General features: G+C 59.2%; 54 protein-coding genes (1 of these 54 running past the window's edge). 33 read left to right on the plus strand and 21 right to left on the minus strand.

Annotation, left to right across the window (positions count from 1 at the left end):
• Positions 1-201 precede the first annotated feature (201 nt).
• Entirely contained in the window at positions 202-1,170 is a 969-nt protein-coding gene (locus GE107_RS05210; RefSeq protein ID WP_219638545.1) for an NUDIX hydrolase, read from the minus strand.
• A 121-nt stretch (positions 1,171-1,291) separates the two neighbouring features.
• Between GE107_RS05210 and GE107_RS05215 the strand changes: the two genes are divergently transcribed.
• Positions 1,292-3,052, plus strand: a complete 1,761-nt coding sequence (locus GE107_RS05215; protein WP_219638546.1) for an ATP-binding protein — start codon at positions 1,292-1,294, stop codon at positions 3,050-3,052.
• Here GE107_RS05215 and GE107_RS05220 read toward each other — a convergent pair.
• On the minus strand, positions 3,016-3,936 hold the full coding sequence (locus tag GE107_RS05220) for a diacylglycerol/lipid kinase family protein (protein WP_219638548.1): 921 nt from the start codon (positions 3,934-3,936) through the stop codon (positions 3,016-3,018). The two genes, GE107_RS05215 and GE107_RS05220, sit on opposite strands and share 37 nt — an antisense overlap.
• Before the next feature lie 180 nt (positions 3,937-4,116).
• Here GE107_RS05220 and GE107_RS05225 point away from each other — a divergent pair, with 180 nt between their 5' ends.
• The 3 genes from GE107_RS05225 to GE107_RS05235 all read left to right on the plus strand — a co-directional run bounded on the left by GE107_RS05225 (position 4,117) and on the right by GE107_RS05235 (position 7,198).
• Entirely contained in the window at positions 4,117-5,202 is a 1,086-nt protein-coding gene (locus tag GE107_RS05225) for a DNA alkylation repair protein (RefSeq protein WP_219638550.1), read from the plus strand.
• Entirely contained in the window at positions 5,199-6,245 is a 1,047-nt protein-coding gene (locus GE107_RS05230) for an FUSC family protein (RefSeq protein WP_219638552.1), read from the plus strand. Before GE107_RS05225 ends, GE107_RS05230 begins: the two co-directional genes overlap by 4 nt.
• A 188-nt stretch (positions 6,246-6,433) precedes the next feature.
• Positions 6,434-7,198 (plus strand): sulfite exporter TauE/SafE family protein, encoded by a 765-nt coding sequence (locus GE107_RS05235; protein WP_219638556.1) that lies wholly within the window; start codon positions 6,434-6,436, stop codon positions 7,196-7,198.
• A gap of 1,208 nt (positions 7,199-8,406) precedes the next feature.
• Here GE107_RS05235 and GE107_RS05240 read toward each other — a convergent pair.
• The 6 genes from GE107_RS05240 to GE107_RS05265 form a co-directional block, all read right to left on the minus strand.
• On the minus strand, positions 8,407-8,691 hold the full coding sequence (locus GE107_RS05240; RefSeq protein WP_219638558.1) for a transposase: 285 nt from the start codon (positions 8,689-8,691) through the stop codon (positions 8,407-8,409).
• 18 nt (positions 8,692-8,709) lie between these two features.
• Positions 8,710-8,853, minus strand: coding sequence for a hypothetical protein (locus GE107_RS05245; protein WP_219638560.1), 144 nt, complete (start codon positions 8,851-8,853; stop codon positions 8,710-8,712).
• Between the two features lie 209 nt (positions 8,854-9,062).
• Positions 9,063-9,395: a hypothetical protein gene (locus GE107_RS05250; protein WP_219638562.1), complete on the minus strand. Its 333-nt coding sequence runs from the start codon at positions 9,393-9,395 to the stop codon at positions 9,063-9,065.
• A 99-nt stretch (positions 9,396-9,494) separates the two neighbouring features.
• Positions 9,495-9,665, minus strand: a complete 171-nt coding sequence (locus GE107_RS27385; protein WP_255570237.1) for a hypothetical protein — start codon at positions 9,663-9,665, stop codon at positions 9,495-9,497.
• Positions 9,666-9,677: 12 nt separating this feature from the next.
• Positions 9,678-10,307: a TVP38/TMEM64 family protein gene (locus tag GE107_RS05260; RefSeq protein WP_255570238.1), complete on the minus strand. Its 630-nt coding sequence runs from the start codon at positions 10,305-10,307 to the stop codon at positions 9,678-9,680.
• A gap of 30 nt (positions 10,308-10,337) precedes the next feature.
• Positions 10,338-11,528, minus strand: a complete 1,191-nt coding sequence (locus GE107_RS05265; RefSeq protein WP_219638568.1) for an MFS transporter — start codon at positions 11,526-11,528, stop codon at positions 10,338-10,340.
• Positions 11,529-11,777: 249 nt separating this feature from the next.
• On the opposite strand from GE107_RS05265, the gene GE107_RS05270 reads away from it, so the two are divergent.
• Both GE107_RS05270 and GE107_RS05275 read left to right on the plus strand, forming a co-directional pair.
• On the plus strand, positions 11,778-12,755 hold the full coding sequence (locus GE107_RS05270) for an aldo/keto reductase (protein WP_219638570.1): 978 nt from the start codon (positions 11,778-11,780) through the stop codon (positions 12,753-12,755).
• A 142-nt stretch (positions 12,756-12,897) separates the two neighbouring features.
• Positions 12,898-14,091 carry a copper amine oxidase N-terminal domain-containing protein gene (locus GE107_RS05275; RefSeq protein ID WP_219638572.1) on the plus strand — a complete coding sequence of 398 codons (1,194 nt, stop codon included), beginning with the start codon at positions 12,898-12,900 and terminating at the stop codon, positions 14,089-14,091.
• Positions 14,092-14,203: 112 nt separating this feature from the next.
• Here the strand turns inward: GE107_RS05275 and ilvA are convergent, their stop codons facing one another.
• Positions 14,204-15,472 carry a threonine ammonia-lyase IlvA gene (ilvA, locus tag GE107_RS05280; protein ID WP_219638574.1) on the minus strand — a complete coding sequence of 423 codons (1,269 nt, stop codon included), beginning with the start codon at positions 15,470-15,472 and terminating at the stop codon, positions 14,204-14,206.
• 733 nt (positions 15,473-16,205) lie between these two features.
• Here ilvA and GE107_RS05285 point away from each other — a divergent pair.
• The 9 genes from GE107_RS05285 to map all read left to right on the plus strand — a co-directional run bounded on the left by GE107_RS05285 (position 16,206) and on the right by map (position 25,479).
• Positions 16,206-16,775, plus strand: coding sequence for a hypothetical protein (locus GE107_RS05285; protein WP_219638576.1), 570 nt, complete (start codon positions 16,206-16,208; stop codon positions 16,773-16,775).
• Positions 16,776-16,965: 190 nt separating this feature from the next.
• Positions 16,966-17,970 (plus strand): enoyl-CoA hydratase/isomerase family protein, encoded by a 1,005-nt coding sequence (locus tag GE107_RS05290; RefSeq protein WP_219638578.1) that lies wholly within the window; start codon positions 16,966-16,968, stop codon positions 17,968-17,970.
• A 6-nt stretch (positions 17,971-17,976) separates the two neighbouring features.
• Positions 17,977-19,188 (plus strand): thiolase family protein, encoded by a 1,212-nt coding sequence (locus GE107_RS05295; protein WP_219638580.1) that lies wholly within the window; start codon positions 17,977-17,979, stop codon positions 19,186-19,188.
• Positions 19,178-20,944, plus strand: a complete 1,767-nt coding sequence (locus tag GE107_RS05300) for an acyl-CoA dehydrogenase family protein (protein WP_370636264.1) — start codon at positions 19,178-19,180, stop codon at positions 20,942-20,944. Before GE107_RS05295 ends, GE107_RS05300 begins: the two co-directional genes overlap by 11 nt.
• 172 nt (positions 20,945-21,116) lie before the next feature.
• Positions 21,117-21,887 (plus strand): FHA domain-containing protein, encoded by a 771-nt coding sequence (locus GE107_RS05305; RefSeq protein WP_219638584.1) that lies wholly within the window; start codon positions 21,117-21,119, stop codon positions 21,885-21,887.
• A 194-nt stretch (positions 21,888-22,081) separates the two neighbouring features.
• Positions 22,082-22,270: a hypothetical protein gene (locus tag GE107_RS05310; RefSeq protein ID WP_123043867.1), complete on the plus strand. Its 189-nt coding sequence runs from the start codon at positions 22,082-22,084 to the stop codon at positions 22,268-22,270.
• 355 nt (positions 22,271-22,625) lie between these two features.
• Positions 22,626-23,510, plus strand: coding sequence for a permease (locus GE107_RS05315; protein WP_370636292.1), 885 nt, complete (start codon positions 22,626-22,628; stop codon positions 23,508-23,510).
• Positions 23,507-24,556 carry a TIGR03943 family putative permease subunit gene (locus GE107_RS05320; RefSeq protein WP_219638588.1) on the plus strand — a complete coding sequence of 350 codons (1,050 nt, stop codon included), beginning with the start codon at positions 23,507-23,509 and terminating at the stop codon, positions 24,554-24,556. The genes GE107_RS05315 and GE107_RS05320 overlap by 4 nt, the downstream gene beginning before the upstream one ends.
• Before the next feature lie 161 nt (positions 24,557-24,717).
• A complete protein-coding gene (map, locus tag GE107_RS05325) occupies positions 24,718-25,479 on the plus strand; it encodes a type I methionyl aminopeptidase (RefSeq protein ID WP_219638590.1) in 762 nt (253 codons plus the stop codon).
• Here the strand turns inward: map and GE107_RS05330 are convergent.
• Positions 25,460-26,224, minus strand: a complete 765-nt coding sequence (locus GE107_RS05330; RefSeq protein WP_219638592.1) for a hypothetical protein — start codon at positions 26,222-26,224, stop codon at positions 25,460-25,462. The genes map and GE107_RS05330 overlap by 20 nt on opposite strands.
• A 396-nt stretch (positions 26,225-26,620) precedes the next feature.
• On the opposite strand from GE107_RS05330, the gene coxB reads away from it, so the two are divergent.
• The 6 genes from coxB to GE107_RS05360 all read left to right on the plus strand — a co-directional run bounded on the left by coxB (position 26,621) and on the right by GE107_RS05360 (position 32,177).
• Complete coding sequence (coxB, locus tag GE107_RS05335) at positions 26,621-27,673, plus strand: cytochrome c oxidase subunit II (RefSeq protein ID WP_255570240.1); 1,053 nt, start codon at positions 26,621-26,623, stop codon at positions 27,671-27,673.
• Between the two features lie 99 nt (positions 27,674-27,772).
• A complete protein-coding gene (gene ctaD / locus GE107_RS05340; RefSeq protein WP_219638959.1) occupies positions 27,773-29,572 on the plus strand; it encodes a cytochrome c oxidase subunit I in 1,800 nt (599 codons plus the stop codon).
• Positions 29,569-30,186, plus strand: coding sequence for a cytochrome (ubi)quinol oxidase subunit III (locus tag GE107_RS05345; protein ID WP_219638594.1), 618 nt, complete (start codon positions 29,569-29,571; stop codon positions 30,184-30,186). Before ctaD ends, GE107_RS05345 begins: the two co-directional genes overlap by 4 nt.
• A 4-nt stretch (positions 30,187-30,190) precedes the next feature.
• Positions 30,191-30,508, plus strand: a complete 318-nt coding sequence (locus GE107_RS05350; RefSeq protein ID WP_219638596.1) for a cytochrome C oxidase subunit IV family protein — start codon at positions 30,191-30,193, stop codon at positions 30,506-30,508.
• Between the two features lie 182 nt (positions 30,509-30,690).
• Entirely contained in the window at positions 30,691-31,605 is a 915-nt protein-coding gene (ctaG, locus tag GE107_RS05355) for a cytochrome c oxidase assembly factor CtaG (protein WP_370636266.1), read from the plus strand.
• A 113-nt stretch (positions 31,606-31,718) separates the two neighbouring features.
• The gene (locus GE107_RS05360) at positions 31,719-32,177 is read left to right on the plus strand and encodes a DUF420 domain-containing protein (protein WP_219638598.1); all 459 of its coding nucleotides are present in this window, start codon (positions 31,719-31,721) and stop codon (positions 32,175-32,177) included.
• 139 nt (positions 32,178-32,316) lie between these two features.
• Here GE107_RS05360 and GE107_RS05365 read toward each other — a convergent pair whose 3' ends face one another.
• The 4 genes from GE107_RS05365 to GE107_RS05380 form a co-directional block, all read right to left on the minus strand.
• The gene (locus GE107_RS05365) at positions 32,317-32,796 is read right to left on the minus strand and encodes a DinB family protein (RefSeq protein ID WP_219638600.1); all 480 of its coding nucleotides are present in this window, start codon (positions 32,794-32,796) and stop codon (positions 32,317-32,319) included.
• Between the two features lie 474 nt (positions 32,797-33,270).
• A complete protein-coding gene (locus tag GE107_RS05370; RefSeq protein ID WP_370636267.1) occupies positions 33,271-34,041 on the minus strand; it encodes a sporulation protein in 771 nt (256 codons plus the stop codon).
• 122 nt (positions 34,042-34,163) lie between these two features.
• Complete coding sequence (locus GE107_RS05375; RefSeq protein ID WP_219638601.1) at positions 34,164-34,829, minus strand: response regulator; 666 nt, start codon at positions 34,827-34,829, stop codon at positions 34,164-34,166.
• Complete coding sequence (locus GE107_RS05380; protein WP_219638603.1) at positions 34,792-36,909, minus strand: sensor histidine kinase; 2,118 nt, start codon at positions 36,907-36,909, stop codon at positions 34,792-34,794. The genes GE107_RS05375 and GE107_RS05380 overlap by 38 nt, the downstream gene beginning before the upstream one ends.
• A 180-nt stretch (positions 36,910-37,089) precedes the next feature.
• Here GE107_RS05380 and GE107_RS05385 point away from each other — a divergent pair, with 180 nt between their 5' ends.
• Positions 37,090-37,764 carry a hypothetical protein gene (locus GE107_RS05385; protein WP_219638606.1) on the plus strand — a complete coding sequence of 225 codons (675 nt, stop codon included), beginning with the start codon at positions 37,090-37,092 and terminating at the stop codon, positions 37,762-37,764.
• An 82-nt stretch (positions 37,765-37,846) separates the two neighbouring features.
• On the opposite strand, the gene GE107_RS05390 is transcribed toward GE107_RS05385, so the two are convergent.
• Together GE107_RS05390 and GE107_RS27030 are read right to left on the minus strand one after the other, a co-directional pair.
• The gene (locus GE107_RS05390; RefSeq protein WP_219638608.1) at positions 37,847-38,515 is read right to left on the minus strand and encodes a response regulator transcription factor; all 669 of its coding nucleotides are present in this window, start codon (positions 38,513-38,515) and stop codon (positions 37,847-37,849) included.
• Entirely contained in the window at positions 38,502-38,801 is a 300-nt protein-coding gene (locus tag GE107_RS27030; protein WP_219638610.1) for an ATP-binding protein, read from the minus strand. Before GE107_RS27030 ends, GE107_RS05390 begins: the two co-directional genes overlap by 14 nt.
• Positions 38,802-38,966: 165 nt before the next feature.
• Here GE107_RS27030 and GE107_RS05400 point away from each other — a divergent pair, with 165 nt between their 5' ends.
• Complete coding sequence (locus GE107_RS05400) at positions 38,967-39,671, plus strand: stalk domain-containing protein (RefSeq protein WP_219638612.1); 705 nt, start codon at positions 38,967-38,969, stop codon at positions 39,669-39,671.
• A 102-nt stretch (positions 39,672-39,773) separates the two neighbouring features.
• Here the strand turns inward: GE107_RS05400 and GE107_RS05405 are convergent, their stop codons facing one another.
• The 5 genes from GE107_RS05405 to GE107_RS05425 form a co-directional block, all read right to left on the minus strand.
• Positions 39,774-40,421, minus strand: coding sequence for a response regulator (locus tag GE107_RS05405; protein WP_219638614.1), 648 nt, complete (start codon positions 40,419-40,421; stop codon positions 39,774-39,776).
• The gene (locus GE107_RS05410; protein ID WP_219638615.1) at positions 40,381-42,612 is read right to left on the minus strand and encodes a GAF domain-containing sensor histidine kinase; all 2,232 of its coding nucleotides are present in this window, start codon (positions 42,610-42,612) and stop codon (positions 40,381-40,383) included. Before GE107_RS05410 ends, GE107_RS05405 begins: the two co-directional genes overlap by 41 nt.
• A gap of 13 nt (positions 42,613-42,625) precedes the next feature.
• Positions 42,626-43,408, minus strand: a complete 783-nt coding sequence (locus GE107_RS05415; protein ID WP_219638617.1) for a hypothetical protein — start codon at positions 43,406-43,408, stop codon at positions 42,626-42,628.
• Positions 43,409-43,616: 208 nt separating this feature from the next.
• Positions 43,617-45,341 (minus strand): assimilatory sulfite reductase (NADPH) hemoprotein subunit, encoded by a 1,725-nt coding sequence (cysI, locus tag GE107_RS05420; RefSeq protein WP_219638619.1) that lies wholly within the window; start codon positions 45,339-45,341, stop codon positions 43,617-43,619.
• A gap of 37 nt (positions 45,342-45,378) precedes the next feature.
• Entirely contained in the window at positions 45,379-47,226 is a 1,848-nt protein-coding gene (locus tag GE107_RS05425; protein WP_219638620.1) for an assimilatory sulfite reductase (NADPH) flavoprotein subunit, read from the minus strand.
• Positions 47,227-47,625: 399 nt separating this feature from the next.
• Here GE107_RS05425 and GE107_RS05430 point away from each other — a divergent pair, with 399 nt between their 5' ends.
• From GE107_RS05430 to GE107_RS05475, 10 genes are all read left to right on the plus strand, one after another.
• Positions 47,626-48,450: an electron transfer flavoprotein subunit beta/FixA family protein gene (locus GE107_RS05430; protein WP_219638622.1), complete on the plus strand. Its 825-nt coding sequence runs from the start codon at positions 47,626-47,628 to the stop codon at positions 48,448-48,450.
• The gene (locus GE107_RS05435; protein ID WP_219638624.1) at positions 48,447-49,481 is read left to right on the plus strand and encodes an electron transfer flavoprotein subunit alpha/FixB family protein; all 1,035 of its coding nucleotides are present in this window, start codon (positions 48,447-48,449) and stop codon (positions 49,479-49,481) included. Before GE107_RS05430 ends, GE107_RS05435 begins: the two co-directional genes overlap by 4 nt.
• On the plus strand, positions 49,465-50,760 hold the full coding sequence (locus GE107_RS05440; RefSeq protein WP_219638626.1) for an FAD-dependent oxidoreductase: 1,296 nt from the start codon (positions 49,465-49,467) through the stop codon (positions 50,758-50,760). Before GE107_RS05435 ends, GE107_RS05440 begins: the two co-directional genes overlap by 17 nt.
• Complete coding sequence (locus GE107_RS05445; RefSeq protein ID WP_370636268.1) at positions 50,742-51,080, plus strand: ferredoxin family protein; 339 nt, start codon at positions 50,742-50,744, stop codon at positions 51,078-51,080. Before GE107_RS05440 ends, GE107_RS05445 begins: the two co-directional genes overlap by 19 nt.
• 14 nt (positions 51,081-51,094) lie before the next feature.
• On the plus strand, positions 51,095-51,253 hold the full coding sequence (locus tag GE107_RS05450; RefSeq protein WP_219638630.1) for a hypothetical protein: 159 nt from the start codon (positions 51,095-51,097) through the stop codon (positions 51,251-51,253).
• 422 nt (positions 51,254-51,675) lie between these two features.
• Entirely contained in the window at positions 51,676-52,899 is a 1,224-nt protein-coding gene (locus GE107_RS05455; RefSeq protein ID WP_219638632.1) for an MFS transporter, read from the plus strand.
• Between the two features lie 146 nt (positions 52,900-53,045).
• The gene (locus GE107_RS05460; protein WP_219638634.1) at positions 53,046-54,266 is read left to right on the plus strand and encodes an MDR family MFS transporter; all 1,221 of its coding nucleotides are present in this window, start codon (positions 53,046-53,048) and stop codon (positions 54,264-54,266) included.
• A gap of 225 nt (positions 54,267-54,491) precedes the next feature.
• Entirely contained in the window at positions 54,492-54,722 is a 231-nt protein-coding gene (locus tag GE107_RS05465; RefSeq protein ID WP_219638636.1) for a DUF6199 family natural product biosynthesis protein, read from the plus strand.
• Between the two features lie 61 nt (positions 54,723-54,783).
• Positions 54,784-55,248: a GNAT family N-acetyltransferase gene (locus GE107_RS05470; RefSeq protein WP_219638638.1), complete on the plus strand. Its 465-nt coding sequence runs from the start codon at positions 54,784-54,786 to the stop codon at positions 55,246-55,248.
• Positions 55,249-55,509: 261 nt separating this feature from the next.
• A protein-coding gene (locus tag GE107_RS05475; RefSeq protein WP_219638640.1) for a YcdB/YcdC domain-containing protein crosses the window boundary here: on the plus strand, positions 55,510-57,053 show its 5' portion. It continues 34 nt past the right edge of the window; only the first 1,544 of its 1,578 coding nucleotides appear in the window; its start codon is at positions 55,510-55,512; its stop codon lies off the right edge, out of view.

A 57,053-nucleotide genomic window follows, 5' to 3' on the forward strand; every position in this document is an offset into this window, starting at 1 on the left:
TTCTTTCACGATTTGCATTCGCTTCTCTTCGAACACTTTCCCTGTACGCATATTGTCCGCCTCCCCATTACCATTAGTCTAATTCAATTGGGGGACAGGACTCCACATCAATTAGGGGGCCGTGGAGCTTTTTCTATTAATTAAAACTTGGCAACCGTTGATCGGAGACAAGCCGCTGAGGACCGGACTGACTTCCACTCGTCATAGAGAAACGTCCCCTTCCTCCGCGACCAAAGACCGCAAAAACCGCATCACCCCGATATAATACGCCCGATCTCGGGGCACGAACTCGGACGCAAGCACCGTCACCGCGCTAACCCGTACCCGACATTCTTCCAACCCAGCGCCTCCAGCCGCACCCGAAGCCTCAACGACGCTCCCCGCCAACCCAGCGCCTCCAGCCGCACCCCAAGCCACGCCGTCGCTCCCAGCTGCCAACTCATCGCCGCCAGCCACACCGCAAGCCACGCCGCCGCTCCCAGCTGCCAACTCATCGCCTCCAGCCGCAACCGAAGCCACGCCGTCGCTCCCAACTGCCAACTCGACGCCTCCAGCCACACCGCAAGCCTCGCCGCCGCTCCCAGCTGCCAACTCATCGCCTCCAGCCGCACCCCAAGCCACGCCGCCGCTCTCAGCCGCCAACTCCACGCCCTCGGCCTCAACCGACTCCTCGTCGCCTTCCATCATGGCGATCAGCCGGTCCGCGTCGGCTTCGTACAAGCCCGCCACCTCTTCCTCCTGCAGCCGGAACCGGCCCGGCGGCCAATCCGTGACGTAGCCGAATACGTCGCTGATCTCGCGGTCGATATACGTCCGCCCCCCGGCTTCACCCGAACCTTCCTCGCGCACAACGCCATACGGGACAAGCTCCTCGAAGCGAACGGACAGCCCGAGCTCTTCTTCCAGCTCCCGGACGGCGTCCGCCGGCGTTTCCCCCACGGTCAAGTGGCCGGCCGCCGTAATATCGTAGCACCCCGGATTCGTGTCCTTGCGCTCCGACCGGCGCTGAAACAGAATGCGCGCCCGGCCCTCACGGTCACGCCGGACCAGCCAGCAATGAAACGTCCGATGCCAGTGGCCCACGGTATGCACTTCCTCGCGAGTTTCCGTGCCGATCGGATGGCCTGCTTCGTCGTAAATGTCGAATCTTTCTGTCGTCTGGTAGGACATTACACGCAACCTCCCATTTTTGGGACCTTATTGGAAAAGGAATTTGGCTAACATCGTCGAATGATATGAAGAGCGATCCCAAGATACTGGAGAAAGCCTAAAAGACAGCGAGGGATAAAACATGAGCGGTTTCGGGGCATGGTGGTCGGCGTTTTTCCTGGTACTATCACTAATGATCAGCATACTCGCATCATATACCATGTTTAACTTCATCAGCAATCTGAAGCGCACGAACGGGACCTTCCGGCAATTTTGGCTGGCGGGGGGCGCGTTCGTTTTCGGCGTCGGGATCTGGTCCAAACATTTCGTGACCGTTCTGGCGTTTAACCAGCCGCTTTATTTCGCCTGGAGCATGCTCGTCAGCCTGTTTTTCATCATTTTCTTCTCGCTGACCGGCTTCGTCATGCTTACGTTTCATGAAGTCTTCCGCTACCGGCTCATGCTGGGCAGCTCCATCCTCGCGTTCGGCATCGCGTTCATGACTTATTTCAGCGTTCTCGGACAGCCGATCGAGCAATTGTCCATTCACCCTTTCTCGCTGACGCTCTCTCTGCTTTTCTTATTCTCGGGAACGTACGTTTCGTTCGTGCTGGTAGAGAAAGGGAAGAGGTCCTGCCTGTGGCTCGCGAGCCTCATCCTCGGCATTTCCGTGTCCGTGGTGCAGCTGCTCGGCATCCAGGCGCTCGATATCGATTTCTCCGTCGTCAATTCATCGGACAAGCTGAACCGGGACGTGAACCTGCTCGGCTTCATCATCGGCATTGCGGCCTTGCTGATTCTGATGTCCACGCTGGTCACCTGGTATATCGACAAACGGCTGAACCAGATGGACGAGCGTTACCGGCTGCTGGTGGAAAACTCACTGGATACGATCGCGATTCTGAAAGGGGACAAATGGGGCTTCGTGAACGCGTCGGGCTTGCGGATGTTCGAGGCGGAGGAACCCAAGGACCTGCTGGGAAAGTCGATTTATTCCTTCCTGCCGCCGCGGGACCACGAAGCGGTGCGCGAGCGGCTGGCCAACCTCGTCATCACGGGAAGCGGCCGTCCGCTGGAGCAGGATTGGTATACGCTGAACGGGAAAGTGCTGCATACCGAAATCGTGGAGACGATGACGACGCTCGACAACGAACCGGCGATCCAGGTGATCATCCGGGACATTTCGGAGCGGAAGAAGAACGAGGAGCTGCTCATCAATTCCGAGAAGCTGTACGTGGCGGGCCAGTTGGCGGCCGGCATCGCGCACGAGATCCGCAATCCGCTTACCTCTCTCAAAGGTTTCCTGCAGCTGATCGCCTCCGGACGCAAAAACAATACCACCTACTACGATATCATGAACTCCGAGCTCGACCGGATCGAAGAGATCGTCAGCGAGCTCCTGATGCTTTCCAAGCCCCAGGTGTACCAGCTTTCCTACCATGATGTCAGAATCATGATGCGCGACACCGTCACGCTGCTCGAGACGCAGGCGATCCTGCACAATATCGCGATCGAAACCGAGTACGGGAACGAGCCCCTGTGGGTGTACGGCGTGGAAAACCAGGTCAAGCAGGTGTTCATTAACGTCATCAAAAACGCCATAGAAGCGATGGTCGACGGAGGCGCGATCCGGATCCGGCTGTCACGGGCGGGCGACCGCGTATATGTGCGGATACATGACGAAGGGCCGGGCATCGGGGAAGACCAGCTGGCGAAAATGGGACAGCCCTTCTATACGACCAAGGAGAAGGGTACGGGGCTCGGTCTGATGGTCAGCTACAAAATCGTGGACAACCACAAGGGCAGCATTAACGTGAACAGCGAGCTCGGCAAAGGAACGGTGTTCGAAATCATTCTGCCTTTCCGTTATCCCGACCCGGTCGCGGATAAAATCATCAGCTGACGCGGAAGAACGGCTGACCGAACCGGGGTATGGCCGGCGGGTTCCCCGTCGCCATAGGCGGGCAGGGGGACGGGCGACTCCACCGTAACCTCCGTGCCCCTCAGCATGGTGACGATCTCCATGCGCACGTGTTTGCCCGTCAGGACGGCCGGGAATACGGCCAGCAGCCGAAGCGCAGAGCAGCCGTGAACGACGCAGACGTGAAGCTTGCCGTCGTCGGGCCGGGCTTCCGGGCAGATTTTCAACCCGCCGCCATAGGTGGCGAGATTCGCGACGGCGGCCAGCCAGCCTCTCCGGAAGACGCGCCGTTCCCCGTCCACCGTTACCGCAATGTCTTGCGGCTTGTAAACGGCAAGCATCCGGAGAAGCCCGATGATATAGGCGAGCGAACCTGCGCCCAGCCGGTTGCACCATCTTTTGTAGCGGGAGCCGTTCACATCCTCGGCTACCGCTCCGTCGAGTCCGATGGCGACGGAAACGAGGGAATATTGGCGGCCTCCGTCCGGACGGCGCGTGACGATCACGTCGGCGGGACGGGCAGCACCGTTCAGCGCGATGTCGAGCGCAGCGGCCGGATCTTCCGGGAGCCCGAAAGCCAGGGCCGTATCGTTGCCGGAGCCGGAAGGGATCAACCCGAGGGGCAGCCCGAATTCCAAGGCAAGCGGGAGCAGGCTGTGCACCGTTCCGTCTCCTCCTACGGCAACGAGCGCAGCGACCCCGCCTTGCCCTAGCCGGGCTTTGGCCCTGTGAACCGCCTCCGCCGGCGATTCCGCCGCGACTGCCTCATAATCGGCGCGTTGCTCGAGCAATCTCCGTTCTACGGTTCGCCAGGTCCGCTTGCCCCGGCCGTTGCCGGATTTTTCGTTCACAACAAACAGGATCACTCGCCGATAGGCCTCCCCTTGCTGCCAGTTCGCGTATGTATCCCATTATATAGAGCGGTCTCCCGTTCGGGAAGCGTTTTCGCGCGGGGGCCGAGGGCGGATAAGGGGGTGACCGGGCGGAAGGGAGACGAGCCGTGCTATAATGGAAGCGCAGGTGACGATCGGCAAGGAGGAATCGGCTTGGCCGAAGCGCTGAAAGAGATGTACCATGAAGCTTTTCTGCGGGATTTCGCGCGGAAGATAACGAAACGGCTGCCTTCGTTCGACGAGGAGAAGTTCGTCGGCCTGGCCCTCGGGCCCGGATGGGAATCGCTGGAGCTCAAGGGGCGGATGCGGCGCATTACGGAGAGCCTCGGCGCGACGCTCCCGCCAGCGTACGAGCAGGCGCTGGACGTACTGGAAGATATCGCGGACGAATGCCGCGGTTTTCCCTATATGTTCTTTCCGGATTTCGTGGAGCGGTACGGGCTGGACCAATGGGACCGCTCGGTGGACGCTCTGGAGAAGTTTACTCCGATGTCGTCGTCGGAATTCGGCGTCAGACCCTTCCTCTTGAAGGACCTGGACCGCATGATGGACCGAATGCTGCGGTGGGCCTCGCATCCGGACGAACATGTGCGCCGGCTGGCCAGCGAAGGCTGCCGGCCCCGGCTTCCTTGGGCGATGGGAGTGCCTGCGCTGAAGCGGGACCCGTCGCCGATCTGGCCGATCCTGGAGCGCCTGAAGGCGGATCCTTCGGAGTACGTGCGCAGGAGCGCGGCGAACAACCTGAACGATATTTCCAAAGATCATCCTGAACAAGTCGTGGAACGGCTGATCCGGTGGCAAGGGCGGGACGAACGGACGGACTGGATTCTCCGGCACGGCTGCCGGGGGTTGATCCGCGCCGCCCATCCGGAAGTGATGGCCCGGTTCGGTTTGCTGCCCGCGGCCGGCGTGCAAGTGGACGAGTGGAAGGTGTCGCCCCTGGAAATCCCGCGCGGGGGCTCCGCCGAGGTTGCCTACGGGCTGAAGGTGCCGGAAGGGGAGGCGGTCAAGCTGCGGCTGGAACTGGCCGTCACGTTCCCGCGTCCCGGCGGCAAGCGTTACCGCAAGCTGTTCAAGCTGAGCGAGAAAGTCGCAGCCCCCGGCTCCGAGGTTCGGGGCAGCCGGCGCCATTCCTTCGCGGACTTGTCCACGCGGCTCCATTATCCGGGCGTTCATCACCTCGCGCTGATCGTAAACGGGCAAGAGGCGGCTTCGGCTGAGGCGGTGCTTCTGCCATGACGATCGGCGCGCGGGTGCTGAAAACCGGGCTCGCCGTGGCGATCGCGCTGTGGGTAGGCACGCTGCTCGGGCTGAAATCTCCGCTGATCGCCGCCATCGCCGCCATTTTCACGATCCAGCCCTCGATTTACCGATCCTGGAAGCAGGTGCTCGAGCAGGTGCAGAGCAATCTGCTTGGGGCCGCGATCGCCCTCGGCGCCGTATGGCTGGTCGGCACGTCGCCCATCTCCGTCGGGATCGTGAGTATTTGCGTCATCCTGCTGTGCTTGCGCTTCGGCACCGAAGAGACGATCGGGCTGACGCTCGTCACGGTCGTCGTCATCATGGAAGCCGGATCCCAGGGCTGGCAGCTCGCGGCGGACCGCGTGGGCGGCATCATGACGGGAATCGTGTCGGCGTTCGCCGTGAACATCGCGGTGGCTCCTCCCCGCCATACGAAGCGGTTCGTCAAACAGGTGCAGGAGGCGCAGTCGTCCATGTCCCGCCTGCTCCGCACGGCCGTCTCGAACGAGCTCAAGGAGAACGTATTCCGCGACGATCTGGGCAAGCTGAGAAAACAGCTCCGCAAGCTGGAGGAGTTCTACGAGCTGTTCGCGGAGGAACGCGTTTGGGGACAGAACAAGCGGATGGGCAGGGCGCGGCTGCTGGTCGTTTACAAAGGCATGCTGGAAGCGCTCGAGAGGGGCGTCTCCCTGATCGTGGCCGTGGAAGAGCATTATTTTGCCGTGCGGACCGAGAAAGCCTGGAACCGGCTGATCGACCGGCAAATCGAGACGTTGTGCGGGTATCACGAGCAGCTCATGTGGAAATGGGACGGGCTGATGAAGCCGGGAGCTTCCAGCGCGGCGCCTCCGCAGGAGGTATCCGGGCACTTAACCGAGATGGTCGTCGGTCGGGCGGAGGAAGACGAGCCCGGCTCCCGGGCCCGTCTGCTGGTCGTGACGAGCTCCGTTTATTCTTATGAAGAGCGGCTGCGCCGGCTCGACAAGCTGATGGAAATCTATTTGGCCCGAGGGGAAGGCTCGGATGCGCCCGAACCGTGAGCGGAGCGGATGTTGGACAAAAGGGGAACCCCGACACCCTTCGAGGAGAGGCCGGGGTTTCTTTCGTTTCCGGACGTTTCTTGTTGCGAGTCGACGGGAAGCCCGTTAGTGGCAAGGCGATGCGAGGATGCTAGATTACGGAGATAGACTACAGCGATCCATTTCTTTGGATGGAGGATAGGATATCGATGGAATCTTTGGATTGGACGTGGCTTCTGGTCTTGATGGCGGGAGGATTTCTGGCTGCATTCGTGGATTCCGTGGTCGGCGGAGGCGGGTTGGTGGCTTTGCCCTTGCTGCTTGCGTCCGGGATGACCCCGACGATGGCGCTCGGAACGAACAAACTGGCCGGGACTTTGTCTTCCTTGACGAGTACAGCTTCGTTCGTCCGCTCCCGCAAAGTGAATGGCAAACTCGTCCTTAGCCTGTTTCCGCTGTCGCTGGCAGGAGCCGCATTCGGCACTTACGCGGTGCAGCATATTCCTTCCGGTTTTTTGCGGCCCGTGGTCGTGGGCATGCTCGTTATGGTGACGCTCTACACGATTTTCAAAAAAAGTTGGGGCCAAAGCTCCACATATCGCGGTTTGTCGGTCCGTTCTGCGGCTTGGATGGGGGTTGCGGCGGCCGCTCTCGGCTTTTACGACGGATTTTTCGGGCCGGGAACCGGCTCGTTCCTCATCTTCGTCTTTCTGGCGCTCGGATTCGATTTCGTCATGGCCGCTGGAAATGCCAAGGTGCTCAATTTCGCGAGCAATATCGCGAGTCTGGCCGTGTTCGCTTCTTTCGGCTACGTGGATTACCGATACGGGCTTCCGATGGGGGCGGCGATGATCACCGGATCGCTGATCGGTTCCCGGGTGGCGATCCGTAAAGGCTCTTCGTACGTCCGTCCGTTGTTTATCGGGATCAGCGGCTTGTTGATCGGGAAACAGGCGTGGGAATTGCTTCATTGAGCAGCCGGGGGTTGCCGTTGTGCTTATGCGAGGGGCGGACGAACTCTGCCGGGCTGTACTGCTGTCTCAGCTAATCGCCCGAGGGATCTACGTCTCAAGTACGCTGCCCTTCCGCGCCGCGAGAGGGCGGGAGGCGCGGTTTCCCGATTTCCGATCGTATTACCTCTTTTGTACGTTCGATGATGTCAGTCTTTTAGCGTGTTCAAAACGTCTTATTTTGGCTTCCTGACCGGGTAACGCTCAAATAAGGTGGACGCAAAACGTTCAGGGTCCCAAAAACGACCCGATGAAGGCAGAATAAGCTTGCCGGACGAGCTTTACGTGTTGGCACGGGGTCGAGAAGGCAGAGATAAGCTTGCCGGACGAGCTTTACGTGTTGGCACGGGGTCGAGAAGGCAGAGATAAGCTTGCCGGACGAGCTTAACGTGTTGGCACGGGGTCGAGAAGGCAGAGATAAGCTTGCCGGACGAGCTTAACGTGTTGGCACGGGGTCGAGAAGGTAGAGATAAGCTTGCCGGACGAGCTTTACGTGTTGGCACGGGGTCGAGAAGGCAGCCGGATTAACGTGCCGGTGTGGGGGTCGAGAAGGGCAGAGATAAGCTTGCCGGAGGAGCTTAACGTGTTGGCAAGGGGTCGAGAAGGCAGAGATAAGCTTGCCGGACGAGCTTAACGTGTTGGCAAGGGGGCGAGAAGGCAGAGATAAGCTTGCCAGACGAGCTTAACGTGTTGGCACGGGGTCGAGAAGGCAGAGATAAGCTTGCCGGAAGAGCTATACGTGTTGGCACGGGGTCGAGAAGGCAGAGATAAGCTTGCCGGAGGAGCTTAACGTGTTGGCACGGGGTCGAGAAGGTAGAGATAAGCTTGCCGGAGGAGCTTAACGTGTTGGCAAGGGGTCGAGAAGGCAGAGATAAGCTTGCCGGACGAGCTTTACGTGTTGGTGCGGGGTCGAGAAGGCAGAGATAAGCTTGCCGGACGAGCTTTACGTGTTGGTATGAGAAAGGTTGCGTTCGGCAAAATAACGTTACAATTCTCCACCTTATTCTCCCGGAATCATGACGGGTACGAAGCCGGTGGAGCGTCATGATTTGTCCAAAAGGAACGGAAGACGATGCGGACGAACCGTGACGGGCCCTAGAAAAAGGCAAACGGGCTGTCCCATCATCAAGCCCGATCTCCAGGCTTTTGGCGGGACAGCCCTTGTTTGCTCATTACCGGTCTTGGCGGTTGTAATGCCGGCGGGGGTGCGTGATCTTGCCCTTGAGCGCTTCGATTTTGTCGCTTTGCGGCACAAGTCGGGGATCGGTCTCCCCTTCGTGATGATTGTCGAAGCTGAATTCGACGAGCTCCCATTCCGTCGTTCCGAGAACGGGATCTGCGGGAAACACGTTCCCCCGCTGAAGCTCCAGCTCGCGGCCCCACTCGTTCTTATAGACGCCGTCCACTTCGATCATTTCGCCGGATAACGGCAGCATCCGTTGCTTCTTCTCGCTCATTCGGCCGCCTCCCTTGCCCTATAAACCGTGTTTGGGATAGGCGGCTTTGTCCGCCTTGGACTGCATGCGGCTCGCTCGTTCCTTGCCTTGGCCGGTTCGGTCGGCTTTGGATTGGGCGGAGCTTGCCTCTTCTTGACCGGCGGATGGCCTTTCACCGGACATAACCGTCCCTCCAGGGCAGCGGACAACGGAACGTCGGCTTGCGTATGTTGCCCGCGTGAGATATGGGGCTTCGGCGTCCTCGTCGGCTTCACCGACGTGTGACCGTAGCAGGGTTAGGGTGCCACGGTATGGGGCCCGTTATGCCCGGGATACGTACCGCTTTCGTATCTCCGCGCCACACGTAACCGCTGCGTGCCCCCGCCCAGGGTTCAACCCAGCAGTCGCAAACCGCAGGAGGGGCATTCCGCATGCTCGTGCGTCACGCGCTCGCGGCAGCCGGGGCACTCATCCTCGAACGGCTCATGCGCCGCGCGGGCGGCTGCCGTCGCCGCGGTTTCGCCTTGTGCCTGCGAAGCTTCGCCCGATTCCGATCCCGGTCTCAGGAAGGACGGCGTGTGGAAAATCGGATCCAGCATCTTCTTGATTTCCTCGTATTTGCCGGAATCGTCCGACATCGCGCGGACCAAGGCGTACATGCCGCCAAGCAGCAGGACGAGCGCCGTTACCGCGATTCCGTAACCCCACCAAGCGACAGCAGGCATGCCCCATGCCCTCCTCCATTTCGACCATTCGGCTTTCCGACGTCTCACCGTCCGATCATCCAACCATCCAACCATCCAACCATTCGGCTTTCCGACGTCTCACCGTTCGATCATCCAACCATCCAACCATCCAACCGCCCGATCATCCAACCGCCCGATCATCCAATCATCCAACCGCCCGATCATCCAATCAACCAACCATCCAACCACCCGATCATCCAACCAACCAACCATCCAACCAACCATCCGATCAACCAACCATCCGATCATCCAAACATCCGGTCAACCATCCGCCCCGTAGCGTTTTTCCAGCTTTTTGCCGCCGTACCACATGACGACCAGAACGGCAACCGCGGCCGCGATCCGCCACGGCTGTTCCGTCATCGCCCGCAGATCGGCCCCGAGAAAAGACAGCGTGAAAATCATGACCGCCTTGCCCAGCACGATCGCGGTCAGGAACGAAGCGAGCGGCATTTTCGACACCCCCGCGGAGATGTTCACGAGCGCGGAAGGAGAGAACGGAAAGCAGGACAGCAGGAAAATCGGCGTGAAGCCTTTGCGTTCCATCCAGGTGAAGAACCGCTCCGTTTTCGGGTACCGCCGCCGGATGCGATCCCCGTATCTGCGGCCGAACCATCGGGCGAGCAGGAACACGAGCAGCGCGCCGAGGCAGGCGCCGATCCAAGAATACAGAAAACCGGCCCACAAACCGTAGGCCGACGCGTTGGCGACCACGAACACGACGAGCGGAAGGAAGGGCAGCAACGCCTCCAGCAGCGGCAGCAGAATGCCCGGCAGCGGTCCGAGCGCGGAATAGCGATCCAGCAGAGCCTGGATGTCTTCCCGGTTGATGTCTTTCAGGTAAGAGGCCATGTCTTCCCAGCGGAAAGCCATCCCATTCTCGATCAACATAGGCACATCTCCTTCAAGTATGCGCAATTTTCAGGAGCTGAGCCGTTTCTCCCCGCGCAGCGAGTGGAATGGGAAGAACACATAGAACAGGCTGATCAGCATGAACAGCGCCCCTGCCACTCCGACCACCCAGGCTTCGCTGAGCAGCGTCGCGAGCAGCCCGCCCACATAAGGGCCGATGACGCCGCCGAGCCCTTCCACGGTCGAGAAAACGCCCCATCCCAGCCCTTGCTGGCCCGGAGGCACGTAGGCCGCGAGCAGCGCGTTCCAGGCCGGCAGGACGGCGGCGTAAGACGCCCCGAGCACGAACGCCCAGAACAGGGCGAGTCCGTAGGAAGGCTTGAGCGTCAGCAAGTAGAGCACCACGCCGAACATCAGAAAGCCCACGACCAGAAACCACTTTTTTCCGAAATGGTCGGCCAGCTTGCCCATCGGAATCAGCCCGATCGCCGTGAACGCGCCGCCCACGGTCAGAAGCACCGAATAGTGGGTGGAGGTGATCCCGAGATCGTTCGAGGCGAACGTCGGCAGGATGGGCAGCAGCATGCCCGCTCCGAGCGTCTGCAGCACCATGCCCGGCAGCAGCACTTTCATTTCGCGAAGCCGGGACCCCAGAATCGATAGCTGCCGAATAAACGGAACGCGTTCGATATGCATCTGCCGGCGGGACGACAGGGCGAATGACAGCATCCAGGCGGCGAGCGATATGGCGGCGAGCATCCAGAAAGCCGCGCCCAGGCTCACGTCAATCACGAGATTGGTGATGACGGGGCCGGTTCCGAGTCCGATGAGCCAAATGGTATAAAGCACGCCCATCTGCATGCCCCGGCTCTCCTCGCGGACTCGCGTCAGGCATACGATCCAAATGGGAGAAAGCCCGAAGCCGAACAGCCCGGATGCCGCGATGAACAGCCAGGGCGCGTCGGCGACGCCGATCAGCGCCATGCCGGCGAACGACAGCAGCAAGCTCGCGTTCACGACCGTGCGGATCGGGAATCGGTCGAGCAAGTAGCCCATAGCCAATTTGACCGCGGTATCCGTGACGAAGCTGGCCGTGATGGCCGCGCCGATGACGTCGAGATCGAGCCCGAGCCGTTTCGTCCCGTAGAGGGAGAGAAAGCTGATCAAGGCCGCGCCGCGTACGAATTCGACCAGAAATAAGATGAGTACGTAGAGCAACATGTCCGAGCGGAGCAGCGATTTGGCCGGGGCGATTTTCATGCGGAAACTCCTTTAGTCTCATACGATTCCAGGCGGGATTGCGTTTCGGTAAACCTCTTCCATTATAGACAATGGACGTGCATTATCCAAACGCTTCCGGATAGGGTCCCGCCTGATTCGATTCTAACCCGGCCATGTAAATTACAGATAAGGATCGCTTAAAAAAGGCGATTTCACGGGAGGGTTCTGAGCCGGGCGCCAGAGTTCATAAGGTGAGATGTACGATGCGTGGAAGAGGAGGAAACGGAAGTGGAATACGCGAAGCTGGGCCGTTCGGGCATGCGGGTGTCGAGGCTGTGTTTGGGGACGATGAATTTCGGCGTGGACACGGAAGAACGCGAGGCGTTCCGCATCCTGGACGCGGCGCTGGAATCGGGCATCAATTTTATCGATACCGCGAACGGTTACGGAGGCGAGAGATCGGGACTCACGGAAGAAATTCTCGGCCGGTGGTTCCGCCAGGGCGGCGGAAGGCGGGAGAGAACCGTGCTGGCTACGAAAGTGTACGGTCATATGCATGATCCGCTCGACGGGCCCAATCGGGAAGCGGGCTTGTCCGCTTACAAAATCCGACGCCACCTGGACGGCTCCCTGCGCCGTCTAGGCACCGACCACGTGGAATTGTACATCATGCATCACATCGACCGTAGCGTCGGTTGGGACGAATTGTGGGAGGCTTTCGATAAGGCCGGGCAGCAAGGCAAAATCGGATATGTCGGCTCAAGCAACTTCGCGGGCTGGGATTTGGCGGCGGCGCAAGGGGAGGCCAAGGCGCGGGGCATGTTGGGGATCGTGGCGGAGCAGCACAAGTACAATTTGCTGTGCCGGCTGCCGGAGCTTGAGGTGCTGCCCGCCGCGCAAGGCCTCGGCATCGGGATCACGGTCTGGGCGCCCCTGGACGCGGGCTTGCTGGGCGGCAACGCGTTGCGTCCGGACGTCGGGCTGCGCAGCGTTCAGCAACGGGATCGCATCGAGAAGGTGCGCGGCCAGCTTGTCGCTTATTCCAAGCTTTGCGCCGAGCTGGGCGAGCGGGAGGATACCGTCGCCTTGGCATGGCTTCTGCACCGGCCCGCCGTAACGTCCCCGATTCTCGGCCCCCGGACGCTGGAGCAGTTCGAACGCTGTCTGCGGGCGGTCGAAGTCAAACTCGGAGACGACGTGCTGGCCAAGCTCGATGAGATTTTCCCGGGTCCGGGAGGGGAAGCGCCCCGGGCATACGCTTGGTAAGAGGTGTGCCGCGGAAGAGGCGGCTCGGCAACGGGCAGCCTCTTCTTTTGTGTTCGTAGGCAAAATTCGACAGCAAAATCGGACAAGCTGGATTATAATGAGAAAGTATGGAAATCCATCTACGGGCAGGGAGAGTTGCGATTTGAAAAAGGTCCTCGTTCTTTGGTTGTCCTTGATATTGCTTGCGGGATTGGGAGCGGCATCGGCGTCGGCGGCCGCCCCCAAGGAGGGGACGGACGTTCAAGTGCTGCTGGGTGGCCAACCGGTCGCGTTTCTGCAGGATCCGGTCGTAAGCGGAGACAAGGTTTTCGTGGAGTTCCGCACGTTGTTCGAGAAATTCGGTTACTCCATCGACTACGTGAAGCAGACGCGCACGATCAAAGCGACAGCCCCGGGACACCGAATCGAGATGTCGCTGAACGGGGACGTCGCTTTCGTGGACGGGAAAGTCATAGACAGCAAAGGCGAATGGATGATCGTCGGCGATCGGGCATTGGTCGGAACCGATTTCTTGGCCGCCCTGAGCGGGCGAGCCGTCGACTGGGACGAGACGAGCCGGGTCGTCGAGATCGCGGACAGGAAGGCGACTCCGGAACAGGAAGCGGCCGTGCTGCAAGTGTTCGACAAACTGCAATTGGCGGAGGCGGCAGGCGACAACCAAGGTTTGGCAGCCCTCTTCGCTTCCGACACGCCGCTGGATCTGAAGCAGATGCTGCCCGATTTCAGCAAGATCAGAACCCGGACGACCTATTCGGAGAAGAACGTCATTTCCTATTCCGACAACGTAGCCGTGGTCGAAGTGAGAGACCAGACCGTCCGGTTGAGCGGCGCGTATTTCCTGGACAATCAGACGCATAGCCGTTATACGCTGCACAAAGACACGGACGGCAATTGGAAAATCTTCAACGTAGAGATGCTGGAAGGGGAAGTCATCAACGCCGAGCGGCTGTTCGACCTGGCGGTGACCGTGCCGGAAGCCGATAAATCGGCGATTGAAGCCGTTCTGCAGGCGCAGGTCAAGGCGGCCAATGAGGAAAACGTGGATGCGACGCTTCAGACGATGACTTTCGGTAGCGAGGACCAGAAGAAGCAAACGGCGGAGTCGCTGAAAGCGATATTCGGGCAAACGGACTCCGCCACGAAGGTGAACAAGACGGCCATCGTCGAGTTCGAGGCGGGGAAATCGGCCACGCTCGTCATTTCCACGACGGTGGAGGTGAAGGCGGGCGGATCGACCGTGAAGTCGGAAGTCCTCGTCCAGAATAAGGCGAAGTACGTGAACGGCAAATGGCTGCTGGATCCCGAAACGTTCGTCCTGTCGAACAAACCGCTGTAAGAAAAACGAAACGAAGGCCGTTCCTTTGGGAGCGGCCTTCGCGATTTCGTGCCGTGCCGGCAGGGTACGGGATCAGCGTGCTTTCACGGACTGTCCGTCAGGATTCGGAGGGTCAGACGAGAAATTGAAACAGCAGCGGATCCTTATTCAGTTCGACGAATCTCAGCCCTTTGCGCGTCATGCGGCCGACCAGCGGCTCGTAGTCCTCTCGGCTCTTGAGCTCGATGCCGACGAGGGCCGGGCCGTTTTCTTTGTTCAGCTTCTTCGTATATTCGAATTGCACGATATCGTCGGTCGGTCCGAGCACGTCGTCGAGGAATTCCCGCAAGGCGCCCGCGCGTTGCGGGAAGTTGATCATGAAATAATGCTTTAGCCCTTCGTAAATCAGCGAGCGCTCCTTGATTTCCTGCATACGGTCGACGTCGTTGTTGCCGCCGCTGATGACGCAGACGACGTTCTTGCCCCGCAGGCGCTCGGGATCGACTGCCGACAGCGCGGCGACCGGAAGCGCGCCTGCGGGTTCGGCCACGATGGCGTGCTCGTTGTAGAGTTCCAGGATCGTCGTGCAAGCGCGGCCCTCCGGCACGAGCAGCACCTCGTCGATCAGTTCCTTGCCGATGGCGTAGGTAAGATCGCCCACCCGTTTGACCGCGGCGCCGTCGACGAACTTCTCGATCTCGTCCAGCGTCACGACCGAGCCGGCTTCGAGCGCACGGGTCATGGAAGGCGCGCCCTCCGGCTCCACGCCGATGATATACGTCTCGGGGCTCACTTGCTTCACGTAAGAGGCAATGCCGGCGGCCAGCCCGCCTCCGCCTACCGACAAGATCAGGATGTCGATCGGCTGAACTCCGGCTTCGAGGATCTCTTTGCCGATCGTGGCGTTGCCGGCGATAATCCGCGGATGGTCGAACGGATGGACGAACGGCAGCTTTTCCCGATCGGATACCCGGACCGCTTCCGCGTAGGCGTCATCGAAGGTATCTCCCACGAGCCGGGTTTCCACGAATTCGCCGCCGAACAGCTTCACCTGGTTCACTTTCTGGCGGGGCGTGGTCGCCGGCATGTAGACGATGCCGGGAATCCCGAGCGCGTGGCAGGAAAACGCGACGCCTTGCGCATGGTTGCCGGCGCTGGCGCACACGATGCCGCGGCGGCGCTCCTCTTCGGGCAGGGAGGAGATCAGGTTGTAGGCGCCGCGGATCTTGAACGAGCGCACGACCTGGAGGTCCTCCCGTTTCAAGTAGACGTTGCAGCCGTATTTCGCGGACAAGCCCCGATTGGGCTGCAGCGGGGTCGGAACGATGACCTCCTGCAGCACGCGGTGGGCATGAAGCACGTCCGCCAGCGGCACCCGGGCCGGGGAGTCGGAAGGAAGCATGGCGATTCATCCTTTCACGTTCGGATAGAGGTCCGTAATGTGGCTAATCGTTAAGCAGGTTGAAGGTATCGCAGCGCGATGTTGAGGAGTTGCTCGATCCGTCCAGTGGGATATGGTCAAGATAGCCGGTGGAGTTGCAAGATAATTTCGAGTAATTCGACCGGAAAGGGGCCGACAGCGGCGGTCTAATTCCAATGGTTAAGGCCCTTGTGCGACGGGAGTGGTTGAAAATGTCGTGCTACTATTGCCTGGCCAACCCCCTCTTTCGAGCATCACCCCGAAAACGAAAAAACCGCCCCTATGCGAAGGGACGGATCGAATCCGCGTTACCACCCTGATTCCGCGCGCGCATCCGCCCGGATGCAACGCGAGGCACTCCTGACGCGTATAACCTTACGCGTCAGCCCGTAACGGGGGCGCCGTCCGCGCTTATTCCATCAATCAGGATGAAGAAGATTCGCCATTCATCTCTGATTGATCTCCGGTAAAAACGACATTCTCAGTCCCGGAGGGAAGACGAAGTCGTTTTTACTTGGATCCGTTTCGGCGCGGCTTCTCGGGGAGGATGCCCGCGGGGTCCGACCGCCGGCTCGCAGCATGCGCCGGCTCTCTGGGGATCGAATGGCCCGGGGCTTGTTCCCGTCGACGAATTTTTGTTATATCTTTTATACGCCGTTTGCCTTGCAAAGTCAATGAAGTTCATACCCGCGGCGAGGCCGATTGGAGGGATTCCGTGAAAAAACTGCTTGTCTCTTTGTTCGTTTTCCTCATTCTCATTACGGCTGCGGGGGCCTACGGCCTCTATTACATCCGCCCTGACCCGATGTTGTCGCTGGATTACGAGTCCGTGCCGCTCAAGGATAAAGCATTGGATATGGTAAAGCGGAGGTCGCTCGTCCTGGTGCTCTCCGAGGATGACGTGAACAACGTGCTGAAACGGTCGCTGGCCGACAATCCCCGGAGATACCCGGATGTCGAGGTGCGCGGCGCGAGGTTTGCCCTATCGGGCGACCGCCTCGTCTCCGACCTCAGCTTGATGTGGAAAGACCGCATCCCGACAAGCATGCAGGTCACCTACCGGCTGGGTTGGCAAGCTCCCAACCTGACGGCGACCGTGGAGTCGGTCAAGATCAAGGATATCCGACTGCCGGAAGACACGGTCGACAACCTGACGCTGCCGCTTGGAGAGGAGCTTCCCAAGCCGCTGAAAATCAAGAAAGTTACCTTCGGAGACGGAGAAATCCGATTCGAATTCCGGAAGCCGAGCTTGTCCGACTTGAAGGAACTGGCCGGATCGTTCTGAATCGTTCGTCCCCCTGACTGCTGAGTGAGCAGAATAAGAGTGCCGTTTAAAGCGCCGTTCCTTGACTGGTCGGCGTTTTTTCTGTCCTATTTTGCCGGTATCAGCATACGGAGCGCGTCCCGGAGAATAAATTGAGCATGGATGGGGCGGCGCGAACGGGCGGGAATCGGGCCGTCCGAGGGGGATCGCCATGACGGTTGGACGGAAGGATTTGACCGTATGGGAAGGAGACGGCGCCCGCCTAGTCGATTTGGGCGGAGAGGTGGCCTGTCTAGGGTTCCGCTCCTCCGGCGGGACCGTCGGCCCCGGCATCGCGGAAGCGATCCGCCTGACCGCGGAAGAGGTGGAGCGGAATTGGCGGGGTCTCGTATTGGCCGGAGAGGGCCGGGACTTCAGCGCCGGAACGAACCTCATGCTGGTGCTGATGGAAGCGGAGAACGGCGATTGGGACGAGGTTGACTGCCTGGTGCGCGAGATTCAAGATGCGGCCGTAGCGTTGAGGCGGCTCCGGCGGCCGGTCGTGGCCGTCCTCCATGGCTTGGCCGTCGGAGCGGGGGCGGAATTATGCTTGGCGGCGGACCGCGTTCTTTTCGATCCCGATACCCGCTTCGGCGTGACCGGGACGGAAGCGGGTCTCATACCCGCCGCGGGAGGCTGTTTGGCGGCTGCGTCGCTGGCGGCCTCGCGTGCCCGAGAGGCCGGATTGCCGGATTCTTCGATTCCGCTGGCGGCGCTGTTCGAATCGATGGCGGAAGCGGACGTCTCCCGGGATGGCGGAAGCGCCGTTCAGCTTCGCTTCGCTCGGCCAGGCGACCGAGTGCTGGAACGGGGACGCCGTCGGCTGGAAGAAGCCAAGAGGACGGTTCTCGAATTGTCGCGCTCCGGCGTTCGGCGCGCTGCGGACACTGGGCTGGTTCCGGCCGCCGGCCGGGATGCGGCGGCCGGTCTGAAGCTCGGCGCGCTCGCGAAGCGGCGGGCAGGACATTGGAACGATCACGACGCGAAGGTTGCGATCAAGCTGGCCGATGTTTTGACCGGCGGCGACGTTTGCGCCGGGACCGCGGTCAGCGAGGAATATATGCTGGATCTGGAGAGGGAAGCGTTTCTCAGTCTATGCGGCGAGCCTCAGACGCGGGCGCGAATCCGCGGGCGGTTGGAGGCCGGCAACCCTTTGAGGCAGGAAACGGGGAGGTGACGGGCGATGCGCGAAGCCGTGATCGTCTCGGCGGTACGTACGCCTGTCGGTCGGGCAGGAAACGGGATGTTCCGCGAATTGCGCGCGGAAGATCTCGGTTCCGCGGTGCTCAAGGAAACCATCCGGCGGTTGCCCGGATGGCAGTCGGACGGCCCGGACGACTGCGTCCTGGGCATTGCTGCGGCGGCCGGGGACGAGGGGCGGAATCTCGCGCGAATGTGCGCGTTGCTGGCCGGGTTTCCGGTTACCGTACCGGCCATGACCGTGAACCGTTCCTGCGCGTCCGGTCTCCAGGCCGTCGCGCTGGGGGCCGCGGCCGTGGCGGCCGGAGCCGCGGAGACGTTGATCGCGGGCGGCGTGGAAAGCATGAGCCGCCGGCTGGACCCCGTCTTCGCGAATCCGCCGCATCCGGAGCTGCTGGACCGGATGGCATCCGCTTACATAAGCCCGGGCCATACCGCCGAGCTCGCGGCCCGAAGGTACGGCGTTTCCCGCGAAGCCCAGGACCGATACGCCTCGGAGAGCCGGCGCAAAGCGGCAGAAGCCGCAGCCAGTGGCCGGTTCCGCGCGGAGATCGTGCCGTTGAACGCAGTCTGCACGAGGACGGACGGAGAAGGCCGTCCTTCCGTCTACTGGTCCGCCGCCGAGGAGGACGAATGTCCAGGCCGCGGCCCTGATCCGGATCTACTCGCCGGATTGGCCCCCGCTTACGCGGTGCACGGCACGGTTACCGAAGGCAACTCCGCTCCGCCCGGGGACGGGGCCGCGGCCCTGCTGCTGACGACCCGGGAGCGGGCCGCGCGTATGGGCGTCCGGCCTCTCGCGGCCGTCCGCGGCTATGCGGTGTCCGCGCTGCCGCCGGAAATGACGGGGCTCGGGCCCGTATACGCGGTGCCGAATGCGCTCAAGCATGCCGGTCTGCAGACCCGCGATATCTCGCTATGGGAGCTCCACGAAGCTTCTGCGGCCGAGACCGTGCCGCTCATCGACCGCCTTGAAATCGATCCTTCCTTGGTCAACGTGAACGGAGGCAGCATCGCTCTGGGCCACCCTGTGGGATGTACGGGGGCCAGGCTTACGGTTTCCTTGGTCCACGAACTTTCCCGCAGGGGCGGCGGTTTGGGCGTCGCCGCGGTCGGCGCGAGGGGCGGCATGGGGGCGGCTTGCGTTTTCGAGGTTTATGGAACGAACGGAGGAGGCGATTTCCGTGGCGGCTGACGTATACGGCGGCAGTTTCATGATCCGCGAGGCCGCTTGGGAGGATACGGCCGCACCGGAGGATTTTGCGGAAGAGCAGCTGAAGCTGGCCCGCATGGTTCGGAATTTCCGGATGGAGGAAGTGATGCCTTCGTACGACCGGTTGGACCGCCCGGATTACGGGCTCGTTCTCGGCCTGTTGCGGAAAATGGGCGATTTGGGGCTGCTGGCGGCGGAAGTGTCCGAGAAGGATGGGGGACTGGGACTCGGCCAGACGACGGGCGCGTTGATCGCAGAAACGCTGGCCCCGTCCGCCTCCTTCGCGTTGTCCGCGCTCGCCCATACCGGAATCGGCATGCTGCCGGTCGCCTATTTCGGAACGCCGGCCCAGAAAGCCGCCTGGCTCCCCGAATTGATGGCGGGGCGCCGCGCCGCCGCGTACTGCTTGACCGAGCCGGAAGCGGGTTCGGACGCCCTGGGCGTGAAAACGGCGGCAGTCCGGTCGGCTGATGGGGCAGGCTACTTGCTGAACGGGACCAAACAATACATCTCCAACGCGGGATTCGCGGATTTGTTCGTCGTATACGCGAAGGTGGACGGCCTTTCCTTCAGCGCGTTCGTGCTGGACCGGGACACCCCGGGGTTTACCGTCGGTACGGAGGAGCGAATGATGGGCCTTCGCGGGATGTCCACCTGTTCCCTGAAGCTGGAGAACGCCGAAGTGCCGTCGGACCGGCTGCTCGGCCCGCCGGGCCAAGGAAGCCGCATCGCCTTCGGTATCTTGAACGTCGGCCGGTTCAAGCTTGCAGCCGCCTGCGTCGGCATGATGAAGGAAGCGACGAGGCTGGCTGCGGCCCACGCCTCGGCCAGGAAGCAGTTCGGCAAGCCGATCGCTTCTTTTCCGCTCATCTCGGCCAAATTGGCGGAGATGAACACGCTCGCTTACGTCGCGGAAAGCATGGTCTACCGGACCGCTGGAGATCTGGAAGGCGCTCTCGAGAGAATCGGCGGAGATGAAGGAAGCAGTCCGGCAGAGGCGCTCGCGGAGTTCGCCATCGAATGCTCGATTAATAAAGTGTTCGCTTCCGAGGCGCTGGACGTTATCGTGGACCATGGGGTGCAAATCCATGGGGGAAGCGGCTACGCAGAAGGTTCCCCGATCGAGCGGATGTACCGGGATTCGCGCGTCAACCGCATTTTCGAGGGCACGAACGAAATCAACCGGCTGCGCATTCCGACGATGCTGCTGAGGCGCGCGCTGAAGGGGGAGATCCCTCTGCTGGCCCGGGCGGAGGAGGCGCAGGAGGAGCTGCTGAAGCCGCTGCCCCCGAACCGGACTTCTTCCGATCCGCTGGCTAGGGAAGCGGGAATCGCTGCCGCGCTGAAGAAGGTGTTTCTGCTCGCAGGCGGCCACGCGCTGCAGAAGTACGGGCTGCGGCTCGAGAGGGAGCAAGAGTTGGTTGCGGTGTTGGCCGATCTCATGATCGATGCGTACGCATTGGAAAGCGCGGTGCTCAGGTCCCGGAAAATCAGAGGGAGGATCGGGGCGGCAGCCTCGTCGCAAGCGGAGAGGATGACCGCGCTGTATGCGGAGGACGCGCTGGAGCGTGCGGGCCGTCGCACTCGCATGCTGCTCGCCGCGATCGACCGGGGGGAGAGTCTTCGCATGCAGCTGGCCATACTGAAGCGGCTGCTCCGCTTCGAGCCGGCGGACTCGGTCGGTTTGCGGCGTTCTGTGGCGGCGGCCGTCGTCGCGGCTGGAGGATATGCATTGTAGCTTCTGTCACGAAACCCCCCACCAGAAAATGGAACGCGACGTTGATGCCCACCCATAAATTCGCTATACTAAATGAAAGGTGAAAACGAGCCGCCTTCCTTTTTTATCGGAATCGGTAAGCGTTTACAAATTGAAAAATGTCGAGGGAAGAGCGGAAGGTTGGGGTGAAGAGTTGCCTTTACGCATAAACATAATGGTGCGGGGAAGGGGGATCCGCGAGCCGCGGGCGTCCCGGCGCCGCTTATTCCGCCCGACTCCCGCCCGATCGGCGTCCGGGTTCGCCGCCGCGCTCCTTCCGGAGCCGGACCGCGCGGCCGCAGTCGCGAAACCGCTTGCCGCGCACACGGCTGTCGGAACGTTGCCGCTGCTCGCCGCTCTCGGAGTCGGAATCGTCATCGCCGTTGCCGCCGTGATCGCCTTTCTGCAAATGACCGCCAAAGGGCGGGATCCGCGAGGGACTGCGGAATGGGACGAACCGGAGGCAGAGGAATACGCCGGCCGTTATGAGGCTGCGGACCGCCAAGCGGAAACGGAAGCGAGTCCGAAGGACGGCGAAAGTCAGCGGAAAATGAACGAGCATACGATTCCCCTCTCCCGGACTCCGGCCGAGCCGGCTGCGGAGAACGAGCCGAGGCTGTGCGGGATAGGGGGAGCGTTTGCCGGCGCGAATTTCCGAATGACCGCAAGCGGCCTGTCGATCGGGAGGGATCCCGCATTATGCCATGTCGTGTTCCCGGTAGATGTCGGCGAAGTCAGCAGAAGGCATTGCACGCTTCGGTATCAGGAGGAAGATCAGCTTTTCCTGTTGGAAGACCACGGCTCTTCGAACGGCACGTTCCTGCCGGACGGGGAGAGGCTGCAGCCGGGCAAACGCTATCCGCTGCGGTCCGGCCAACGTTTTGCCCTCTCCGGCGACACCCATTGGTTTGAGGTTCGGGCTTGACTTTTACTTTCAACCCTGTCCGATAACTGGTATAATGGGAAAGAGCAGGCACGATGATGTTCTGCCGAGAGTGGCGGAGAAATCGAAACTTGCATGGCGAACCGCGGTTGTCGGGTTCTCTGGGAACCGCCTCAGCTCCGGCGTAGCTGTTGCCGGGGGCCGGTGCGGAATCCATTCCACTGGGAGGGAATTGCATGGCCAAACGCAGCCACAACGAAGTTCAAGAAAGTTTGCGAGAACTGACGAGAATTTTCCGCCCGAAGGATCCCCGCAAGTTCGTCAAAGATTACATCCGCAAATACCGAATTACCGGTGGTTACGAAGACGAGCTCACGATGCTCGTGGAACGCGAAATGGTGAAATTGAATTCCCCGGCTTCCTGACCGGAGGATCAAGCCGACAGACTTGAAGGGCCTTAGCCCGGCAGTCTGCCGGCTTTTTTTTGATAAGATACTGTGCATCGTCAATCCGCTGAAATCGCGTCTCTCCGCCACGATTTCGTCCGTTGCACGGACAATCCGCTGAAATAGCGCCACTCCGACATGATTTCGCCCGTTGCAGCTGCAGAAGAGGTTCCCTAGCAAATATCTAATCTGGAACATCCTTCCCTATAGGGAAAGACCCCCCCGTGGATTTTCGCGTCCCGATGGTAGATAATGAGGTTCAGAGAAACTATCGATGCGGGAATGGGTGGAACGCTTGAAGACATTGTTGCAGTTGAATACCATCTTTCTCAGCATGGTCATGGAGGCCATCCCGTTCGTCCTGATCGGCGTGCTCATCTCCGGACTCATCCAAATCTTCTTGACGGAGCGGTGGATCGCGCGAGTCATGCCTCGGAACCGGTTCCTCTCTTCCTTGTTCGGGTGCGGCGTCGGGGTGCTGTTCCCCTCATGCGAATGCGGCATCGTTCCGATCACGGGGCGCCTGCTGAATAAAGGGGTGCCCTTGAACGCGGGGATCGCCTTCATGCTGACGGGTCCAGTCATCAATCCGATCGTGCTGTTCTCCACCTACATCGCCTTCGGCAATGATTGGAAGATGGTCGGGATCCGCGCGGGAATGGCGATTGCGGTCGCGTTTCTCGTTTCGATCGTGATTTCCTTCCTGTATCCGCAGCTGCCTTTCCGGTCCGGGGAGCACGTGCAGCAAGCGGCCGCAGCATCGGAGCTTAAGACGCTGCCGACGGCGGAGCCTCGGCCCCGCAAGCCGCTCATGCGGCAATTGTACGGCGTGTTGTCCCACTCCATAGAGGAATTTTTTTCGGTCGGCAAATTTTTGGTCCTCGGAGCTTTCATCGCCGCTTGCATGCAGACCTACATTCCCACGTCGTCGCTTCTTCATCTCGGGGGCAACCCGGTTACGGCTTCACTGGTCATGATCGGATTGGCGTTCGTCCTGTCTCTCTGCTCGGAAGCGGATGCGTTTATCGCGTCTTCGTTCCGCAGCACGTTCCAGGTCGGGGCGCTGTCCGCTTTCCTCGTGTACGGCCCGATGATCGACATCAAGAACACGTTGATGCTGCTCGGAACGTTCAAAGGGAAATTCGTCGCGGTGTTGATCGCCCTCGTGACTTTGCTTACGCTTGTCGGATCCTTGATCGTCGGGAGGTTGTTCGGATGAGCCGATTCATGATCCTGTTCGGATTTACTTTGATGTTCTCTTTCATCCATTTGCAAGGGAATTTGAACAAGTACATCAATATGCGGTACAGCTATTTGTCGGTGATCGCGATCGTCTTGTTCGCCGTGCTCAGCCTGGTGGAGTTTATCCGGTTCTACCGCGCGGAGAGCGAGGCGGAGAAACGCAAGGCCGAGGAGGCCGGCCTCGAGGACGGCACGAATGGCCATGATCGGGCGCACGACCGCCTTAGCGGACCTGACCACCACGATCATCACGAGCATCACGAACTTCACGATCATCACGATCATCACGATCATCTCGATCATCACGATTATCACGATCATCACGAGCATCACAAACACCACAAACACCACGATCACCACGATCACGGCGACCTTGATTTCGGACATGACCACTCGCATGAAAGCCCCTCCAGGTGGAAGCGGGGACTTAGCTACGCGATCTTGTTCGTTCCGATTTTGACCGGCGTTTTCCTTCCGGTGGCGACGTTGGACTCGAGCTTCGTCAAAGCCAAAGGCTTCTCGTTTCCCCAGATCGATATTTCCGCGGACAACCCGGGGCAGCACCAATTCTTGAGGCCGGACACGAGCGTCTACTACGGCAAAGAAGGCTATGCCGAGGTGAAGAACAAGGACTACGCCGAATTCAAGGATCTGAGCGAAGTTCATCTGACGGACGATAACTACCTCAAGGGCATGGAGGTCATCTACAACTTCCCGAGCAGCTTCATGGGGCGATCGATTTCGTTCGACGGATTCGCCTACAAAGGGGAACAGGCGGATAACAACCACTATTTCGTTTTCCGCTTCGGATTCATCCACTGCGCCGCGGACTCGGGGGTGTTCGGCATGTTGGTCGATTTCCCGAACGGTACGGTGCTGGCCAACGATCAATGGGTCCACGTGACGGGGACGTTGTCGTCGGAATTGTACCAGCCTTTCAAGCAGACGATCCCGGTGCTTCGGGTGACGGAGTGGAAGACGATACCGGCGCCCAAGGACCCTTACGTATATCGGAATTATTGATCTAACGGCTTCGCCTTCGAAGAGAAGGCTGAAGCCGTTTCGGCTTTCAGTCGACCTCACCCCCGACGGTGCAGACAGCAACAACATCGCCTTTATGCTCGGGCACGAACCCGTTTTTAGCTGTTCTTGAATATATATGGTAGAAATCAGGAGGTGAGGGGATGGGCAGTGGCGTGAAAATCCCGACGAGGACGGCCGCAGAGCTGGAGGGGATCCGCGCGGCGGCAAGAGTGGCGGCGGGTCTGCGGAAAGCGCTGAGGAGGCTCGTCGCTCCCGGCGTCACGACGATGGAGCTGAACGATTTCGCGGACCGGTACATGAGAGAGCGAGGCGCCGTTCCCGCCCAAGTCGGCTACCGCGGCTATCCTTACGCGATCTGCGCGGCGGTGAACGAGGTGATCTGCCACGGCATGCCGGACGGCCGCGCGCTTCGCGAAGGGGACCTGGTCACGCTGGACTTCGTGGTCGAGCTGGACGGCTGGCACGCGGATACCGCCTATACGTACGCGGTTGGCCGCGTCTCCGAGGAAGCGGAAAGGCTGAGGAAAGCCGCCTATGCCGCCATGATGAAGGGCATCGCGCAAGTCCGGCCGGGCAGGCGGACCGGGGATATTGCGGACGCGATCATGCGCACGGCGGCGGAAGGCGGATACGGGGTCGTGGCCGAATTCGGAGGCCATGGCATCGGCAGACGGATGCACGAGCCGCCGGAGGTTCCCTCGATCGGCAAGGCGGGGCGCGGTTCCATGCTGAAGGCGGGAATGGTGCTGACCGTCGAGCCGATGCTCACGATCGGCAGCCCCGAGATCGAGATCGCGCAAGACGGATGGACCGTAAGCGCCAAAAAAGGCGGCTGGGCCGCCCAATTCGAGCATACGGTCGCGGTTTCCGCCGAGGGACCGGTTATTTTAACCCGTCTCTAGGCTCCGGGCCGACGCCTCCGGCGGAGTCGGCCTGCGGATCGCGTTCGTACAACGGGAGCGGGATTTCCTTCCCCATCCCGAACATATAGCGGACAAGCCGGTTGAAGTCCGGAGTCAAGGGCGCAAGCGGCCTGCCGGCCCAAGATTCTTTGGCGAACTCGACGAGCTGGTTCACGAATTCCCGGTTGGCGGAGATATGCACCTCGGACACCCGGGGATGGGCCCGCCTGATTTCGTCGCCGACCGTCTGTCTCAGCTTGCTGGATAAATCGGAAACGTCTTTATGGGTAAAATAAGAATTGTACAGAGGAGCCGCGTGCCGGTTGTCCCATTGGGTGCTGCCGTTATCGACGTTATAGACGCCCTCCATCGTGCCGGAGTTGATTTGATCTCCCCGGCCTCGGCCGCCGCGAGCATCCGTGCCGGCGCCGGACCAGTCCGTCGTGATGCCCACGTACGCGTTGCGGTCGGTAAGAAACACAAGGGCCGTGTTGATGCCGGGCAGGGAGGCGATCCTGCGCGACAGCGAGGCGCTGTATTCGAAATAGCGGTTGTCGTGCTGGCGCGGATCCGCCGAGTAGGCGCCGAAGGAGCGGATCATCATCGCCTTGGGATCGTCGCGGTCCCGGCTGCCGTAGTTGTATCCGCTTTGCTTTTTATAATAATCCGTGTAGTTGCAGGCGGAGAGGCAGCCGATCAGAACGGCCGATACGGCGGTCAGCCTGCAGAGCCGGTGCCAGAACATGGGGCCATCCTCCTTCGCTCATTCGGGTGCGGTAAGACTAGGGTACGCCGGCGGGGCGATCCTATACAGGCAAAGCGGTACATAAAACTCACCACGGATGGCAAAAAGATGAGAAGGCCTGCCTATGCCGCGATGCGGGGGGAAAGCGGGCGTTCCTCCTTCCGGAGGCGGGTTCCCGATGTTCGAAAATCCTTAGAGCGGCGTGGTTTTGACAGTTTTGAGAACAATTTGTGAACTGCTTTGTGAACATTGACAAAATGACGAACGAATCTTTATATTAGTTAGAGTGTGAATGAACGTGTGCGTCGTGTCGTTCCAACATTCGTACAGGGGCGGAAGGCTTAGAGGGGCAAGGATTTCGGGCCGTCGCCAATATGCAAAATTGGGGTTGATAAGATGAATCGATGGAACGTGATGAAGCGCATTCTTCCGCTGCTCGCGGGGATGGCGCTGCTGCTGTCGGCTTGCGGCCGGGCAGATCTCTCCACCCTCGACCCGCAGGGGCCGGTGGCGCAAAAGCAGTTCGATCTGATGAAAATCTCGATCAGTATCATGACGCTCGTCGTCGTGGTCGTATTCGCGATCTGCGTGTACGTTTTGGTGCGCTTCCGCCGGCGCAAGGGAGACAAGACGATCCCCAAGCAAGTCGAAGGCAACCACAAGCTTGAGATCATCTGGACGGTCATCCCTCTCGTCCTTCTTCTGATTCTCGGCGTGCCGACGATTCAATCCGTGTTCGGAATGGCGACGGATTACTCCAAGGACAAGAACGCCATTCAGGTGAAGGTGACCTCGCATCTGTACTGGTGGGAATTCGAATACCCGCAATACGGCGTTACGACCGCGCAGGAGCTCGTCGTGCCGACCGGGAAGAAAATCTCGTTCGAGCTCGTATCCGCCGACGTGAAGCACGCGTTCTGGATTCCGTCCATCGGCGGCAAAATGGACACGAACCCGGGCTCGTCCAACCGGATGTACCTGGAGTTCCCCAAAGAAGGCGTCTACCGCGGCAAATGCGCGGAATTGTGCGGACCTTCCCATGCCTTGATGGATTTCAAAGCGAAGTCCGTCAGCCCCGAATCGTTCGACCGGTGGATCGCGGCGATGAAAGCACCGGCATCGATGCCGGCCGACCCGAAGCTCGCGGAAACGTTCCGCTCCAAATGCTTGGCTTGCCACGCGGTAGGAGACCAAGGCACGAATGGCGCGCCGAACCTGACGGGCATCGGCGGACGCCAGACGATCGCGGGCATCCTGTACAACTCGGACGTCGTCGCGGATCCTCAGCCCGAAGATAAGACGACCGTCGAGAACCTGAAAGAATGGATCACGGATCCCCAGAAGGTGAAGCCGGGCAACCAAATGCCAAGCGCCGCCGACAATCAGCTTACGCCGGAGGAAATCGACGGCATCGCGAAGTATTTGGCCGGTTACAAGCTCGACTATTAATGAAACGGTTTAAGAAGGGGGTTCGCGGCCTTGGCTACACATGCTGCTCATGCACATGCCCATGCACATACGCATACGGTCAAACGGTATAAAGGGTTGATGGATTGGCTGACCACCGTCGACCATAAGAAGATCGGCATTCTCTATTTGCTCGCGGGATTCATCTTTTTCCTGGTCGGCGGCCTGGAGGCCATCCTGATCCGGATTCAGCTGATGAAGCCCATGAACGACTTCGTCGCGGCCGATACGTTTAACGAATTGCTCACCATGCACGGTACCACGATGATCTTCCTTGCGGCAATGCCGATGCTGTTCGCGCTCATGAACGCGGTCATTCCGCTTCAGATCGGCGCGCGCGACGTCGCGTTCCCGTTCCTGAACGCCCTCGGCTTCTGGACGTTCTTCTTCGGAGGGCTGCTGCTCAACATCAGCTGGTTCACGGGCACTGTGCCGGACGCCGGCTGGACATCCTACGTGCCCCTTGCCGGACCGACCTATAACGGCACGCACGGCGTCGACTACTATGTCATCGGTCTCCAGATCGCGGGGATCGGCACGCTGCTCGGCGGCATCAACTTCATGGCCACGATCATCAACATGCGCGCCCCGGGCATGTCCTTCATGCGCATGCCGATGTTTACCTGGGCGATCTTCATCACGTCCGTCCTGATCGTCTTCGCCTTCCCGGTACTGACGGTCGGTCTGGTCGCCATCATGTTCGACCGCTTGTTCCAGGCGAACTTCTTCGAAGTCGGGGGCGGCGGCAACGGCGTTCTCTGGGAACACATCTTCTGGGTATTCGGTCACCCCGAGGTGTACATCCTGATCCTGCCGGCTTTCGGCGTCATTTCCGAAGTCGTCGCGACGTTCGCGCGCAAGCGCCTGTTCGGGTACAGCTCGATGGTATTCGCAATCGTGCTGATCGCCTTCCTGGGCTTCATGGTTTGGGCTCACCATATGTTCACGACCGGCCTGGGTCCCGTGGCCAACGCGCTGTTCTCCATCGCGACGATGTTGATCGCGGTGCCGACCGGGGTCAAGATCTTCAACTGGCTGTTCACGCTGTGGGGCGGCTCGATCAAGTTCACGACCGCCAACCTGTTCGCCGTCGGCTTCATCCCGACGTTCGTTCTGGGCGGCGTTACCGGGGTCATGCTGGCTTCCGCGCCGGCCGACTACCAATACCACGACTCCTACTTCGTCGTGGCGCACTTCCACTACGTCATCGTCGGCGGCTTGATTCTGGGGATTTTCGCGGGCCTTCACTACTGGTGGCCGAAAATGTTCGGACGCATGCTGAACGAAGGGCTGGGCAAGCTGACTTTCTGGACGTTCTTCACCGGCTTCCACCTGACGTTCTTCGTGCAGCACTTCCTCGGCCTGCTGGGCATGCCGCGCCGGGTTTGGACCTATTTGCCGAACCAAGGGTTCGAAACGATGAACCTCATCAGCTCCATCGGGGCGTTCCTGATGGGCATCGGCACGATCGTATTCGTCGTCAACGTGATTATCGCATGGGCGAAACCGCGCAACGCGGCAGCCGACGCGTGGGAAGACGGCCGTACGCTGGAGTGGTCGATCCCTTCTCCGCCGCCGGAATACAACTTCAAGCAGATTCCGCTCGTACGCGGACTCGACGCTTGGTGGAAAGAGAAGATGGACGGCAAGACGGCGATGACGCCGGCCGAGCCGCTCGGACCGATCCACATGCCGTCCCCGTCGATCCTGCCGCTCATCATGAGCATCGGTTTGTTCATCGCGGGCTTCGGTTTCATGTACCAGAACCATTGGGTAGCCGCAGGCGGCATTCTCGTGACGTTCGTGTGCATGTTCCTTCGTTCGGTGTATGACGACCACGGCTTCCATATCGACCCGGAAGAAGAGGAGGTGCAGGCATGAGCGCACATCAGCACGTAGAAGGACACCTCCCGCACGAGCCGGAGAAGGCCACGCTAGAGGGACGCAACAAGGTTCTCGGATTCTGGATTTTCCTCGGCGCCGAGGTCGTCCTGTTCGGTACGTTGTTCTCCGCGTTCATCGCGCTTCGCCACCAAGTGCTCGACGGTCCGCATCCGTCCCACCTGTTCGAGCTTCCGATGGTATTCGCGGCAACCATGATCCTGCTGACCTCCAGTCTCATGAGCGTGTTCGCCGTACAGGCGATGCACCGGAACAAGATGAAGGCGCTCATCGGCTGGCTGTTCGTTACGATCATTCTGGGGCTTGCGTTCCTGGGCCTCGAGATTTACGAGTTCAACACGTACGTGTCCGAAGGCCACAAAATGAATACGAGCGCATTCAGCTCGTCGTTCTATACGCTGGTCGGCTTCCACGGCGCGCACGTCGCGTTCGGCGTCTTGTGGATCTCCCTGCTGATCGCCCAACTGTTCAAAAAAGGGCTCACGGTCGTCACGGCTCCGAAGATCTACCTGTCGATGATCTACTGGCACTTCATCGACGTCGTCTGGGTATTCATCTTCACCGTCGTGTACTTGATGGGAAAGGTGGGATAACCGCATGGCAAGCAACCATTCCGTATCCGGAGAAGAAGCGAAGCGCCACAAGCTGGAAGGACCGCAGAAGCACATCGTGGCATTCGTGCTGTCGCTCGCGCTGACGATTATCGCGTTCGCGGCCGTTGCGGCCGGAGAAATCAACACCACGTTCACGTACATCATTTTGGTCGTCATGGCGCTTATCCAGGTATTCGTGCAGTTGGCGTTCTGGATGCACATGAAGGACCGGGGACATCTGTTTCCGATTATCTGCATCCTGTCCGGCGTATTCGTCGTGTTCGCAATGGTGATCATGGCGGTCTACTGGGTTTGGTGGTAAGGGAAAACGGTCGGAACTGAAGAGAGGCGGGCCTGTACCGCCTCTCTTTTTTAATGATTCAGAAAGTATAAAATCCGCCATACTTTTCTGAATCACCTCCGATAAAACGTCTATCCGTCCGTAAAGGGCGGCGCAGCCGTTTTACTTGATGCTCGGGGTCCCCGGACAGGGGAGGAAAGGGTGTGGCAACGTTCATGCTGGGATTGGAATATTTCTCTTTCAGCGAGATATGGAGCCCGGTATTCCTGGTCTTCATGATGGCTGTAGGAGTGTTATATACGTTCGCGGTCGGACCGTGGCGATCGCATTTCAAGAACAGCTCGTCCGTTCCGGTGAAGAGGCAGATCGCTTTCTTGACCGGCATATTGCTCCTATATCTGGCTCAGGGAGGACCGCTGAGTCTGCTCGGCCATCTCATGTTTACGTTCCATATGACGGACATGGCGATCTCCTATTTCATGGTTCCGACCTTGCTCCTGTACGGAATCCCGGACTGGCTGTGGAAATGGGCGTTCGACCGGGCATTCTGGCGTCCGTTCCGGGTGTTGATGAACCCGATCATCTGCCTGTTCTTGTTCAATCTCATGTTCTCGTTCTACCACATGCCGAACATCCACGATTGGATCATGGTCCATACGACGATCCACGGCTTTTTCTACTTCGCTCTGCTGGTCGCCGCCATGATGAACTGGTGGCACATCCAAACGCCGGTGAAAGAATGGGCGAAGATCAGTCCGCTGTGGCGGCTGGGTTACATTTTCCTGAACGGACTGCTGCTCACGCCCGCGTGCGTGCTGATCATCTTCGCGAGCGAGCCGCTGTTCGCGGTATACAGCGACCCGAACGCTTGGGCGCAAGCGATGCGCTACTGCGTATCGGGAGATCCGGCTTCGCTGCTTGCCCAGTTCAAGGGCGGCCCGGCTTTCTTCAACCTGATGTCCGCCCAAGAGGATCAGCAGCTGGGGGGCATCGTGATGAAGCTTCTGCAGGAATTCATTAATATCGGCGCCTTGTTCTTCGTGTTCATGCGATGGTACCGGCACGAGCGCGACAAGGAAGACCAGCCCGGCTTGGACGACGCCGCGGGCGCCGTCTGACAATTAGCAACAATGTGTGACGCTTTGCCCCGTTGCGTTGCCCGGGGCTCCGCGGAGAGGTACAATGAGGGGGACATGCAGAAAATCGTTTTGATTGGGCGGGTGATTCCCTAATGGATTGGTATAACGTACTGCCGGCGATCAGCACGACTTTCATCGCGCTCAGCGCGATTCTGGTGGCGGTCGGCTGGAACCTGATCATTCGGAAGAAGAGAGAGGCTCACGAGAAGGTCATGCTCGCCGCGGCCGCGGCCGCTTTGATCTTCTTCATCATCTATTTGTCGAGGACCATTTTCGTAGGCAATACGGAGTGGGGCGGGCCGGACAGCTTGAAGACGGTGTACTTGATATTCCTGCTGTTCCATATCGTTCTAGCCGCCGTTGCCGCAGTATTCGGCATCACGACGCTGACGCTCGCGTTCCGCAAGAGGTTCGCCAAGCACCGCAAATGGGGTCGCACGACCGCCGTCATCTGGTTCGTTACCGCGATTACGGGCATCACCGTTTACGTGCTGCTGTACCTGGTGTATCCGGGCGGTCACACGAAACCGGTGATCGACGCGATATTTTAAACGTTGCAGTCGGAAACGTATCGTTAACGGCAAAGCCAGCCCGCTGGTGTAACAAAAGGGGCTGGCTTTCGTCTCACTGATACCTGTTTGAGCAAGCGAATGTAACAATAGCGTTGTACGAAACCCTTATTATCCTAACTTAGCAGGATAACAGCTTCTTGTACAGCTTCACCGCGCCGAGGTGCATCCCCTCGTGGTACAGGTTAAAGCTGAGAAACTCCTCCGGCGTGGATAGGCGCATGCCCAAGGATGTCGTATACGGCTGCGGGACTTCATCCCGCAAGCGATGCCCGACTGCTTCCCGTACGCGCGCGAGCTGGCCTGCGAGCAGCGCCTCCAGCTCGGGCAGCGTCGGCACGCGAACGGAATCGGGCCAACCGAGCGGTGACGTGCCGAACTCGAACAGCTCTTGGAAGCCTTCAGGGACATGAAGCGGAAGCTCGAGATATTTGAAGATGTACCGCTCCAGCACCACGTAGACGTGGCCCAGATTCCAGCGGATCGAATTGCGGAAACCGTCCGGGATCTTGTCCGCCATTTCCTCCGTAACGCCTTCCATCGCTTTGAGCGTTTGTTTTCTGACGAATTCCGCTTGGTCGAACAAATAGAGATCTCCCATTGCCGTATGCCTCCATTCAAGGATAATGGAACATTATAGCATACAGACGTTGCAAGATTGCAATTGCGGATCATGGATGACGAATCAAAAAGCGAGGTCGCGAAGATGAGGTCCATAGACCAGGTTAAACGAATGATCATTCAACTCAAACAGGTAGAAGATCGATTAGATCCCGCTCTGCATAAAGAAGAATGGGTAGAAATTCGGAGCAAAATCGAAATTTTGGAATGGGTGTTGGATGTCCCCGACGGGAAGTATCACGCCTAATATCGTCCTGCAACTAACAACGAAAAGCTTGTCGTCACGGTAACGACAAGCTTTTGTGCGTGTGCGTATTTCCCACGTGCGAGTGAAAAAATCGGGCGGCTCCAAAACGTTCAAGGCGTTCGCCCGGATGAGCCTGTATGAAGGAGACATCCTGACGACCGGTGTTTCTCAAACGTACACGTTTAGGTGCCCTCGGAGCTAACGATATTAATGCGAGTAATGCTCGATGATTCCGGCCAGTTTGCCGGCCACCGCATTCGGTCCCGCCGCCAGCTCGGCGGCGGACAGCCGGACGCGGACGAAGGACTCGTCCATGTCGAGCGCTTCCGCGAACAAGCTGGACAATCCCCGCGCCCTGCGGTCGATTTGGACGAGCAGCTCGATCCCGTTTGCGTCCTGCCTCACGAACGCGATTTCGATCTCGTCGAGACGGCCGCGGAACCTTCCGGCGGGAACGTACTCGAATTCCTGGAGGAACGGGAGCCGTCCTCCAAGTCTCGTATATTCGCATTCCGCGTTGCGGAAGCGGAATCCGGCGAGCTCGGCTGCTTGGAGCACCGTGTTCATACCCGGGGTAGGCCTCACTTCGATGCGGTCGTTATCGTTCGGATCCAGCGCGCCGCGAATGTCGAGCTCCGTCCCGATCCATACCGGCGTCTTGCCGACCGTGATCGGCGTATCCGCCGGCAGCGGGAACGCGAAGGGGACTTCGCGCGACTCGCCCGCTTGCAGCGTGAAGGGAGAACTGATCTCATAACGCGCGATTTCGGCGTTCTCGTAATACTTGTTGTCGCCGCTTTCTCTCAGGTACTGGGTCATGACCGAGAGGGAGATCGTCTCGATCCGCTGTTCGACGTTGCCGCCTTTCAGCCTGACCTCTCCCCGCACCTCGTCACCGGGCGAGTAGACCGCCCGCTCGAGTAGCGTATCGAGCTTCGCCGACCCGATGCCGATGCTTGCCAGAAACTTGCCCAACACATGAATCCCTCCATCGCCTAGAAATATCGCAATCCTAGAATTACTACGATATTCCAGGCGAATGGATTCAAGGGAAAACGGAGTTCCGAACCGGAATCCGGCTAACGGTCGGAAGCGCTGCCTTAGAACTCGTTCCGTCCGAGCCCGGCATCCCTCGCCAGCAGAATCGCTTGGGAGCGGTCCGTCACTTGCAGCTTGTTGAGCAGGTTCGATACGTTGTTGCGGACGGTCTTGAGCGAGAGGTCAAGCTTGCGCGCGATTTCTTCGTTGGACAGGCCGTCGGCGATCAGCTCCAAAATCTCCTGCTCACGCTCGGTCAGCTTCGGAAAGAGGTCGCCGACGTGCGGCTTGCGTGTCATGGCCTTGAAGTAATACATCATCCTGCGCGCGATGGCGGGGCTGAAAATGGCTTCGCCGGCGTGGGCGGCGGAGATCGCCCGCAGGATGTCCTCCCTGTCCGACCCTTTGAGCAGGTAGCCTCTCGCGCCTGCTTTCATGGCGGAAAAGACCGAAGCGTCATCGTCGAACATCGTGAGAATGAGAATATGGATGTGCGGATTGTCGAGCACGATCTCGCGCGTGGCGGTTATGCCGTTCATCTCTTGCATGCCTACGTCCATCAGGATGACGTCGGGCTGCAGCGCCTCGGCCATCGCTACCGCTTCTTTGCCGCTGCCCGCCTCGCCGATCACCTCGATATCCTTCTGCAGCCGCAGGATGGACACGAGCCCTTCCCGAAACAGCGGATGGTCATCCGCGAGCAGGATACGCAGCGGTTCCTTGTCCATGTCTATCTTCCTCCTCCCGTAATGGATCGGCCGCCGGAATACGCACGTCGATTTCGGTGCCTTCGCCGGAGACGGAGCGCAGCACGCAGATGCCGCCCAACTCTTCCGCGCGCTCCTTCATCGACCGGATTCCGATGCCCGGCTTCAGGTTCGCCGGCAGGCCGGACCCGTCGTCCCGAATCGAAACCAGAACCGCGCCGTCCCCGCACTCGAGCCGGATGCGGCAGTGTTCGGCGCCCGAATGGCGCAAAGCGTTGGTCAGCGCCTCCTGCACGATCCGGTATACGGCGGCTTCCACCGCGGGATGGAATTCGAGCTCCCGTTCCGGCAGCTCGAGGCTCACCCGGATCGACTGGTCGCTCAATTGACCCGCCAACTCCTCGAGCGCGAAGGCCAGGCCGAATTCGTCCAGCGAAGGCGGACGCAGCGCGTACACGAGCCTCCGGATATCGGCGATGCTCGATTTCATTTGGCTGCGGACCGCTTCCAGCGCTTGTTTCGACAACGCGGGATGGCTTTCGTGCAACTGAAGCGCTTCTTCGGTCCGCAGCATCATGCCCGCGATGACGGAGCCGAGCCCGTCATGAAGGTCGTTGCGCAGCCTTCGCCGCTCCTCCTCGCGGGCGATGACGAGCCGCTCCCTGGAGCGGGCCAGCTCGTCGGTTAGGCGGACGGCCTGCACGGCGATGCTCACTTGGCGGACGAGGTCGTCGAACAGCTCGTGCTTGCTCGGCGGCAGCATATCGCCCAGATTCCGGATGCCGAGCGTGAGCCTCCCGATTTGCTCGCCTTGTACGGTAAGCGGAATAAGGCTTACCTCGCCGGTCGGCCGTCCGTACTCGGCAAGCCGACGGGGGCCGTTTCCGCTTTCGATGTCGATCGAGGCGTAAGGCAGCCGGAACGCGTGCGCCACCGTCTCCACGACCGTATTCAGCAAAGAGCGGCGGGTAAGCGCGCTTTCCAATTTCCCGGACAGGTCCGCCAGAATCCGGTACGGATTGTCCCGTTCGCCGTATACGAGCAGATTCACCGAACGCTGCACCCGTTCCCGAAGCGGATGGAAAAGAACGGCGACGAGACCGATCGCAACGAGCGAGACGAGAGTGCTGCCCCGCACCTGCAGGATCAAGCCGACGGCGCCTACGACGAGAGCGTATGCCAGGACGCCCATGACGCTCAGGACGAAGTACACCAGCGTCCGGTTAAACGCGGCGGACATTCGGCGAACCCGGGCTTCCAGCACCATGACTCCGATCGAGAAAGGAAGGAACAGCAGGCCCGCATACAGCAAGATTTGGTTCGCGGCGCGCAGCAGCCCATGCCGGTCATGGACGAGCAGGTCGAGGTAGGTGGCTCCGACGAAAGCGGCCATCCCGAGGAGGAACCAGCGGATCTGCCGCTTCTGCTCCGGCGTTGCGCCTGCGTAGCGGGAGATTTGCTGCAACACGATCAGCAGATGGATCGCGAGCGAGAAGCCTTCCTTCAAAATCGGCGGCCAGTTCATGAAGCTCAGGACCGGATGGGCAGGAAACAGCGCGCTTCCGATCGTCAGCGCGACGATCGACCATGCGGGGACGGCCGTCCATCCCGGAGAGAATCGGCCTTCCGGCAGCAGGAAGAGGAAGAACGGATAGAACAGGCCTACCGTTACGTTGGCCATCAGAAGAAGGCCTAACACTCCCGCGTCCTGGCCGAACAGCGTTTCGTCCGTGCTGAACATCGTTCCGGTCGCGATGAGCATCATGGACGCCAGCACGCAGTGGACGTCTTTCCCTCCATACCGGTATAACAGCAGGCCGACCGCCCACGAAGACACGTTCTGCAGGAGGAGCAGGATTACGGTCATGCCCCCGTACAGCTCGGGGCCGATGCCTGCTTGCGCGAGTTGTCCGAGCTGAGCCTCCGTCATTTGGAAAAAACTCGCGCAGGCCCCATCCGGACAAGGTCTCTCATAGATTCCGATTCCGTTCCAGTGGCTGTATAGCGAGACGGCTGCGGACGCGGCGAAGGCCGCCCACCAGACGAGGTGGACCGCGGCCAGAATCGGCTTGCGAAGGAAGCCGGCGGCATAGGATGGCAAATCAGGTCACTTCCCCGGGGCGCGTTTTGCACCCAGTATAACATGGACGTGAACCCGCGGAGAGAAGTGTTTTCGACATTCCCGAGCAGGTTCCCGCGGACTCGGGAACGCTTCCCTTGCGGAGGGAACCTGGCCATTCTACGATGGAAAGCATCAAACGTTCAGAGGAGTGACGGAGTTATGATTACCGTGAAGCAATCGTTGTTCCGAATCTGCGGCTGGATGCTGATCCTGGCCGGGATCACCAACTGCGTGCTCCAGATCGTCCACTTGGAGGATACGCCCGCCCGCGTGGCCGATCTGCCCCATTTTCTGAGCCTTGCCGTCGGCGTGCATGCGGTGATGCTGGTGGCGACCCCTATCATGATGATCGGCCTGGCAGGATTGTTCGTGAGACAGGCGGAAGCCATCAAGTGGTGGGGATGGATCAGTCTGCTCACGATGACTTACTATTTCACCTTCGAGCTGATCCACGCGATTCTCCAAGTCTATCAGTATCCCGTACTGTACGACGGCATTCAAACGGAGGAGCAACTGAAGGCGGCGAACGAGATCGCGAAGAAGACGCTGTTCCACGACGGGTTCCCTTCCCAAATGGAGATGGTCGCGATGCCGGCCGTGCTGATCGGCTTCATCCTGATGACGATCGCGCTATACCGAGCACGCGTCTATTCCAAATGGCTGGCGCTGTCGATCGTTCTGCTGCCGGCCACGTTCTTCCTGCCGTGGGAAAGCTTCGGCAAGTACGTGTACCCGGTCTGCTTCCTTGCTTATGCCGCCTACGGGGCGTGTATGGTATTCGAAAGACGGCAGACGAAGGGGGTCGCCGCAACTGAGGCATCAGCATCCGCGTGAAGTCCAATCCATTAGGGGATAAAAAACAGACCCGATCCGGATCCGATGCCGGAGCGGGTCCGATCTGCCGCCAATCGCAACTTCACTCTTCATGCACAAGTCCGGCTTCCCGCGCCAGGAGGATGGCCTGCCCCCTGTCCGCAACCTGAAGCTTGTTCAATATATTGGTTACGTTATTCTGGATCGTTTTATGGGACAGTCCCAGCTTTTGCGCGATATAGGCGTTATCCTTGCCTTTCGCGATCCAGGCCAGCACGCTTCGTTCCCTCTCCGTCAGCTGCGGAAACAGCATCGCCGCCGGTTTTCGGGCAAGCGTATCGAAATCGTAAATCATTCGCCTCGCGATCGGAGCGCTGAAGATGGCATCTCCTCCCGTGACGGTACGAATCGCCCGTATGATCTCCGTTTTTCCCGCCCCTTTCAGCATGTAGCCGCGGGCTCCGGCACGCATCGCGGAGAATACCGAAGCATCGTCGTCAAACATGGTCAACATCAGAAAGCCGATGCTCGGACAGTTCTTCGTAATTTCCCTCGTCGCTTCGATTCCGTTCTTGCCGGGCATATGGACATCCATCAATAGGATATCGGGCTGCAGGAGCTCGGCCGCCTCGATCGTATCCTCGCCGTTCTCCATTTCCCCCACCACCTCGAAATCCGGTTCGGACAACAGAATCGAGAGCAGTCCTTCCCGAAAGATCGGATGGTCATCGGCCACCAAAATCCTGATTTTTTCGTCTTCACCTGTTTCCATCCGAAAGCTCTCCTCTCTCTATGGGCAAAGTGACGGCTACAGCCGTTCCTCGAGGATCCCCGCGCACGATTCGAAAAGTACCCCCGAGCTCCTCCGCGCGCTCTCTCATCGAACGAATACCCACGCCGGGTTTCCACGATTGCGGCAAACCGCCGCCGTCATCGGCCACTTTGAGATACAAGTTGCCTTTGTTGATCTCAAGCTGAATGCGGCAGCTTTCCGACCGTGCATGGCGGATCGCGTTGGTCAACGCTTCCTGAACAATCCGGTATACGGCGGATTCCACGGCCGCGGGCAGCGAGGGTATGGCGGCATTGTGGCGTTCGAGAAGCCGAAGACCGAATTGAAATCACAATTGGCGATGTGACAAAAACGATGACAGTCCGTAACTATTCGATCCGGCGGCTCCGATTTTATGATGGTTGGGAAGCCGAGAAGAGGAGGATGCGGAATGGGAAAACCGGGCGGTCGGAGAGGTCTCGTGACGGGCGCGCTGTTTTTCAGCCTGACGATGAACGTGGTCGGAGCCGGCAATTTGACGGAAGTGAAGGCGTACCTCAATACGGGGATCAAGGTGATGCTGTACGGCAAACGGTTCGAACCCGTGGAGCCGGGCAGCGGCACGAAGCTCGTGCCGATCACCTACAGAGGTTCGACTTATTTGCCGATGCGGGCGGTTGCCGAAGCCGCCGGGATGAAGGTGACCTGGGACGCGAACACGCAGACCGCGTATTTGGGGGAAGCCGAAGGGGACATCGCCGCGGAAATCAACTACATCAAAGCCTCTCCGGAGTTCACCTACAACGGAGACAAGACGTACCGGCTCGCATCGAGGACGCCGGATGAGCTCAAGACCGCGGCCGGCACCGTTTTCGATTTCGGCTACGTAACCGGCGGGTACCGTTCCGTCAACCTTCAGGTCAACGCGAATTTCGAATGCGACAAATTCAAAGCGAAATTCTACGCGGCCGACTCGCTTTCGGACGAGGACCTGACGATCAAGATCACGGACGAGAACCAAGTGGTCGTGAAAGAGCAGAAAGTGAAGGACGGAAGCGTCACCGAGCTCGAACTGGGCGTGAAGGACGCGAAAACGTTGTACGTTTACGTTCAAGGGGACCAGAGCATCCTGGGCGAACCGATGCTGGGGAAGTAATCTCGGTTTTCAACGCGCGCCTTGCCGCCCCTCCATCGACAGACCCGATTCGGACCCGCTTCCGGAGCGGGTCTGATCCGCTATAGGGGGTGTGATCCGTCGTCAGCTGTCGCGAACGTCTTTGAAAAGTCTGATCGCTCCGTAACGGTCCTGTACCTCAAGCTTATTCAGAATGGCGGATACATGATTGGCGACCGTTTTGGCACTCAGATTCAGCGCAGCGGCAATGTCCGGGTTGGACGCGCCTTCGATCAACAAGGACAGCACTTCTTTCTCGCGGGGGGTCAAATCCTTCATGGCCGTCACGGCGGGAGTCGTTCTCGTCGCGTAATCGATGACGCGCGTGGCGACATCCGGACTGAAAATCGCCTCGCCGCTCGCCACCGCGCGAATGGCGCGAAGGATTTCATCCTTGGAGGCGTCTTTCAGAATATAGCCCCGAGCGCCGGTTTTCATCGCCGTCAATACCGAGGCGTCGTCCTTGAACATCGTCAGCATGAGAATCCGGATTTCGGGGTATGCGGCGCGAATCCGCTGCGCTGCTTCCATGCCGCTCAGCCCGGGCATCCGGATGTCCATCAGGATGACGTCGGGCTCCAGTTCCTGCGCCAGCTTGACCGCTTCTTCTCCGGTCGTCGCCTCCCCGACGCAGTGCAGATCTTCCGTCATCTCAAGCATCGTTTGCACGCCTTGGCGGAACAACGGATGATCATCGGCGATCAATACGCGAATCGTCTCTGCTGTCGACATCGAATACCTGCCCCTTTCTTATGTTTCCGCAAGGCAGCCGAACCTCGACGAGAGTACCGTTTGCCGGGGAAGAAACCAGGACAAACCGGCCTCCGAGCTCGGCGGTCCGCTCACGAATGGACGCAAGGCCTACGCCTTTCACGGCATACGCGTTCATTTCCGCGGCTGACTGCACCTCCATGCCGATACCGTCATCGGCGATCGAGAGCAACAGCGCATCCTGTTCATGAGTCAGTCGTACCGTACAGTTGGCCGCGTTCGCATGCTTGACGCAATTGAGCACGGCTTCTACCAGGATGCGATAGGCGGCTGCTTCAACGGCAGCCGGCAATTGAGGCAGCGTCTCGCCCGGCACGGTCATTTCGATCCGGAGCGCTTCGACATCCCCATTGGCTTTGACGGAGCGGATCGCCGCCATTTCCGCCAGTTCGTCCAGCTTCTGCCGGACGGCCCCGACGAGACCCAGCTCGTCGAGGGCCGGCGGACGCAAGTCGTATACCAACCCCCGGATATCGCCGACCGTTTCACGGATGGCCGTTTTCAGTCCCGATACGATGGCAGCCGCTTTGGCGGGGTTCCGCTTGATCAGCTCTTCCGCATTTTCCGCATTCAGAGCCAGGGCGGCGAGCCTCGGCGCCAAATCGTCGTGCAAGTTGCGCCGAAGCGCAAGCCGCTCCTCCTCGCGCCCAAGAACAAGCCGTTCACGGGATTGTTGCAGCTCCTTGGCCAGCAGACGGATATCTAGCGTTTGCTTGACGCCAGCCACGACGACGGTTGCCTGGCGCGCCAGCAGCTCCAACAGCTTCCGGTCCTGATCTTCGCTCCACTCGCCAGGGGGAGGGGGCGCGACGGTAAGGACGCCCAGTTCTTCTCCGTTCATTATCAGCGGCAATTCCTCCAAGTCGTTGTCATGATCGGCACGCGAAGCTCCAGCCTCCGCAACCTCGGCAAACCCTCCATTGCGGCTTAACTTAAGAGAAACGTACGGAAGCTTGAGCGTATCGCGAACCGTTCTCACGATCAACTGCATGATATCTTCCGGTTGATGCGGCTCCTTGAGCCGATGCCCTAGCCGAAGCAGACTGGCGTAAGGATCTTCCTTTTTTCCGTACATGAACCGGTTCAGTCCATTCTGAATCCGTTCCTTGAGCGGGGCGAACAGGATGGCAATCAGCCCGGTAGCCGCCAGTGAGGCTGCGGCATGGTTTCCCGTACCGAATACCGTGCCCAGATACCAGACGATCCCGACGTAGAGGATTGCCATGCAGCCGCTAAGCGATACGTACAGCAGCGTCCGGTTGACGACGGGTTCGATATTCCAGAGTCTGCGGCGAAGCACGGATACGACAAGCGTTACCGGAAGCAGCAGGAACAACAACCGAATCGGCACATCTTGGAGCAGCGTAGCCGAGGGATTCCGGATTTCATAGAAATCGGGCTGCCACATCAGCGGGATTAGAAGAACCGTACACACGCCGAGGATCATGAAGGTGAAGCCGAGAACGAACAGCTTGGTTTGCCGACGCTGTTTCGCGTCCGACACGCAACGATAGCGATAAATCTGGACCGTGAGAAGCAAACCGTAGAACGCAGTCATCCAACAGAAAGTCAGCCACTGGGGCCAGTTCTTGATCGGCCAAGTGTCCTGGGCCAAGTTGGATAGAAAGCGGGGGAGGAAGACGAGCCAACCTGCCATGGCCATCCAGCGCCGCGGAGCGCGGCCGTCCGGGAATAAGAGACCGAACAGAAAAACGGACAAAAACGCCGCGGAATCCGCAAGCCTGTATAAGGGTTCGACCGTTTCCCATGCCGACGCGTGCAGCAGCGAATCGGGATACATCGTAATGAAGGCATAGGATACGAGCAGGACGCAGCTGATTAACGGAACGGGTTCTCTTGAACGCTTGCGGACGATAATCGCGGCAGCGCCAGCATATATCAGAAAGCAGAACAGATCGAACCCCGCATAGAGGAAGGCCGTTCCGGCCGCCGTAAGACGCAGGCTTTCCAGAGCGGCTGCAGGCAGCATTTCGATGGAGGCGCCGGCGCATTCGCTTCCTGCGCAATTGGCGATATAACGATAGTACGCGGGCAGCCCGGACAAAAAAAGCAGGCCCAGCAGCCCGCTCCAAACCAGTGAAATGACGCGGAGCAAGAGAATGCCCCCCGTACCGATGCGATCCCCCCGCATGCCGTGGATCACCCTATTTACGCGTAATGGACAAGACAATGTACGCAATTCCGGCAACAGCCGACGCGATGCCGCCCCATGTACCCAAACTACCAGCGTGATGGGGAATTGTCAACGCGGCCGTCCCGAGATAGAGATAGACAATGCCCGTCAGTACGCCGACGCTCGCACTGTCGGGTCTCGTGCCGGAGGAAAGGCATCCGGCCAGAATCAGCGTGAGGTAGAGTGCGGAATTCTCCCCCCAGCGGAAATCGTCATCAAGCCCGGCCCATTGGTTCGTCATTCCTCTCCAAATCAGAGGCAACAGCGCAAGAGCGGCTAAGGCCGTCAGCAGCAGAAGCGGGCGGCTCGCGGGCCGTGCCTCTTCGGCACGGCAGAAAACCTGCTCCCGATAAGGATAGGTTGCGTAGAGCGAAAGGCAGACGACGGCAAACATCCCGGTGACGAATAGCTTCTCTACATATAACCGCCAATCGGTGATGGCAAGCATGACAAGGAAAATAGCGTGACCGAGGATATACAATCGGAGAACAAGAGGGCCGGCAGCCGGACGGAAGAGCAGCAGAATCAGGCTCCCGCCGAGAAGCAGTCCGATCAGGGCGCCATGGACGCCGCCATGCCAATGCAGCTCGTTCGGAAGGTAACTCTCGGATTTGGTGAACGGAAGCAGGGCTTCAATAAAGCCATCAAGGACGACAAAGCTGCCTAATGCGAATAATGCAGCCAGAATGCGAAAGGCAACCATACGGCGCTTGGAAACCTGCTGAGGAACGGACGGTACTAGGTTGGCATCCAAATCGATTCTCTCCTTTAACGTTGTTATTCGTTACCATCGTATAGGGTGGCGAACGAATCCAACAGAGCAGAGTTCCCGGCGAACCGGGAGGTTGAACCGGGAAGTTCACCGGAGAGAGTGCGCATGCAAGTAACTTGTTTGTTGAACGAAGAAAAAAGAGAGGTGTCCGGGCAGAGATACGCTGCCTCGGAGAGCCTCTCTTTGCGTTCTACGCGTGGAACTCCTGTCCGTCCCGCACTTCCTTCACATACCCCGCGCGGATGACGAAATCGCCGAAATGCTCGCCTTTCCGCCGCTCCTTCGCATAGTGCTTGATGATCGGCTTCAGGGAATCGAGAATTTCCGCTTCGCCGATGTTTTCCTTGTACATCTTGTTCAGCCGCTCTCCCGCGAAGCCTCCGCCCAAGTACAGATTGTATTTGCCGGGCGCCTTGCCGATGAAGGCGATCTCCGCGAGCATCGGCCGGGCGCACCCGTTCGGGCAGCCGGTCATCCGGATGACGATGTCTTCCTCGCGCAAGCCGGCCTCCTCCAGCATCGGCTCGATTTTCTCGAGCAAGGAGGGAAAGTAGCGCTCGGACTCGGCCATCGCCAGCCCGCAGGTAGGGAAGGCGACGCAAGCCATCGAGTTACGGCGCAGGGCCGAATCGTGCCGACCGTCGGTCAGCCCGTACTGGTCGATCAAAGCCTCGATCTTCTTCTTCTGCCGGGTTTTCACGCCTCCGATGATGAGGTTCTGGTTCGGCGTCAGCCGGAAATCGCCGGTATGCACTTTGGCGATCTCGCGCAGCCCCGTCATGAGCGGATAGCCGTCTTCGTCCCGGACCCGCCCGTTCTGGATGAACAGCGTAAAATGCCAGTTGCCGTCGCTGCCTTTGACCCAGCCGTAACGGTCTCCGTTATGCTCGAAATGGAACGGGCGCGCAGGCTCCAGATTCCATCCGAGCCGCTTGGCCAGTTCTCCCGTGAACCAGTCGATTCCGCGGTCGTCGATCGTGTACTTGAGGCGCGCGTGTTTCCGTACGGCGCGATCTCCGTAGTCGCGCTGGATCGTGACCGTTTTCTCCGCCACGTCGACGATTTGCTCCGGGGTCGCGAAACCGATCGGCTTCGCCACTTGCGGATACGTGTTCGGGTCGCCGTGCATCATGCCCATGCCGCCGCCGACCGTGACGTTAAAGCCTTTCAGGCGGCCTTCTTCGATGACGGCAATGAAACCGAGATCCTGGGAAAAGACGTCGACGTCGTTGGAAGGAGGGACGGCGAACCCGATCTTGAATTTCCGCGGCAAATAAACCGGCCCGTAAATCGGCTCTTCATCGGCGTCTTCGTCGCGGCTGTCCGCCACTTTCTCCTCGTCTAGCCATATTTCATGATAGGCTCTCGTCCGGGGATCCAGGTGACGGCTGACCCGGCAAGCCCATTCGTATACCTCGCCATGGATTTCCGACTGGTACGGGTTCGGGTTGCACATGACGTTGCGGTTCACGTCGCCGCATGCGGCCAGCGTGGTGAGCAGCGCATGGTGCACCTCTTGGATCGCCGGCTTCATGTCCCATTTCAGGACGCCATGCAATTGGAAAGACTGCCGGGTGGTCAATCGGATGGACCCGTTGGCGTACTGCCGGGCGACCCGGTCCATCATGAGCCACTGTTCCGGCGTCACGATGCCGCCCGAGGCGCGTACGCGAACCATGAATTGATAGGCTGGCTCCAGCTTCTGCTTCTGGCGTTCGTTGCGCAGATCGCGGTCGTCCTGTAAGTAGCTGCCGTGGAATTTCATGAGCCGGTTATCGTCGTCGGGAATGGACGCCGTGATCCGGTCCTCCAGCGTCTCCGCCAGGGAGCCTCTCAAATAATTGCTCTCGCGTTTGATCCGTTCGACGTCGCTGTGCGGCGCGCTGTTCGGGGATAGCAGGTTATTTTCCGACATGCTGGTACTCTCCTCTCGATACCTTCGGGACTCACGGTCAATATACGTCCCGCTGATAACGTTTGTCCTGGCGCATTCCGTTCAAATATTCCGCCGCCTGTTCGTCGCTCATGCCGCCCTCGCTCTTCAGGATCTCGGCCAGGGCGGCGTGAACGTCGTGCGCCATATGCTTCTCGTCTCCGCAGACATAGACGCAGGCGCCTTCCTGCAGCCATTGGTACAGCTCTCGGCTTCGTTCCAGCATCCGGTGCTGTACGTATACTTTGCGATCGCTGTCGCGCGAGAACGCGACGTCCATGCGGGTGAGCACGCCGTCCTTCAGCCAGCGTTGGAACTCGGTCTGATAGAGGAAGTCGGTGCGGAAGCGCCGGTCGCCGAAGAACAGCCACGTTTTCCCCTCGGCGCCGGATTCCTCCCGGTCCATCAGGAACGCGCGGAACGGAGCGACGCCCGTGCCCGGTCCGATCATGAGGATCGGCGTATCCGGGTTGTCCGGCAGCTTGAAGTTCGGGTTGTGCTGAACGAATACCGGCAGCTTGGTGCCCGGCTCCGCCCGCTCGGCGAGGTGGACGGAGCAGACGCCGTACCGCTCGCGTCCGTGCGCCTCGTATCGGACGGCGCTCACGGTGACGTGCACTTCGTCCGGGGTTGTTTTAGACGAGCTGGAGATCGAGTACAGCCTCGGCGGCAGCTTGCGCAGAAGCGGGACGAGCTCGGCCGCGGGCAGACCCTTCAGGGAGTAGTCCTGAACCAAGTCGAGCAGGTCCCGGCCTTGGATGTATGCCTTCAACTCTTGTTCGCGGCCTGCTTTCACGAGATCCTGGAGTTTGCCGTTCGTTGAGGCCAGCTTTGCCGTCTGTTCGAGCAGCGGCTTCGTGAGCACGGTAATCTCGCAGCGGCGGAGCAGCGCTTCCCTCAGCGGCAACTGCTCTCCGTTCTTCTGAACCGGGACGGGATCGTCCGCTTTCCATCCCATGGCCCCGATCAGTTCGTCGACCAGCTTCGGATGGTTTTCAGGATAGATGCCCAGGCTATCGCCGGGTTCATATTGCAGGTTCGAGCCCTCGAGGGAAATCTCGAGATGGCGGGTCTCCTTGTCCGAGCCGCGGCCGTTGAGGTTCAGGTTCTCGAGCACTTCGGCCTGGAATGGGTTCGATCGGGAATATTCCGAATCGGTTTCCGCTGGAGGAGTCGCTGCTGCGGGGGTGATGCCGGGTGCCGCTGCGGATGCCGGTGGAGCCGTGGCTTCGCTGAGCGCGCCGGCGACTCGCTTCATCCACTCCGCCGCGGGCTCGGCGAAATCGACGTCGCAGTCGACGCGCGGAACCAGCCGTTTGCCGCCGAGCGCTTCCAGGCGTTTGTCGAAATCTTTGCCCGTCTTGCAGAAGAACTCATAGGACGTATCTCCGAGCGCAAGCACCGAGAAGCGCAGGCCTTCCAATTGCGGCGCCCGTTTGCCGTGCAGGAACTCATAGAACGAAATCGCGTTGTCCGGCGGTTCGCCTTCGCCGTGCGTGCTGACGACGAGGAAGAGGTTCTCGATTTTCTTCAGGTTGTTCGGCTTGAAGTCGCTCATGGAAGCGAGCGTGACTTGGAAGCCTTGCGCCTCCAGCTGTTTGGACAGCTTCTTGGCGAGGCCTTGGGAGTTCCCGGTCTGCGATCCGAACAGCACGGTGGCTTCTTTGGACGCGGCAGGCCCGTTCGCCGTCTGCGGCGCTGCCGGGACGGCACCAGGCGCGGCCGCGGCCGGAACCGCGGCGCTTTGAAGCGCGGTCAGGTATCCGCTCAGCCAAATCCGCTGCGTGTCGGACAGAGTCGGCAACAGGCGGTTAAGCCATTCGACTTGCTCTTGATGAAACGGGCTGTTCGTCACTTGCAGTACCAATCCTATCCACCCCACGTTACGTGCATTGCGATTAGAATAGTATTCCAATTCGCAAGACCGGATTATTCACTATGTTCACCCTAACAAAGCTGACGCGCGGGGGCAATTAGAATGATTTTATAGCATTCATCAGCGTTGGTGATAAGCGGGCGGGGCGAGGACTTCACATCGATCAACCGGCTCCAAGCCTCCACTTTAATTCCGTCGGGCAAGCTTAAGTTCGATCAACCGCTTCGAGATCCGGCGAGTAGGCTGCGGTTCCATTAACGGTTCGTGTCGAAAGAACGGGGCAACTTCCAAGCTTTTTACGTTCCCCCCTCGGACAAACCCAGGCATCAACCCGCCGCCCGCCTAATATAAATATCTATAGCGAGGCAATCCGAAACGGGGGATGGCGCGATGCTGCATATCGTCGCCTGTATCAAGCAGGTGCCGGACACGAAGATCATCAAGATGAATCCGAAAACGAACACGATGGACCGGGCGAGCGCGCCCGCGATCCTCAATCCGTACGACTCCCATGCGGTGGAGGAAGCGGTGCGGCTCAAGGCGCGGTACGGAGGCTTCGTGTCGGTGCTGACGATGGGGCCGCCGCCTGCGGTCAAAGCGATCAAGAAGTGCATCGAAATCGGAGCGGACGAAGGATACATGATCACGGACCGGGCGTTCGCGGGAGCCGACACGCTGGCGACGAGCTACGCGCTGACCAAGGCGCTCGAGAAAATCGCGGCTATCCGTCCTGTCGACTTGATCATCTGCGGCAAAATGACGATCGACGGAGATACCGGCCAGGTCGGCCCCGGCATCGCGAGACGGCTCGACATTCCGCCGCTGACTTCCGTGTGTAAGGTCGTCGAGATCAACCGGGAAAGGGGTTATGCGGTCGTTCACCGCAAGCTCGAGGACGGACACGAGGTGATCCGCTCCACGCTGCCCTGCTTGCTCTCCGTGGAGAAGGAGATCAACGAGGTTCCCTATTCCTCGATGCCGAACATGCTCAGAGCCGCGAGATATCAACCCCATATATGGTCCGTGAACGATTTGCCCGACATCGACCGGGCGCAGCTCGGGCTCAAAGGCTCGCCGACGATCGTCAGCGCGGTATGGGCGCCGCCCAAGCCGCAAGGCGGCAAGCTCCTGGAAGGCGCGCCAAGCGAGCAGGTCAACCAGCTGCTGGACGTGCTGCTGGAGCGGCGCGAACTGTTGGAGGTGGGGCGAAGTTGAATTTCGACGACTATCGGGGAGTATGGGTATTCCTGGAGGAGAAGGACGGCGTCATCGCGCCGGTATCGCTGGAGCTGCTGGGGGCGGGGAGACGGCTTGCCGACAAACGCGGGTCCGAGCTCTCCGGCGTGCTGATCGGCGAAGGCGTCAACATACTTGCGGCGTCCGCCTTCGAGTACGGCGCCGACAAGGTGTTCGTTTACGACGATCCGATCTATCGTTATTATCGGACGGAAGCTTACATGCGGGCCATGCTCGCGTGCGTGGAGAAGCATAAACCGGAAATTCTTCTGTACGGGGCGACGTCCACCGGCAAGGACTTGGCGAGCGCAGTGGCGACCGATCTCCCGACGGGACTGACGGCGGATACGACCCAGCTCGACGTGGAAGAAGATACGGGGCTGCTGCTGGCTAGCCGACCCGCTTTCGGAGGCAACATCATGGCGACGATTCTGTGCAAGAAGTACCGGCCGCAAATGGCTACCGTACGCCCGAAAGTGATGAAAGCTCTCCCCCGCCAGCCCGGCCGCACCGGTGCCGTCATCGCCGAATCGATCCCCCTGCGGGAGGAGGACGTGCGCACGAAAGTGTTGGAAATCGTCCGGGCGACCACCCGCCGAGTGCGCATCGACGAGGCCGACATTATCGTCGCCGGAGGCAAGGGGCTCGGCAGCCCGGCCGGCTTCCAGGTCATCCACCGCTTGGCCGAGACGCTCGGCGCGGCGGTGGGGGCGAGCCGCGACGTCGTGGAGGCGGGCTGGATCGGCCACCACCACCAGGTCGGGCAGACCGGCGTGACCGTGACGCCCAAAATCTATTTCGCGATCGGCATTTCCGGCGCGATCCAGCATCTGGTGGGCATGCAGAATTCGGGGCTCATCGTCGCGATCAACAAAGACCCGGCCGCGCCCATTTTCCAAGCTTGCCATTACGGCATCGTCGGCGACGCGCTCGAAATCGTCCCGATGCTGATCGAAGCGTTCGAATCCGCCTTGGGAAGAAAGGAAGAGGCCAATGCCGGAAAAGTTTGACGCGATCGTCGTCGGCGCGGGACCCGCGGGCATTGCCTGCGCCTACGAGCTTGCCAAGGCGGGCGTGAACGTGCTGCTGCTGGAGCGGGGGGAATATCCCGGCTCCAAGAACGTCATGGGCGGAGTGCTGTACCGCCAGATGATGGAGGAGATCATCCCCGGTTTCCACAAGGGAGCGCCGGTGGAGCGCCCGATCGTGGAGCAGCGCTTCATGATGATGGATAAGACGTCGGCCGTCACCTTCTCGTACAAAGGGCTGGAATGGGCCGAAGAGCCGTACAACAATTTCACGGTGCTTCGGGCCAAATTCGACCAGTGGTTCGCTCAGAAAGCGGTAGACCAGGGGGCGCTGCTCGTTTGCGAGACGGTGGCGCTTGAATGCCTCATCGAAGGCGGCAAGGTGGTCGGCGTCCGCACCGACCGTCCGGACGGCGACTTGCACGCCGACGTCGTCGTGCTGGCGGACGGCGTCAACTCGCTGCTGGCGAAGTCGCTCGGCTTTCACAAGGAGTTTCGCCCCGACGAGGTGGCGCTGGCTACGATGGAGATCCTCAAGCTGGATGGCAAGACGATCGAGGACCGGTTCAATCTGGAGGCAGGGCAAGGCTGCACGATAGAACTGTTCGGCGACGCGACGAAGGGCATCCTCGGAACCGGGTTCCTCTATACCAACAAAGATACGCTCAGCATCGGCGTCGGGACGTTACTTTCCGGCCTGATCAAGCATAAAATAAAGCCTTACGAGCTCCTGGAATACGTAAAAACGCATCCGATGATCCGGCCCTACCTCCAAGGCGCCGAGCCGCAGGAATATTTGGCGCACCTCATTCCGGAAGGCGGCTACCGCTCCATGCCCAAGGTCGTCGGGGACGGCGTACTCGTCGTGGGCGACGCCGCGCAGCTCGTTAACGCGATCCACCGGGAAGGCTCGAACATGGCGATGACGTCCGGCCGGCTGGCGGCGCAGACGATCGTGGCAGCCAAGGCGCGGGGAGATTACTCGGAGGCCTCGCTGGATTCGTACCGTCAGAAGCTGATGGACAGCTTCGTCGGGCAGGACCTGAAGAAATACAAGGACGCCACCCACCATTTCGACAAGTTCCCGCAGTATTTCGAGGAATACATCCCGATGATGAACCGCGCGGCCAGCACGATGCTGACGGTGGACGGGGCATCGAAGCGGGAGAAGCAGAAGAAAATCTGGCGCGATATCGGCCCCGCGAAGCGGAAGTTCAAAATCGCCCGCGACCTGTACCGGGCATGGAAGGTGATGAAATGAGCGAAACGGCGCAGGCCCCGCAGACGGCGTCTCCCGCGAAGGCGGCCAGCATCGAGGAGAAGCAGTATCTGCTGCGGTTCAATGCGGATACGCAGTCGCACCTTCACGTGATGGACGCGGAAGTCTGTTTGTCGAAATGTCCGGATAAGATATGCACCATTTTCTGTCCGGCCGAAGTGTACAAATGGGAGGAAGTCCGCATGCACGTCGGCTACGAAGGGTGCCACGAATGCGGAAGCTGCCGGATCGGCTGCCCCCACGAGAACATCAAATGGGTGTACCCCAAAGGCGGGCACGGAATCGTCTTTCGACTCGGATAGCGGGAGGGAAGGGCATGCTGAAGGTCGGGGATAGCGTGGTTTACGTGCCCGACGGATCGAAAGGGACCGTCGTGGAGATTCTTGAAAGCCTTTACCACGTCGTGTGGGAGGACCATTTCAGCAGCTGGGAGAAGCCGGAGTCTCTGCGCAAGCAGGAGCCGACGCCGCACTGACGGGCGGACTTGGCGAGATGGAATGGACAATAGGCGATCTCTTTGCGGTTGCTTCGGCAACCGTTTTTTTCTATACGAAAACCCCCGGTTCGTGTTCGATTGGGGGTTCAGGAAGGCTTATAGCTATGAGTAGTGATCCCTTGCACTTAAGGATAGGAGTTCCGGTTGATTGTCGGTTAGCGGATTCCGATACGGAACTTCAATTCCGGTGCAGAGGATCCTATGAGATAAAATTGGGCGAAAAAGAAAGTGATCGAAGAGTACGTCCGTAACCACGATATAAGAACTGATTTACCCGTTTACGGGTGAGTCGGTGAAAAGGGCGGAAAATGAGGCCCCTATTCAGGGGCTATAGCCATCGAATGATCGGATAAGGACCAAGCCGTGAATGAACGGTAATATAAGAATGGAAGGTGCCGGTTATGAAGAAAACCTCCAGCCAAACATACTGGTCGACAGCCTATTTCCGTATTTGCATATGCAATTTGTTTCTCTTTACCGCATTTCAAATGCTGCTGCCGACATTGCCGATCTATATGACGGACAACGGTAACAGTGAATCCGCGGTTGGTTGGATCACCGGTCTCATTACCATTGCGGCCGTGCTCATCCGGCCATTGACCGGATATGCACTCGACCGCTACCGCCGCCGAATGCTCGTAATCGTCGGTTCGCTCTCTCTTGCGTTGGCCGCCGGAGCGTTCGCGTTTTCAGCGTCTACGGGTTGGATGGCAACGGTCAGTCTGCTGCTAGGCGCCGGCTGGGGCATTATGACGGCAGCATATGCAACGATCGTATCCGATCTCATTCCTGAGGGCCGGCAGGGGGCCGGAATCGGCACCTTCATGCTGTTTGGCTTGGCAGCCATGGCCGTTGCCCCTTTCATCGGCGGGTGGCTCATTGAAGAATATGGACCGCCGGTGTTGTTCGGAGCGGCTAGCTTGATTGCGTTTATTTCCTTGTTGTTGTTCTTGTCAGGAGGCGCAACCGAACGGGTATCGAGGGCTGTACCTCCGGCCCGGGATCAGCATGGCATTCCGAACGGGTTCTTCGAGAAATCGTCTCTGTTCCCCGCGATGCTTATCCTGCTCTTTACAATTGGATATGGCGGGATCATTTCCTTCGTCAGCTTGTTCGGAATGGAGTTGGGTATCCATAACGGCGGCATCTTTTTTTTGCTGTCCAATGCGGCAGCGATACTGGTTCGCCCGGTTGCCGGCAGAGCGTTCGATAAAAGAGGGCACGCCGCTGTGCTTCTCCCCGGCATGGTGATCGGCATCCTTGCGATGGTCGTCTTGTCGCTGGCTTCCGGCCAAACTTTGTTTATTATCGCGGCTTGCCTGTACGGCTTGTCGTTCGGAGCGGTACAGCCTTTCATCCTTGCATGGACAGTCCAACGCGCATCGCCAGACCGCCGGGGCACGGCGAACAGTACGTTTCTGGTCGGCATGGACGGCGGGATTGCTATCGGTTCGATCGTATTCGGAGCGATAGCGCAAGGGTGGGGCTATATCGCGGTGTTCAGGTGCTCGACCGTGCTATTGATTGCGCTTCTGGCAATTTATGGAGCCAGCCTGATCAGATCGAGAAAAAGCCGGGCGCTGGAAACGGTGAATAATCAGAGAGAAGAGCATAAGAGACTCTGACATTTGGGTCTAAGCAGCAGGGTTATCGCTTTTTTTCGCAAAATGGCTAGTATAACTAGACTCCGTAAAGTAGAATGGAGGTAATCTCTTTTGTAAAACAGGGTTTTACACAGTGAAACAATTAGAATCAATCAGGAGCCGCCGCCATGAATTCGTTCAAAACCTTCTTCCGTTCCTATCATCCGATCGTGCTCACGCTCGTGTTCGGACATGGGCTATCCCGCATCGGCTCTTCGATGAGCATGCCTTTTCTCGCACTCTATTTAGCGCATAACACCTCGATGAGCCACGCCATGATCGGAGTCGTCGCCGGGGCGGGCGCGTTGGCCGGCACGTTCGGCGGCTTCATCGGCGGCGCGTTGTCCGACCGGGTCGGTCGGCGGGTGATCATGCTTACCGCCTTGTTTCTATGGGCGTGCTGTTTTATCGGATTCGCGGTGGCCAAGCTCCCGTTGATGTTCCTGCTGCTCAACATGCTGAACGGCTTGTGCCGCTCGTGGTTCGAGCCGGTATCACAGGCGCTTATGGCGGATTTGACGCCGCCGGACAAGCGGATGAAAGTGTTCTCCATGCGCTATTTGGCGGCGAACATCGGCGTGTCGGCGGGACCGTTGCTCGGGGCCTGGCTGGGAATGGGGGAGGGAGCGGTTCCTTTTGTGGTAACCGGCTTCATCTATTTGCTATACGGCATCGTCCTCTACGTCCTGCTGCTGTCGTTCGGCATCAAGCAAATCGAAGGTCCGCCGAAGGAGAAAATCACGCTGTCTTCGGCCTGGCAAGTGGTGCGCCGGGATACGTGCCTCAAAATGTTCCTGCTCGGCGCGATCTTCGTCGGGGTGGGCTACTGCCAGATGACCGTCACCCTGTCGCAGGTCGTGGAAGCGAACTTCGAGGGCGGCGTTCGGCTGTTCGCAGCCTTGATCTCGGTGAACGCCGTGACGGTCATCCTGCTGCAAATCCCGATCAGCCGCTGGGCGGAGAAGCGGTCGCCTCTGCTCGCGATCCACGTCGGCAACGTGCTCTTCGCCGCCGGGCTGCTGGGGTTCGGGTTTTCGAAGGACTGGTTCGGCCTGGCCGTGGCGATGGTCGTATTCACGCTTGGCGAAATCCTGAACTACCCGGCCGGAAGCGTGCTGCTGGACCGCCTTGCGCCGGAGGGCATGCGGGGAACGTATTTCGGCGCCCAGACGTTCGGCAATTTGGGCCAGTTCATCGGGCCGTGGGTCGGCGGGTATCTGCTCGGCGCTTATAACGGCACGGTGATGTTCACGGTGATGGCGCTCGTAGTACTCGGGGCCTCCGTCTTCTACGGGGCGGGGACGCGGGAGTTTGCCGCAAGAAGCAGCGGCACAAGCATGCAAGCGTGAAAACCGACAATCATTTCTCGTTAAACCTAACCTTGCGCTTCGAGCGTGGGCCTACTTCATCGAATCCAAGAAAGAGATTTGACTAACGGACACGAAAGTGGAGGAGCTTGCTTCAGCCAGCCTCTCTTTTGGTTTATTGAAGGAACGGGCAGGAGAGCGGAGTCATTCTAGAGATTGAACTTAAGAGATAACAGGATTATTCTGTGAATTAAGGAGGGGGATAATATGGTGCCGCCTGAAGTCAAAGTAATTTCCACATTATTTTCAGTATTCCTTGTACTTTGGACTGGAGCTGCATTGTTCGCCACTATCAAGCCAAAAACTTTTTGGAGAATAACGCAAGGTTGGAAGGCAATAAGAGAACCTTCAACTGCTTATTTTGTATTTTCTCGAATCGGAACTGCAATTTGTGCAATCATTGGACTTTTATTGTTAATCCAACCATATTTGCATTAACCGATTATTCTAACGGAGACGAGAGTAAAGAAGTTCTATTCACGAGAGAGGGGAATGCTTATTGCTTCAGAGATACATTCGTTCAGACCAGGATCAATTGGAAGAGTTTATGAAAACGATGTATGTTTCCAGAGGATATGTCTTTGATCCTGAAGGGTCGCATTCAGATATTAGAAGTATTGAACTTATATATTTTGGGACTGGAGGCGGATTTTGGTTATTGAAGGAAGAACAGAGCGTTATTGGGACTATTGGTTTAAAGGGTATTGATTCTGAAAACAGAATTGGTGAAATAAAGAGGTTCTTCGTCTTACCTGAACATCAAGATAAGGGTTACGGCAAAAGCATGATGAGCCGAATAATAGAATTTGCAAGACAAGCTGGATTAAAAAAGCTGAGGTTGGACACTGAGAAACAATCTTATAAAGCGATATCAGTGTTTCGAAGTTTTGGCTTTTATGAGATACCAAAATACAATGATAATGATATTGCTGAAATATTTATGGAATTATCCATTGTGTCATAACGAACCAATATACGTTCAGCTAACGGGTACGATAACTCAAGGGGATCGCCGGTTGCCTCACAGTCTGCCGATCCCTCTTGCTTGGTGCACCGAACACGGGATGGAATGGCTTTTTCACTTCGTTATGGTTCTCTCCCGGAGAATCTTCATTCCGTACAGCTTTTCCTAAAAAAACCGGTGATATTGTGCAACTATTTCCGATGGCTGCCGTCTAAAAAGTTGCACTCACATGCGGAAGTGTTACTGCGGGAGGGAATGGGTTTGAAGATAACGATCGGACTGAAATGGCTGCTCGTGCTGATGATGGTTTTCGGGGTTGCACCTGTTTCGGCCTCGGATCCGGGGATTCGGAGCAAGGAGGAGGCGCTTAAACGGGCGTTGGAGTTTCCGTTCGTTCCTGACGATGCTGTCCTGACCTATTCCGCTCAAAGTAAAGATGCCAAAGGCGACACGGTATGGGACTTCACGTTGCAACGGTCGTACCCGGACAGCGAGGACTTTCCGGCTGGGTCATACTCGGTTCGGCTTCGCTCTTCCGACGGTGCTCCTCGCCAACTCAGCGTGTCGGATAAGGTGCTTGATCGGGAATATGGGCAACAGCCCGCCGGCGACTCCAAAATGGATGCCGCGAAGGCGGCGGAAATTGCCGGCACGTTCATCCGCGGACTGGATTGGGGGCTGGACGCCGACTGGCGGCTGAACCCGTACCCGGATTCGGATTCCGGCAATGTGCCGGACGATCGGTCGAAGTTCAGGGTGAGTTTTGTGCGGTTCGTGAACGGAATCCGGTTCCCCGGTGACGGTTTTATCGTTTACGTGAATCCGGACGGGACGATTTTTTCGTACGCTATGAATTGGTCGGCGGGACCATTTGCCGATCCGATAGGCATCGTGACACAATCCAAGGCGGAACAAATCTTTCGCAACAACAGCCGGCCGGTCCTGTATTATTTGAATCTTGAGAAGCCTAAACTTGTATACGGTCAGTATCTACATACCCTTTCCGCTAAGGACGGCAACCCGCCGCCCGAATGGAACTTCAACCCTTACCCGGGCAGCGGCAAATGGAAACCGATTGTCTCCAAGCCTCTGGCGCCGTTGATCACGAATGCCAAGCTGACGGACAAACAGATGAGGGAAAAGGCGAGGAGGCTGCTCGGGATCGCCGGCCCCCACAAGGTAAGCAATCCGTCTCCCGGATTTTACCGTTTCTCGGTTGCAACGAAGGATCCGAAATACACTCTCGTCATGGATGTCATCTATAACCTGAACACGGGGCAGGTCGAGTCCCTTGGCAGAAACGGCAACTGTTACGATTATGACCCGAAGTCGACGGGAAAGGCGGAGATCGGCGAGAACAAAGCGAGGCAGATTTCCGAAGCCTTCATCAAAACGGCGATGCCTGCCTATGCCGATAAATTGAAGGAAACGGATTTCCGCAAAAACAGTACTGGCGGTACGAAGCCCTGCTCCATCTATATCTTGAGCTACAACAGGGTGGCGGACGGAATCGCCGTGGCCGATGAAACCGTGCAGATCGTGATTTCCGCTGGAAACGGGACGATTCAAGCCGTCGAGTCAAGCTTGTCTCAGAGGAGCTATCCAGCTAAGGCTACGGTAAAAATCAGCGAGGATGAAGCGGCGAAGAAGCTTCTTTCCCTGTATGACGTTGTCTTGACTTACCAGAGGACAAGTGCGGGCAGTCTGGAACTGTTTTATACGCTCATGCTGAAACCATCCGTTCCCCGATTCAATAACGGTCGTTACGGATTTGAACCTGTGCTGGATGCCGGGTCGGGCGCTTG

Origin of the sequence: Cohnella sp. CFH 77786, from assembly GCF_019400745.1 — a bacterium.
GTDB lineage: Bacteria > Bacillota > Bacilli > Paenibacillales > Paenibacillaceae > Cohnella.

What these genes read in the sequence shown, in the direction of transcription:
- GE107_RS05295 (WP_219638580.1), top strand. Translation starts at nt 17,977, where the DNA reads ATGCGCGAAGCCGTGATCGTCTCGGCGGTACGTACGCCTGTCGGTCGG.
- GE107_RS05215 (WP_219638546.1), top strand. Translation starts at nt 1,292, where the DNA reads ATGAGCGGTTTCGGGGCATGGTGGTCGGCGTTTTTCCTGGTACTATCA.
- map (WP_219638590.1), top strand. Translation starts at nt 24,718, where the DNA reads ATGGGCAGTGGCGTGAAAATCCCGACGAGGACGGCCGCAGAGCTGGAG.
- GE107_RS05385 (WP_219638606.1), top strand. Translation starts at nt 37,090, where the DNA reads ATGATTACCGTGAAGCAATCGTTGTTCCGAATCTGCGGCTGGATGCTG.
- GE107_RS05460 (WP_219638634.1), top strand. Translation starts at nt 53,046, where the DNA reads ATGAATTCGTTCAAAACCTTCTTCCGTTCCTATCATCCGATCGTGCTC.
- GE107_RS05250 (WP_219638562.1), bottom strand. Translation starts at nt 9,395, where the DNA reads ATGCCTGCTGTCGCTTGGTGGGGTTACGGAATCGCGGTAACGGCGCTC.
- GE107_RS05410 (WP_219638615.1), bottom strand. Translation starts at nt 42,612, where the DNA reads ATGCGGGGGGATCGCATCGGTACGGGGGGCATTCTCTTGCTCCGCGTC.
- GE107_RS05235 (WP_219638556.1), top strand. Translation starts at nt 6,434, where the DNA reads ATGGAATCTTTGGATTGGACGTGGCTTCTGGTCTTGATGGCGGGAGGA.
- GE107_RS05320 (WP_219638588.1), top strand. Translation starts at nt 23,507, where the DNA reads ATGAGCCGATTCATGATCCTGTTCGGATTTACTTTGATGTTCTCTTTC.
- GE107_RS05315 (WP_370636292.1), top strand. Translation starts at nt 22,626, where the DNA reads ATGGTCATGGAGGCCATCCCGTTCGTCCTGATCGGCGTGCTCATCTCC.
- GE107_RS05240 (WP_219638558.1), bottom strand. Translation starts at nt 8,691, where the DNA reads ATGAGCGAGAAGAAGCAACGGATGCTGCCGTTATCCGGCGAAATGATC.
- GE107_RS05210 (WP_219638545.1), bottom strand. Translation starts at nt 1,170, where the DNA reads ATGTCCTACCAGACGACAGAAAGATTCGACATTTACGACGAAGCAGGC.
- GE107_RS05465 (WP_219638636.1), top strand. Translation starts at nt 54,492, where the DNA reads ATGGTGCCGCCTGAAGTCAAAGTAATTTCCACATTATTTTCAGTATTC.
- ilvA (WP_219638574.1), bottom strand. Translation starts at nt 15,472, where the DNA reads ATGCTTCCTTCCGACTCCCCGGCCCGGGTGCCGCTGGCGGACGTGCTT.
- GE107_RS05440 (WP_219638626.1), top strand. Translation starts at nt 49,465, where the DNA reads ATGCCGGAAAAGTTTGACGCGATCGTCGTCGGCGCGGGACCCGCGGGC.
- ctaD (WP_219638959.1), top strand. Translation starts at nt 27,773, where the DNA reads ATGGATTGGCTGACCACCGTCGACCATAAGAAGATCGGCATTCTCTAT.
- GE107_RS05260 (WP_255570238.1), bottom strand. Translation starts at nt 10,307, where the DNA reads ATGTTGATCGAGAATGGGATGGCTTTCCGCTGGGAAGACATGGCCTCT.
- GE107_RS05330 (WP_219638592.1), bottom strand. Translation starts at nt 26,224, where the DNA reads ATGTTCTGGCACCGGCTCTGCAGGCTGACCGCCGTATCGGCCGTTCTG.
- GE107_RS05245 (WP_219638560.1), bottom strand. Translation starts at nt 8,853, where the DNA reads ATGTCCGGTGAAAGGCCATCCGCCGGTCAAGAAGAGGCAAGCTCCGCC.
- GE107_RS05230 (WP_219638552.1), top strand. Translation starts at nt 5,199, where the DNA reads ATGACGATCGGCGCGCGGGTGCTGAAAACCGGGCTCGCCGTGGCGATC.
- coxB (WP_255570240.1), top strand. Translation starts at nt 26,621, where the DNA reads ATGAATCGATGGAACGTGATGAAGCGCATTCTTCCGCTGCTCGCGGGG.
- GE107_RS05455 (WP_219638632.1), top strand. Translation starts at nt 51,676, where the DNA reads ATGAAGAAAACCTCCAGCCAAACATACTGGTCGACAGCCTATTTCCGT.
- GE107_RS05390 (WP_219638608.1), bottom strand. Translation starts at nt 38,515, where the DNA reads ATGGAAACAGGTGAAGACGAAAAAATCAGGATTTTGGTGGCCGATGAC.
- GE107_RS05450 (WP_219638630.1), top strand. Translation starts at nt 51,095, where the DNA reads ATGCTGAAGGTCGGGGATAGCGTGGTTTACGTGCCCGACGGATCGAAA.
- GE107_RS27385 (WP_255570237.1), bottom strand. Translation starts at nt 9,665, where the DNA reads ATGATCGGATGGTTGGTTGATCGGATGGTTGGTTGGATGGTTGGTTGG.
- GE107_RS05445 (WP_370636268.1), top strand. Translation starts at nt 50,742, where the DNA reads ATGGAAGGTGATGAAATGAGCGAAACGGCGCAGGCCCCGCAGACGGCG.
- GE107_RS05360 (WP_219638598.1), top strand. Translation starts at nt 31,719, where the DNA reads ATGGATTGGTATAACGTACTGCCGGCGATCAGCACGACTTTCATCGCG.
- GE107_RS05430 (WP_219638622.1), top strand. Translation starts at nt 47,626, where the DNA reads ATGCTGCATATCGTCGCCTGTATCAAGCAGGTGCCGGACACGAAGATC.
- GE107_RS05310 (WP_123043867.1), top strand. Translation starts at nt 22,082, where the DNA reads ATGGCCAAACGCAGCCACAACGAAGTTCAAGAAAGTTTGCGAGAACTG.
- GE107_RS05290 (WP_219638578.1), top strand. Translation starts at nt 16,966, where the DNA reads ATGACGGTTGGACGGAAGGATTTGACCGTATGGGAAGGAGACGGCGCC.
- GE107_RS05265 (WP_219638568.1), bottom strand. Translation starts at nt 11,528, where the DNA reads ATGAAAATCGCCCCGGCCAAATCGCTGCTCCGCTCGGACATGTTGCTC.
- GE107_RS05365 (WP_219638600.1), bottom strand. Translation starts at nt 32,796, where the DNA reads ATGGGAGATCTCTATTTGTTCGACCAAGCGGAATTCGTCAGAAAACAA.
- GE107_RS05345 (WP_219638594.1), top strand. Translation starts at nt 29,569, where the DNA reads ATGAGCGCACATCAGCACGTAGAAGGACACCTCCCGCACGAGCCGGAG.
- GE107_RS05400 (WP_219638612.1), top strand. Translation starts at nt 38,967, where the DNA reads ATGGGAAAACCGGGCGGTCGGAGAGGTCTCGTGACGGGCGCGCTGTTT.
- GE107_RS05375 (WP_219638601.1), bottom strand. Translation starts at nt 34,829, where the DNA reads ATGGACAAGGAACCGCTGCGTATCCTGCTCGCGGATGACCATCCGCTG.
- GE107_RS05405 (WP_219638614.1), bottom strand. Translation starts at nt 40,421, where the DNA reads ATGTCGACAGCAGAGACGATTCGCGTATTGATCGCCGATGATCATCCG.
- cysI (WP_219638619.1), bottom strand. Translation starts at nt 45,341, where the DNA reads ATGTCGGAAAATAACCTGCTATCCCCGAACAGCGCGCCGCACAGCGAC.
- GE107_RS05350 (WP_219638596.1), top strand. Translation starts at nt 30,191, where the DNA reads ATGGCAAGCAACCATTCCGTATCCGGAGAAGAAGCGAAGCGCCACAAG.